The organism is Blautia sp. MSJ-36 (assembly GCF_018917985.1).
Taxonomy (GTDB): domain Bacteria; phylum Bacillota; class Clostridia; order Lachnospirales; family Lachnospiraceae; genus Blautia_A.
On the sequence record NZ_JAHLPQ010000020.1, the window covers coordinates 1 to 55721 of the forward strand.

Sequence of the window (55721 nt, forward strand, 5' to 3'; positions counted from 1 at the left end):
CGGGACGTTACCCCCTCATTTCACCCATCGGAATATCAGTTCTCCAAAGTTTCGGGCTACAATTGCCCTTCGACTTTGTGCGCAAGCTTTTCACTTACGAACGTGTCGCACGATTGTCATTGCCATAACCTTCGAGCAGGTTGATTGCGCCCCAGATACCGAGACCGGCGCCGAGTGCGATAACGAGAGTCTGTAATACGGTTACTGCAGAGTTGAAAAATGCCATAATAATTAGTCCTCCTTTTGACTATGTGCCCTGTATGCGGGCTGATTGATATTCGTTTTCTGAAACTACTCATTCATGTGCACCTGTCTGATTTGTTCCAGAAGTGAAAAATAGCTGGAAATACTGTTGATCAGACAGTTCTCCAGCTATGTAACAGGCAGCTTCCGCCGCCCGGCCGCATCTGCGACTATTTCTTAATAAGAAGGATGATTAGAAGAATTCAGGTTATAAAAGGCTGCCAACTCTTTGTCCAGCGAAGGCATCGTCGCTTCCCAAGGAATCGGTTCATAGTATTTCGGAAGGAATTCATGCTCAGTTAACGCTTCAAGCACAATTTCTTCTGCCTTTTTACCGAAATTTCGAATACTATGAGTCCAGTCTTTCCACTGAACAAAAAGGATCAAATCTCGTACTGTTCTGATACCGCTCTTCCGCAGGCAGTTATATACACGGCAAGGAAAAATCAACTCGCTGATATTCTGATAAAACAGATGCTCATCACCCGTAATCCCATATCTGCTACAGTATTTATCCTCTTCTCTGCGACACATTCTTTCGAGAGACTCATGTCTTTCCTGATACCCAAGAACAATAAACCAGAGATAAGAGACATTACCGATTTTCTTCAAAGCATCTCTTTTAATGCCCTTTACACGGCTTTCAGTAAGATAATGCATATTTGCGATTGCCTTTACGGACATCTTTTCTTTGTAATTTTCTGTAAGCACGATCATTTCTCTTTCAGTAAGTGCAGACAACGCGTAGGTCAGTCCCTGCATCTGATCTTCTGACAGATTTTCATAATCGAGGTCGCTGCCCATAATTTCATTTACCTTCATAGCTGCTAACAGGTTTGCTGGATATTCGTTATATCTCTTTTTCATTTCATTCATCCTCATGCATTTTCAGTTACACATTAACGAAAGGGAAGATCATCGTGCGTCTTACCTGCACGTCCTCCGGGAGCGCGACTACCAGATTCAGCTCTTTTCTCTGCAAGATCTGTCATCACAGAGCCTCTGTCTCTGGTCTTGTAAGTCTCAACCAATGCCTTCAGTTCCTTGTTGGTAATCTCTCTGGTTTCTTTCCCCCAGATATTCTTACCACTGGCATCCTGTCCCTCCAGCACATTTCTGGAAAGCTTTGTCGTCCCATCCTCAGGCAGCTTCATCCACATGCCCTTGCCATACTGATTTTCATGCACAAAATTAGCAGGAACAACAAATGACTCCCACGGTCTGCTGTCAGAATGATCTGCATTGGGAATTTTGATTTCCACCAGTTCCTTACCGTTTTTCGAAGTGAACGGTTCACCCATCAGACCTTTTCCAAATTTAATCGTAACTTCTGCTCTTCCCTGAGCCTGTTCCTGTCTGTTTTCATATCCAGCCATAATGCCTGCCTCCTTACTCGTCTTTACTGATATCGGATTTCATCCCGATCACTCTGGAGAAATATTTCCCCTCTGCTTCGATTGTCTGGCCGCTGTCCAGTTCAATCCAGATGCGGTCATTGGCATCCGGTGCAGTCACTGTCAGCACATGTTCCAGATTGATAAAATACTTCCCGATAGAAACAAACTTTGTCATAATTTCCTCCCTTATCCACGGATCGCATTACAACCCACGGTATCATAATCAGACCACTTACCTGCATTACCATCAGCATCGATAGCGCGAACTCTGATTTTGCGACCTCTGCAGCATCCGGTAACGTTCTTATCATCACAGCCTGCAGGAACAGAGAATCTGCTGTTTTCCATAGTATAAGTTTGTATCACTTCACAGTCAGAGTAACACATCTCCATCTCATAGCTGACAGCACCTTCAACATCGGACCAGTCTACCACGAGACAATCAGGAGCATTGAGGGACTGGTGGATGAATCTGCATTCACCAATTTCAGGTGCAGGAAGGGAAGTATCTTCTTCTACAACTTCATCGTCTCCGGAACCAGGATTATTACTGCCACCCCAAGTCCAGCCAAAGCCATTGCCCCAAGTCCAACCGGAGCCGGATCCGTTACCCCATCCTGAGCTTCCACCCCAGTTCCAACCAGAGGTATTGCCAGAGCCTGAAGAACCGGTGTTACCAGACCAGTTGCTTACATACTTGTTGTAATCATAATTCTTCCAGGAGGTAGACTCGGCTGCAAATGCAGTAGTACTCATCGCAAGCATCATGCAGGCCGCGAAAACTGTTACAAACATTCTCTTCATCTTCATGTTGATCCTCACTTTCTATGGGCTTATCCCATTTCAATCACTTCGTACTCATCCTTGGCTTTCAATTTCAGCCTATGATTCAGGAATTTCTCGATATCAAAGGCGTTCTTCTTATCAAAATCGGCAGTCAGCTTATAATTCGGATGCTGTGTCAGATCGTATTTATCCGACATAAAAGGTCTCACACCTCTTAACTGCAGGATGCATTTGCCGCCATCCAGCACTGCCAGTTCATCCACTGTAGCCAGATCTTTGCCCAGCTTCTGATAGTTTGTACCGTAAGACGGACTGTTACCTCTTGTATCTGAAGTGTTATAGGTGTCGATGGTTTCTTTACCCAGGGCTGCATTCAGTTCTTTCAGTGTTGTTGGTTCCGCACCGCCCAGGAAAATGCGGGAATCCATGTTACCGATAATTGTATCGGCGTTGTCTTTATAAATTGCTTTCAGCTGCGACTGTGCCTGCAACACCAGACAGGCTGAAATCTCACGGCTTCGGATTGTCGCAACCAGTTTCTCCAGATTCGGAATCTGTCCGATATTGGCGCACTCATCGATAAGACAGCGCACATGCACCGGAAGTCTGCCGCCGTAAACATCATCCGCTTTCTCACAAAGCAGATTGAACAGCTGCGTGTAAATCATCGAAATCAGGAAATTAAAGGTCGGATCCGTATCACTCATGATCAAAAACAGTGCTGTTTTCTTATCTCCCAGAGTATCCAGTTCCAATTCGTCGTACATAGTAATGTCACAAACCTCCTGAATATCAAACGGAGCAAGACGGGCACCACAGCTCACAAGTATGCTTTTTAAAGTCTTGCCAGCAGCCAATTTGAACTTTGCATATTGGCGTACTGCGAAGTGATTTGGTTTCTTTTTCTTGAGTGCCTCAAACATCAGATCCACCGGATTCTGGAAGGTTTCATCATCCTCTCTAACCTCCATTGCATTCAGGAACTCAATCAGTGTTGCAAAATTCTGCTCTTCAATCGGCGCTTCATAGTGGATATATCCAATCAGCGCACAGTACAGCAGCGTTTCCGCTTTCGTCCAGAATTCGTCACCGGATTTGCCATCACCTTTCGTGTTAGCGATCAGTGTTGTAGTGAGCTTCAGGATATCCTTCTCACCATGAATATAAGAGAAGGGATTATAGTGCATACTCTTTCGAAAGTTGATCGTATTGAAGATTTTGATACGGTACCCGTTCTTGGTTAGGGCCTTTCCGCAGTCAATTACAATATCTCCTTTCGGGTCGTTCCTGTCAAGATAGAAAACAGAAGTGTTGCATACAATTTTCGCCTTAGAAATTATCTGCTTTCACATCATCACGCATCAGCCGCTTCATCTTGTCCTCCAAGGTGTCCTTGCTCTCTGAGCTGAAATGAACGCCGATGATATAGGTGGTGCTGCCCATTCTCATGCTGAACGAGCCTGCCGGATTTGCTTTGGGTGTTTGGGTTGCTTTGTTGTTCTGTGCCATGCGATACCTCCTTGAAACGGAAAAAGCCAGACAGGGTGTGTGTCGGCAACGAAGTCCGGCAACGGGCTTCAAAAAACCTCGAACATTGTCCTATCTGGCTCTTATACTGTTTTTGCTTTTTTCTTTGATTTCTCCGTTGCTTTCGTTGTTAGAACTCTTAAAACCCTTGTAAATAAAAAAGATTTAAGGGATTAGCCCGGCAACGGGGTCGGCAACGGGATAGCAACCAGCCCGGCAACAGGGTCGATTTTTTAGAATGGAATCTCTATCTGTTGGGCTTCTTCCTCGGTCAGCTCACGAAAACCGTCCGGCAAATCAGAGCCGGTTGCTGATAGCTCGTTGCCGGAATCGGCTCGTTCCCAACCTCGCTGTCTGCCGTACTTGGCAAAGATTCGGGGATTGGGAAATGCTGTCCAGCCCTCGATACTGTTGTTCATGATTTCATTGATTTCCCGGATTTCCCACTGCTTCGGCTCGTCAAAGGAATGGTTCAGAGCTTCTGCATAGATCAGCTTGGAGCAGACCTGTGTGCCGTTGAAATTATCAAGGAAAGACTGAATCAGCCCTGCCTTGGTGTCCTCCGGCATGAACTGCTTTTGCAGCTCCCGCAGCTCCTTGTTCATCTGCTTTGAGAGGGTAAGGCGAAAAGAACCACTCCGATAGATGGTCATTGCTTCTGCCCACATCAGGTCGATATACGCCCTCGATGCGGCTTCATCTTCCAGAATATGAACCTCGGCTCGTTCCGGGTGTACCATGATGGGCAAAAACCTTCGGTTGCCGCTTCGGTCAAGGGGCAGAAAGTCCATCGTATTGGAGCTGCCGCCGAACACGCATTGCCTCAATCGGTCTGCCGGATGGGTTTCATACGGCACTTTATAGGTTTCCTTGGCTCTGCTTATAAAGGACTTAATATCCTCAATACTTTTGGCATTGGCGGTGGCAATCATCTCGGACATTTCGATAATCCAATGTCCCTGCATCTTGCGGTAAACATTGTCATCGTCAATCCGTTTCAGGTCATCGGAAAACCACTCGTCTTTGATTGCCAGCAGCCGGAAGAAGGTGGACTTTCCTGCGCCTTGTCCTCCGACCAGACAGAGCATGGTTTCAAACTTGCTTCCCGGCTTGAACACCCGGCTGATTGCGCCCAACATGAACAGCCGCAGACATTCATAGGTGAACTCACTTCCCTCAGCTCCGAGAAAATGGGGCAGGGCGCAACGGATGCGCTCGGTGCCGTCCCATTCCAGACCGTTCAGATAGTCACGGACGGGGTGGTACTTGTTGCAGTCAGCGACAATGGAGATTGCTTTCTGGATTTTCTTTTCGCTGGTCAGCGTGTACTGATCTTCCAGATAGAGCATCAGGTAATTCAAATCCGTATCGTTCAAGGTCGTTGTCGGCTTGCTCCACCAGAGCGGCTTCACAATATCAATGCGCTCCGTCAGGATGTTGTAGCGGATCGCTCCTTCCAGCTTCGGGTCATTCTGAAATACAGTCAGACAGTTTCGGATGCTGTTTTTGACAGCTCCGTTATCGGTCGAGTCCAGACTTCCTCTGACTTCCTCCACGGTCATGCTCGTCTGGGTGTTCTGCAAATCGTTGTTCAAGATTCATCACCTCTTTTCTTTGCTCGGCAACCAGAGCCTTCTTTTCCTCGGCTGTGCCGTACAGAAGAACATCCAGCAGATATTCGATATGGCTTTCTCGTTGCAGGGCTTCCACGAACAGAGGATGCCATTCGTCCTCCGGCTGCTTTGGTGCGTATTGTTGCTTCCATGTCCTGAGATGATGGAAGTAATCGGACAGCACCTTGTAGCATCTGCTTTCTTCCTGGCGGTATCTCTGTTCCGGGGTAGGCTCTCGGATATGGGGCTTGATTCTGTGCTTCTGCCTGTTGTCGTAGCTGATACCGAAATCATCAGCCAGCTTCATAGCGGCGGCTTTGCTGGGCAGTCCGAACAGACGGGAAACAAAATCAACTGCATCTCCGTCCGCTTGGCAAGCGAAACAATGGAAACGCTTGTCCACCTTCATGCTGGGATTCTTGTCATTGTGAAACGGGCAGACTGCCATGCCATGACGGTTGACCTGAATGCCGTACATCTCTGCCGCCTGTCGGGTGGTCAAGTTCTGTTTGACCGCTTCAAATACATTCATTGCATCTTCCTTTCGGGGAACAAAAAAAGACACCTGACATTTTCACAATGAAAACGGCAAGTGCCTTACAGTTCTATATTCTGTTTTTTCTGTTGCGGGGTTTTCTGCTCCTGCTGATTGCTGCTCTGCTCTTGCAGAAACTTTATCTTCTCCGTGACGGAGTGCTTCGGTTCGGGCTTCTTCTCGACCTCGGACTGCTCCGGCATGAGGACTTTGCTGACCCAATAGCGAATATCTTTCATCGGCTGCAATTCCTCCTTGGCGGTGGCAAGCTGTCCAGCAAGCTCGGTGTGTGTCGCTTTCAACTTGTCATATTCCGCTTGCAGGGAATCCAGATTGACATTCAAATCCACGCCCTGCTTTTTGAGATAGCGGAACGCTTTGTTGAAGCTGTCCAGCTCGTCCTTGTGGCTTTCTGCAAACGCTGCCTGTCGTGCTTTCCAGCCGATTTTCAGATACTTGTCATGAACCGCTTTGTGGGTCTGGCAGTCTGCCACGGCGTTCTGAATGCCGGTAATGACCTTCATGCGGGCAGATGCTTTCTTCATAGCGGCGTTGATGCCCTTGGACTTCTCGCTCATTCCTTGCAGGGCTACATCCAAATCTTCCAGCGTGAAAAGCCCATGCTCTTTCAGATAGATCATTGCTTTGGAGACCGCCTTCAAGTCATCGGTCGTGCCTTTCTGCTGACCGTATCTTGACCAGTCGCTGCGTTCTGCCTTGCGTAAGTTCAGATAATCACGCAGCAGAATGACCAGATCGGGGGAAGTGTTCTTTGCTTGTGCTTCCGTTTCTGCAAAGGCTTCCTTGGTTGCTTCCACAATGTCTGCAATCCAGTTCCGCAGATTTTGGATGGTGCTGCGGATGGCATTCATCATGCGGTTAGCCGCCTTAATATCCCGGTTGAGATTGCCGATGTTGGTTTCAATGCCCTTGCGTTCCAGAGCGCAAACGGCGGCTCCCATGTGGACGGTCGGAATCTTATCCAGTCCCTGCCGTTCATAAGAGCGCATATTCACTCGCTCAGGACTTCCGGCAAGTTCCAGATACTTGTTCTGAACAAGCTCCCAGCCGTGTCTCCATTCCTCGGCATGGTACTGCTCGTTCCAATCAACGGTATCCTCCTTGTGGCTTTTCCAGTTGCCGGAGGGAAGTCTGATACGCTCTCCGTTCTCGTCAAGGTCATAAACCTTGCGGCTCTTGGACAGCCACTTTCCGTTTTCATCAATGGCTCTCATGGTCAGCATGATATGGCAATGGGGATTGTGTCCGGGAGGATCTGGGTCATGGATTGCAAAATCACAGCACATTCCCTTGGACACAAAATGCTCTCGGCAGTATTCTTGCATCATCTGCGGATACATTTCGGGCGGCGCTTCTCTTGGTAAGGCAACCACAAATCGCCTTGCAAGCTGGGAATTCCATTGCTTCTCTACTTCCTCAGCTGCGTTCCAAAGTGTTGCTCGGTCAGCATATCCGGGTGGGGCATTGTTGGGCAACATGACCTCTGTGTAAACCACCTCTTTCTTGTAAAGGTAGTTTTTCATCTTCTGGTCATACTCGGAAAACAGCTTCTCTCCGGCTTGGTAGGCAGCTCCGGCAACAGCGGAGCTGCCCTTGCTTCGCTGGACGATGCGGATTTCCAAATGAGGTACTGGCATTTTGGTTTGAACCTCCTTTCGATGGTACAAAAAAAGACCGATACTTTTCAGTACGGTCGAGGGGGGATATTCACTTGTTGTCGGGGAATGATTGCTTGCAATCGTTCCTCGGCGGCAAGTCCACAAAGGGGTAGCTGGCAAAGCCAGCGCAGGGGAAGTGTAGCTTCCTCTGGATGAATGGAGCAAGGGACTTTTGCGGAAATCATCAGGCTCCATGCAATGGGCTTTCGGCAGAACGCAATCACCATCTTTAGGTGGTGTATAATTGCGCCCTTGTCTCCGTCAAGGGTTTTCGCCCTCGTCCACTTCCTGCGTTTCTCTCCGGCTCTCAATCAGCAGGTTCAGCTTCTTTTGAACCGCTTCGCTCTGGAAGATGAAGGTCAGCAGCTCCATCACATCCTCATCGGTCAGAACGGTCGGCTCTTTCAAAAAGGTCTCCAACATTCCGGCACGAGTGCAAAGCCGATGGGTTCTCTCGCTTCTGGTCAGCCGTTTCAGCTCGCTCTGCAATCGCTTCTCCTTGTGCTTGGCTGCGGTCAGCTTGCGTTCCGCAACATACTGTTTGTGTCTCAGCTTTTCCAATTCTTCGCTCATGGGCAACTTCTCCTTTCTGATAATGGGCAAAACAAAAGCGACCAACTTTTTACGGTTGATCGCCTTTGCCTTGGTCATTATAGAATTGTTTAATTTGTGAACTCGTCTGCCAAGTGCTTACTTAGCTCAGATAAAGATTTAATTAACCCCAAATTGCTATATTCAAAACTTTGCGTTAAACTATCCCATTGCATAAATCCAAGGCAATGCTCATGATGTTCGCCTTCAACGATAGTCTGAATGTCAGAAATATGGGCTTCCGTTGAGAGAATATGAGCTAAACGAGGGCTTGCTCCATTATCAATATTGACAAGTAAACCATACTTTGCTCCCGAGACCAGACAGTATCCAACCAGCTGCGACCATTCTTTAAGTCCAGCGCTATTCATTAGCTTAACCTCAAGAATTAGAATTTCAAATTGTGTCCCATCAGTAACTAAAGCAAAAATATCAAGATTAAGCGGTGGGACTCGATTTGCAAAGTTTTTGACACAGGTGCATTTATCAGGATGCTCAGCAATAATTCTTTGCAGATTGGTTTTTAGTTCACCAATGCCCCAAAAAACGCTAAGTTCTTTATGACGCTTTGCTTTGAAATTGCTTTTAAGTTGAGCTTCTATGAAGGTCTGTATTTCTGGATAATACGAAACTTCATTCCGACTATGCTTACCGGGCATTTGACAAATCCTCCTCGGTAATTCTACGAACAAGCAATTTGTATTCGTTATCTGGCGAGACTGTCACTAATCTTTTATAGACCTCAGGATTTCTTGCGCCGATTAAAGCTCCACGACCATTTCCTACAATGACTAACGGTGTAAGCAAGTCCGGCTTTCTTATTTCTACTGTTAAACCTGCATCATTGTTTGAATGCCGTTCAACGATTTGAAAATACCCTTTTGGGCGCTTGCCGGAAAGTTCATCATCATTTGCAATAACGTAGGCAACAGCTTGGAGTATTTCAGCTATCGGGTAGCCGGTATTAGCAGTGGTTCCATATAGCAAAGCTGTTTTATCTTCGTTATATTGTTCTATTAAATTTCGGACGTTGATGTTGAGCGTAGTGTAATCACGACTAAACAGCAACGGGTCTTCCTGAATGATATTCTCTATCTGTGTATAGCTGTCCTTATGCAAAATCGGAAATGGATTTATCAGTTCTCCAATGTGTTCGAACTGCTCCCTGATTTTACAGTACGGGGCGTGTTCACATCCCATAACAGTGCAGAAGTGCCTGAAATGAATGAAGTGCCCACCCCTAATAACTTCCGGCAAGCGAGCATCATTTTCAGCTGGATGTACGGTAGATGGAGTGAAATGCATATCTCTGGTCTCACATCTTTCCGCAGCGTGAATTTCTCTTTGTAATCTACGATTTTCGTTTGACGTTTCCGCCTTGGTTCTGAATGCGAATGCTCCGAACTGAGCATATTGATCCAACAGAATTCTCAGCTTAAATCCTTTATTCCATTGGGCATAGTACGAATCGCTTGTACAATGGATGTTGGGGTGATTCCAGTTAACCTGATCAGGGATACAATTTATGCTATATAGTAGCCGACACAATTCACAAACAAACTTAAAGTTGTAACCTTTTATTTCAAAAGAAATAATCTGATGCTCATCCGTAAAGCGGCGCTGCGATTTTGCCATACTACCAATAGTATCTGCTAATCCTGCAATGAAGCGGCGCTTAAGATTGTCATCAACTAATTCTAATACCACCTGACTGATATCAGCAGTTCCTCGAAGTTCGCCCTCACAAGCAATACCATAATGCATGAGGTCATTTTTTACTGCTGTTGTATCACCTTCACAGAGAATTGTCCATGTGCCTCCGGGTGTTGTTTCGTATTGAACAGAAAGGTCGTAGACAGCCCGAAACATTTGTCCTACTTTACGCAAAATATCCCCTGCAATTTCACCCGCACGCTGTGGGTTTTCAAGGTATGAACCCCATTTTTTGTATGGTAAGCGAATACTAAATACATCTTCTGCATTTCCGAATACGCCACCACCTATAATTAACCCCAATAAGTATGCTTTATCTGTATCCATTATTCTATCCCCTTACTTTTCGCTTCCATTTTTCTTGAACACTTGCTCCATTATTGCAGAAGCAATATTATATGCTAATGTAACCGGAACAGCATTTCCTATGACTTTATACATTGCGGTTATATTTCGTGCTGTATCCGTTAAGAAGTTAAAATCATCGGGGAAGGTTTGAATACGTGCAACTTCTCGAACAGTAAATCTTCTGTCCTCATAGGGATGTATAATACCGCAATTCTCCGGCTGAGCAGATGCTGTCATAGTTCCGCAAATTTCATCTCTCGAAAAACGCCGATAGAAGTTAGGCGAATGATACTTCTTCATATTATCTCTGATTCTTTGGAAACGAGGGGCTAAATGCTCATACGGAACATCTTTCCACGAGCCGCCCTCAGGAATATATTTAATCATATCCAAAGCCTGCGGAGAAAGGGACCAGTCTACATTGTTAGCTACTTCAGACGGTACGTTTAGAATATGCCGTAATGTCAAATTATCTTTACATTGCTTTTTAGGAAACTCAAATGTGATTCCTAAATCCTTGCGTACACCAACAAACAAAACTCTCTGACGATTCTGAGGAACGCCATAGTCTGATGCGTTTACAAGTTGATGCACAACATTGTATCCAATGCCATTCATGCTGGACAGATCTTCTACTATGACTTCTGCTAAGTTGCGTCCATCAATATATTTCGTTGAAAGCAATCCCTTAACATTCTCAAAAACAATTACCTTCGGCATCTTCTTTCGAATAATACGTAAACATTCTTTATATAGCATGCCACGAGAATCGTGGACACCTTTACGATTTCCGGCATTAGAGAACGGCTGGCACGGGAATCCCGCAGTAAGAATATCTCCATCTGGAATTTCATCTTCGCCAACTGACAATATGTCACGCCGATCTATATTGCCCAAATTGAGCGAGTATATCGCTTGAGCATCTGAATCAAAATCGTTCGCAAAAACAATATCAAATCCCGCCTTCTTGAAACCTAAATCCATTCCACCACATCCGGAAAACAAGGAAATGAGACGAGGGCGTTCTGGCATTTCAAGATCTAAGACATAAGAGCCTGCATTGTTACACATTGGCTTGTTTTGGTGAGAATTAGATACATATTCATCAACATCACAAGCTCGAATTCGCCACGTATGATTGCCAAGTTTTGAAGCGGGTAAGCTACCATTGCCAATCATTCGCCGTATAGTTTTTTCGGATAGCTGTAGATATTGAGCTGTTTGAGAAACAGTTAACAGTTCCGTATCCATAGGTAAATTCCTCCACTCTGTTTTTTACATTCTTTATTCTAATATACGAACCCCCGAATGTCAACAGAAGAGAGGAAAATGTAGGACATGAATGGACATCAGAGGACACAATTTCAATATACGCACATCGAACAGATGTTTTAAGATGAGCATTTGAATTATGCAATAGTATATTTCTTCGTTGGCGAGCAGTCAAAACATCGGATGTAAGCTCGACATTTTGACCGCATATCGCCCCTAACTGTTACATTATTCCGTCCGGCTCTTGAACCCGGTTTGCTTTGCGCTCTCGCTTGCTTTCCGTCTGCGTTCTTCGCTGTACGGTGCTTGCAGTCGGATAGACAGTCTGGACTTGTCCAGCACATAGATCACGCCGCCCTGGGCGAAGGATTTTTCCAAGCAGCAAAGGTCGGGGTGTTTCTTGCTGAACGCTGCCAGCCGCTTTCGCAGTCCGGCATTGTAGGTCTGGATGTGGGCGGTGTCCTCGCCCTCGTTGAACAGGATAATGGTCTCTTTCTCATACTTTGTCAGGGTCATATTCGTCATCCTCCCATTCCTCATTGTATTCCATGCCGTCCTCGCAATCCTCTGCCGGACAGCCTCTCACGATGCGCTCAAAAGCCTTTTCGTAGCGCAGATATGCTTCCATCTCTAAGCGGAGATTGAAGAACATACAGCGATACCAACGGTCGGCGGTCGGGGTGTTCATTTCTCTTGCGATTGCAAGGAAGAATCGCTTTACGGCAGGATCGGGGGCAAGCGCTGCCAGCGTACAGAAACGGTTGACCGTTGCTTCACGGTCAGGGCTGCCAAAGGCGTACAGTGCTTTCTTCTGGTTCATTGTCATAGTTTTGTTCTCCTTTGATTTGATAAAATAAAAGCGGCAGGGACTTCACAAGGAAATACCTGTCGCTTTGCTGACGATATAAAATTGTTGGGTCAGGACTTGATAAAATCACGCAGTCCGTAGTTAATAACGGCGATTCTAATAATCAGCCATTCCGCAATGTGAGGGATGATAAAGACCACAAAGGCAACTGCCAGCAGTTGGAGCGTTTCTGCTCCTGCGCTGATGCCGAACATCCATCCGGCAATCGTTATCAGGAACATCAGCCCGGCAAGCAAATTGAAGATAACGGTCGAAAACTGCGTGAAGAAGATACCGACCCATTGTATCAAGGTGACTGCCACAATCAGCGGCAGCACCAGCAACTTAATGATTAGCTTTATCAGTCCCATGGTTTCCTCCTTGCTTAGCTGTAAATTAGCTCGTCCTTAATGACTTCCTCTGCCTGTGCCACACAAGCGTTCATCTGGCGAACCCATTCAAGCTGATTTGTGGCTTTGAGCCGTTCGGTCACACCGTAGTGTTTCATCAGCTGGGGAAGGATGATGTTCATACGGCTCTTGGCGGCGGCTTCAATTTCCGCACAATGGGGATATAGCGTTTCGCTCAGTACCATCTCCGAAAAGAGAAACGGCTGTGCTATCCGCAGATACGACTTTCGCATCAGCCCCCACTTTCCAAGACGGATATTCGGGTTTTGCAGTTGAATGTCGGGGATGTAGTAATCTCCGCTCTTGATGAATTTCAGTTCCATAGTGTCCTCCTTAATGTTTGTCACTGACGATTTCAATGCGCTCATACAGCCCGGAATCATCGTCCAGAAACAGGTTCTTGTGATGCTCTGCTTCGGCAAGAGAACGATAGTAATATTCCTCGTCCGGCTTGCCGTCCTTGCGGACAAATCTGACTATCCATAACTCGTTCATGCTGGAATATCCTCCTTTTCTGCTTTCTTTTTGTGGTAGTCCTCTCTGCGCTTGGCAAGGTGGGCTTCGTATCGTTTGATGGCTTCGGGGTCTCCGGCTTCCGCATCGGCTTTCAATTTCTGATAGCACTTAACGGTGGCTTCGCTCTGATATTTCCGCTTCTCAGCCAGCTTCCTTGCGGCTTCTTCATCGGTCTTGGCAAGCTCCACAAGGGCTTTGTGTTCAGCTTTGCGCTTGGCAGTCCTTGTGCGGATATACTCCTTTTTTCGGGCTTCCATCATGGCGGCGTACTCTGGATCAGCTGCCATCCTCGCTTCCTCACGCTCCTTTTTGCGCTGTCTGGCTTCGGCTTCCTTGGCTCTCATTGCTTCCAGCTGCTTGGCTGCTTCGGGGTCTGTCTTTGCCTTTTCTTTCAGCTCAGCCCGTGTCAGTTTGTTTTTCTTTTTGGCTCGCTCCACTCGCTTACGCTCAGTTTCGAGTATCTTTTCACGCTTGATGCGCTCTTTTTCCTCTAACTGACTGATATATTCCGGGCTGGCTTCTCTGGCTTCCTTTAGCTTCTGGCGGTGCTTCTGATTCCGCTCACGCTGATATGCCAGATGTTCTTCATACTGTGCGATAGCAACCGGGTCTCCGGCTTGTGCAGCTTCTCGCATAGCATACAGCTTTTGCTTTCTGCGTTTTTCCGAGCGTTTGCCCTTTTCCTGCTTCTTTCGCAGCTGCTCGGCTTCGATGGCGGCAATGCGTTCTTCCTCGGAAACAGTTTCAACAGGCGGGTAGTAGTTACCGATGAAATTGAAATGAATATCAATGTTCTGCTGTCGGTAAATGGTTCGACCGCCTGTGGCTTCGTGAACATCAATCCTGTCAATGAATGCATAGAGCATAGTGTCGGTCAGCTCCTCGCAGTCCCGGTATTTCTTGACCAGAGCGATAAAACGGGATGCGTCCACCTGCTTGATTTCATCGTGCTGAACCAGATTTTCCAGCTCTGCAACACGCTTTTCCAGCAAAATCTGTTCTTCATCGTATTGCTGAATCATGCGCTGTGCCTGTCGCTCCGGCAGCAAGCCGCTCAAGGTACTCTCATAGAGCTTGTTGATTTTCTCGTCCAGCTCAGCCATTCGTTTCTTTGCTTCGGCAAGTTCCTGATAGCCATTGTTTGCCGTTCTGGTCTGCTGCTCATTCCAAACGGCTTTGAGCTGCTGAATAAACTCGTCCTCGTTTTCAAGGACATATTTGCTTACCGCCTGAATTGCCTGTAAAATTGCCGCTTCCAGAACCGATGTTTTTACATAGTGGGAAACACATTCTCCGCTCTTGCTCCGATAATTGCCGCATTGAAAAGCGGAATCTGAATCATAGTGCTTTTCGCTATGATTTGCTTCGGGACTGATAAATCCCATTCTTGCGCCACAGTCAGCACAGTACACCAAGCCGGACAGGCGGTGGGAGTAGGTGCCATTCGCCACTCTCGGCTTTTTCTTCGAGCGAATCTTTCTGGCAATATCCCATGTGTCTTGGTCGATGATGGCTTCATGCGTATCGGGGAAAATCATCAGCTCGTCCGGCGTTGCGGCTCTGCGCTGCTTGGTCTTGAAGTTCTCGCAGATGGACTTGCCCAACACAGTATGACCGAGATATTCCTGCCGATCAAGGATGTAGCCAACGGTGGTTGCACTCCATCGGCAGGGGTCTGTCACATTCTTGTGTCTGCAATTCTTCGGCTGATTTAAGGCTGCATAAGCGGAGGGAATCAGCACCTTCTCTGCTGTCAGCATTTCCGCAATGGCGGTGGTGCTGTTGCCCTGACAAACCAGACGGAAGATTTTTCTGACAACCTCTGCGGCTGGCTCGTCCACGATGAGAGTCTGCTTATCGTCCGGCTTTCTCTTGTAACCATACGGGATAGAGCCGCTGCATCGCATTCCGTCTTTCATTCTGGACTTGAAGATTGCCTTAATTTTGTTGCTGGTGTCCTTGGCGTACCATTCGTTCATGATGTTCAAGAACGGCGTGAAGTCATTGTCCTGCGGGGTAGCACTGTCCACATTGTTGTTGATGGCTATGAACCGAACGCCCTTTTTCGGGAAAAGGATTTCTGTGTAGTAGCCAACTTGCAGGTAGTTTCTACCAAAACGACTGAGATCCTTTACCACAAGGGTCTCCACTCGTCCGGCTTCGACTTCTTCCAGCAGGGCGGCAAAACCGGGACGATTAAAGTTCGTACCGGAATAGCCGTCATCATAGAAGTGCCGGATATTTCTCAGCCCATGCTGACGGGCATATTCTTCAAGATATTTCTTTTGGTTCTGGATGGAGTTCGATTCTCCAGCCTGTTCATCATCTCTTGATAAACGCTCATACAGAGCTGTAATTTTGATTTCTTCTTTCTTTGCCACGGTTTTACCTCCCTTCTTTATGTAATTAAGCAGGTAAACATCGGTCGTGCTTGTGAAACACACCCTTTGTCTATCTGCTTATAGTATAACCGTTGGGATCAGTGACCACATATGAGGAATGGCACTGAAGGAGATTCGGTTTCAGCCAAAACCTCGTTTTACCACTACCAGAACCGCCGACGATCAGCACATTTTTGTTTCTTGCATTGGCCGGATTCTTTGGGCGGTTTCCCATCATCAGTCTTTCTGTTCTTGTCAGGATGACATTGTTCTGGAATTCCGGATCTATAAAGGAGGCGATATACCTTTGCGTCCCCTAACGGGCTGTCCCGTATTCCATTCCATGTCGATACTTTTTTGCATTTCTTCCTTTCATCCATACGGCAAACCTAAGTGCAGCACCACAAATGATGCCAAACAGCAAATCTGCGGAATGAAAACTTGGAAGGGGATTGGAGAATGCCACTCCCATTGCAGCAAAAAAGCTGAAGAGTTTTGCGGAAGTATCCGCCCCTTCAGCCAATCGCCATGCTTCCCAGATGTTTGTTGCCAGCATACCTGCAATCACATATGGCATATTCAAAATCAGAAGCTTCTTTGTTTTCGTACTCATAGATCACGCTCCTGACTCTTATTTCTAACTTTAGAAGGAATCGATGCCACCAGTTCCTTCAGCTTGCCAAGCTGCTTCAGAACACTCGGTTTGTCCTTTGCCTTCAACCTCTGGTTACTATACTCCGCAAATGCAGCCGTCAATGCATCAGCATCTCTCGCCTTGAAGAACACCATATACTTTGGAGGTGTCACAGTCTTATCTCTGGTAATTGCATAATCAACACCATACTTATTTGCGATCTTTTCAAAATCCCGGATGTTGGTATTCTGAATATCGATGCTGCTGACACCCTGATTCTGTCCGATCAGCTCCTGAATGGACTGTTTTCCATGAGGAGTTGTATCTTCATTTGCCTGTTCGGCTGCCTTTTTTGCTTTCACGTTATTATGATGACTTTTCCAGAGACGGAAAGCACTAATGATTGTCCTTCCACTCAGCCTCGTAGTCGATATCGCCAAATTGACGGTTCTGTTTTCCACTTCTTCCTGCATGGGCTACGCCTCCTTTCCACAGGATTTCTTAATGTTTACACCAGACGAAATGCCGGAATTGCCATGCCATCCACGGCGATCGTGGTAAGGTTAGCCTCCACATAGTCAAATGCACTCTCAATGGTTTCATGGGTGACAGAGCATTCATTACCGTTTTCATCCATCTCCACAATGACTGCAGTTCCAAGAAGATAACGAATGCCTCCCAGCTCAACTACATCATCTGCGTTGCAGTGGATCAGAAGCTGCTCATCAAATACAATATCCTGCTCACAGAAAGCATCATCCTCCTCGGTCATCTGACGGAATTCCTGCGCAGTAAATACATCAATGTATCCACTGGGATTGATCGCCATAACGATAGCGGGAAGATCACCGTCTGCTTTCTCACTGGCCATACGCTGTGCCTCTTCTACATGCTGATCCAGAATTCCTACCATCACGCAGCGAACACTGTCCACCGCACTCTGCAGGAACTCCAGCGTCTTAAGCGCATCTTCCGGAGAATAGCGCTTTTCCATAAAATTCTTTGCCATTTTTGATTTCCTCCATTTCTTAGCGGTTTACATCCCGCTGTTTTTTTCTCTGCCACTGCTCCAGAAGACGAATAATCGTATCTTCCATCTGCTTCGGCGTATAAGATTTCGGGAAATACTTTCTCAGCACATCATTTCGAATCGTGACATGATCCAGTTCTCCCTTTTTGACTTCATTCATGATTTCGCACATCGCAACAAGAGTACAGGACCCTTCCTGACTCAGTTTTTTCATTCGCTGAGCCTGCGAAAGGGAAGGAGAAGCCTGGGTAGCATCCATTGCTTCCAGGAACTCCTTCTGTTCACCAGGCTTCAGATAAGATAATTCCACCGCCGGATTAAAGGCGATCTGTTTGGAATCCACCATATCCATAACCTCCGGAATGAGATTTGTAAGACGGATATACCTTTTCACAGTATCCTTACTCATCCCAGCTGCTTCACCAATAATCTCTGTAGATAACTTCGGTGCAACTTGCTCCGAAGTTAAATCTGTTCTTTTACCCTGGTGTTTAATAGCATCCTGCTTCATCTTGAAAGCCCAGGCTCGTTCACTCGGCAGGATATTTTCTCTCTGCAGATTACTGTCACACATGAGAATAATCGCTGCATCATCATCCAGGTCACGAATAATCGCAGGCACTGTTTCTTTTTCAGCCAACTCACTGGCTCTGTGCCTGCGATGCCCAGAGAGGATTTCATACCCTCCATAAGGATCCGGTCTGACGATCAGCGGCACCAATACACCGAATTCAGAAAGACTTTCAACCATCTGCTGCATTTCTTCATCGTCGCGCACCTGAAAGGGATGTCCTTCAAAAGGATGCAGCTCAGATAGCTTCAGCTGTACGACCTGCTCAACCTCCGCGCCTTGCGAAACCTCTTCTCCTGCTAATCCTGCAGTCATAATTTCTGTTTTTGCCACGAATATTTACCTCCCTTGGAGGGCGGCGCTTTACATTGTTATCTTTCTTCCAAAAGGGATAGAAGCTTTTCTTCATAGATCCAGTACCTCCTTCACAGTCCTCTGTTTATCCATACCGATAGATTTACGTCTGTCACTTCCGGACACATGGACCGGTGTGCACATCTCAAGTACTCTGCTGTAAATACGTGCATGAGCAACATCTGAAGGATTTCTGATCTCATTGATGGTCAGATTTGTAGTGATAATCACCGGAAGACCAGATTTATATCTTTCATCAATCACTGCATACACCTGTTCCAGCGCATATTCGGTATTTCGCTCAATACCCAGGTCATCAATAATCAGCAAGGGGAAATTAGAGAAAGAAGCGATGTACTGATATCTTTCATCGCTGTACATCGCTCCCATCTGATTCAGGATTTTAGAAAAATTGGTCATGAGGACTGCCGTACCATTTTCCAGTAAGGCATTCGCAATGCAGGCAGCCGTGAAAGATTTCCCTGTTCCTACATCTCCCCATAATAAAAGGCCAAGGTTTTTCGCCCTGACCTCACTCCAATTATCCACATAACGTCTTGCCATCTGGATGTCTCTATTATCCTCAGCCACTTCAAATCGCCAGTCCAGAAGATGCTTCTCCTGAATTCCATTTGCTTTCAGCTGACTGATCCTGCGCTGATGCTCTAATTCTCTTTCCTGTGCTTTGCGTTTTTCTTCTTCCTCTCTGCGGCATTTGCACACACAACCGACAATCTTCGGTGTTCCAAACATGTTCACCCTGCACTGTACAGGTGTATGACATTTGCTGCAGTAGAGCAAACCGTTTTCGCCCAGGTACTCATTCTCTGCAGGAGCCCTCTTTTCAGAAAAACGTTCCAGAATAGCACTGGCTATACCGCCTGCCGTATCTGTCATAAGCTTTCGCCCTCCTCATATCTGTAGATGTCATGACTGTATCCACTCTTCACTGCCGGTTTCTCTTTTCTGGCCCAGCTTCGAATCGTCGCAAGATGATTTTTATAAGACTTACCAGAGGAAGCCATATATTCAGACAGCCGTTCAATACGCTGTAAATAATCAGCCGGAAATTCAGCCATGAGTTTTCCATAATCATCATCAGACAGAAGAACATTTCCATAAGCACCATATTTATGGCGGGCTTCTTTCTTCTCTCTGTCTTTGATTTCTTTCGTCTTTGTTTTATTAGTATTTAATTGTGGCGGGGTTTCCGCATACGGTTCAGCCGCATTCGGTCTATCCGTATCCGGTTTTACCGTATCCGGCTTTTCCGTACACGGTGAACCCGTACACGGCTCAGGTGGTGTCTCATAGATGATATACTCAATTCCACCGAGTCTGCCATTTGCATCACGAAGCTGCTTTCTGACAAGATAGCCCTTGATTTCCAGTTCTTTCAGGGTTGCCACAATACAATCCTTGCCCTCCAGACAAATAGAAGCCAGACCACGAACACTGTAATCCCATTCATCCGGAAGGCTAAGAATCTGTGAAAGCAGACCTTTTGCTTTCAGACTCAATTCCTTGTCCCGCAGATGATAATTGCTCATCGTTGTAAAGTTCCGGTTTTTCTCAACTCTGATAACTGCCACGGCGGACACCGCCCTTCACGACCTGCTTACTGTTGTTCTTGCTCTGATTGCGGTTAACGTTCTGGTTTTTAGTACCATGATCACGACTGCGACTCATATAAGTCTGGCGCATCATACGCTCATATGCCTGCAGACGACCTTCTGTAAACATTGTCATTCTTATTCACCTCGCTTTCTTTTCTCCAACAAACGCTGGAAATGTGCTTTTCCCTTTGCGGTAAACAGCGTGTACTGATACACTTTGCCGCTGCCGCGATAATAGTCTTTCATGATAAAGTAGCCTCTCTTGGTGTACTCCGCATACGGCATCAGCTTTCTGTCCTGGTCACGATACATATACTTCTTTTCCAAAAGAAACTGGACCAGATCCCGTTCATGGATTCCAATTTCCTTTGCTGTGTTGCGAAGATTTGTGCTGTCATACGCGTTGATAAACTGATCAAAATAATCCACCTTTGGTTTCGCCGTCTGAAGTTCTTCCTGCTGCATTTTCTTCTGTTCCTGTTCTTCAATAATCTGTCTTGCCAAAGCAGTGATCAGTTCCGGATTCTTCGATACCTGTTCCAATGTGGAATTGGTCATATACAGCCCATGTTTTCGGATAGAAGGAATAACCTCATGGGTGATCCATCGCTTAAACTGCTTCGCTTCTTCCTTTCTTGAAGTAAGGATCAGTGCATACAGGCCTGACTCATTAATAATGGTTTTCATCGGATTACCGGAGGTTCCGTCATTAATAATGACGGTATTCTTCTCATCCTCATCCAGGCGAGTGACTGCCTGTCTGCTGTTCCCAATATCAAGAGCATCACAGACATCGACAGCCACAAACCACGGAATATCATCAATCACGAATGTTCTCACTTCACCAAAAAGGGGATTGCTGAATACTTTCATCTCGTGTTTCGTTTCATCATTCATTGCATTGAATCCCTTTCTGATTAGCCGATAGCCGGTTCGTCTTTTGTCTTCGGACGTCCAGGTGCCTTAGGCTTCAGATCCATGTCCTGTTTCTTGTCCTTCAGATCCTTCAGAACAGAAGAACGTTCCTCTTTGGCACTTTCCTTCTGAGTCTGTCTCTCCTCGAACTTTTCACCAAGTTCAAAGACTCTGGCTGCCGCATCATAGTGATATACACTATCTGCCAGACGATCCTGCGCCGATACTTCAGTAGCATTGATAGTAGTTACCATGTCCCTAAGCTCATCCACGCTCATGTTGCCATCATCCGGCAAAATCAGCACCTCATGCACAGAGCTGGGGAGAACAAACACATCTCCGCCAAGTTCTTTTGCTGCCTGATCCATGAAATCGGGATAGAACATAACGGCCGCACCCTGTACCTTATCTTCGTTGGTTGCTACATACATAGGCGGTGCCATATCCTGCGGCATCATCTCGACAGGCATTCCCATCATTTCAGCCATAACCTCTGCCATGGTCTTGAAGCTCGCCGGTCTGATCTCAGGAGCATTCTCCATTGCATCCGCATGAAGCTGTTCCTTCGTTACTCCGTACTGCTCCATCATGGCATTGGTAATCAGGACTGTAGACGCGCCATGCTCATTGCTGTCCAGCTGCAGACGATAAACCATCGACATGTTCTCCACATCTGTGTGTGGAATGTTTGCCAGCATGTCAGCATTCTGTTCTGTACCTACCACCTCAAAACAGAGAAGATTCTTCGCTGTCTCATAGTTGGTGATTGACTGTACATCAACAGACGGCATGTCATGCAATCCTCGCTCTGCCTGCGATACTGCAGCCGCAAGAACCCCTTCATATGATCTGCCCTCCTGCATCTGTGCAAAGAGCTGATCAGCGTTGAGATTCATTCCAATATTCGTATCTGCGGGTGTGATGCTGATTCCTGTGTAGGAACTTGCCTGCAGCTTTTCCACCGGTGTCTGTCTCACCTGAGCACCCGGGGAAATGTCCGAAAGAGCTTCTTTCAGATCCTGTTCCAGTTTGTTTACGAATTCTTTGAAATCCATAAAGCCTGACCTCCTTTTGTGAAATAAAAAAAGAGCGCCAACCCATTCTTCATAATCAAAGAATGAGCTGACGCTCTATGTAAGATTTCAATATAAACTGCTATACGAATTGTCTTGTTTGGTCAAACTAAGACAAACTGTGTCATATCCAATTATGAATCCGAAAGTGCATTCCGCGGTGCTCACTATCCGCTATTTTTGTTCTATAAGTACACTTCTTTCGTCCCTATATTTGCCCCATAAATTAACCCATTTGGCTCTCATTTTCGACGTTTGCCCCAAAATTAACCCAGATAAACAAGTATAAAACACATCAAATTAGGACAGGTTCTGACAAACCAAACAGAACTTCCGGGCATAGTAAAAGCCCGAAAAACCTTGATTTTTCGGGCTTTTTTCGCATTCTGTAAGCTGTAAATCGATTTGATTAACGCTTGCTGAACTGCGGAGCTCTACGAGCAGCTTTGAGACCGTATTTCTTACGCTCTTTCATACGTGGATCACGTGTAAGGAATCCAGCAGCTTTAAGAGCTGGTCTGTAGTCGTTGTCTGCCTCGAGAAGGGCTCTGGAAAGACCGTGACGGATTGCTCCAGCCTGTCCTGTGTATCCACCGCCGCGAACATTAACGATCACGTCGAATTTACCCTCTGTCTCTGTTAAAGCCAGTGGCTGACGAACGATAACTTTCAGAGTCTCAAGTCCGAAGTACTCATCGATGTCTCTTTTATTGATAGTGATTTTACCTGTTCCAGGTACCAGGTAAACTCTTGCGATTGATTTCTTTCTTCTTCCTGTTCCGTAGAATTTTGCGCTAGCCAATGTTTTCTACCTCCTATTAAAATGTTAAAACTTCAGGCTTCTGAGCCTCATGTTTGTGCTCTGGTCCTGCGTATACGAAAAGTTTCTTGTTCATAGCTCTTCCAAGAGGTCCTTTCGGAAGCATTCCCTTAACTGCGAGCTCGATAACCTTCTCAGGTTTCTTTGCTAACATTTCTTTTAATGTGGTTTCTTTCATTCCACCAACATAGTCGGAGTGGTTATAATAAATCTTCTGCTCAAGCTTCTTGCCTGTAACTTTGATCTTATCAGCGTTTACAACGATTACATAATCTCCTGTGTCAACGTGCGGTGTAAACTGAGGTTTGTTCTTTCCTCTTAAAACACTTGCAACACCGGATGCCAGACGTCCCAGAGTGCAACCCTCTGCGTCAACTACATACCATTTTCTTTCGATTTTATCCGGATTAGCCATATAAGTCTGCATGGTCCTACCTCCTGTTATTTATCAACGATAATGTTTCTCAAACCGCGGTACTTCCGCGAAAAAAAGTAAATGGAAACGCGGGTGCAAAATAAATCGCGGAAATGTCCGAAACCGCTGATAAAATGCCATCGCCGGGGCTATTGGCTCAAGCATCTTCGCACTACGTCACATTGAGTTATTATATTATAAGGGATTCTGCATGTCAACTGTTTTTTCGTGTAATTTTCAACAAAATTTTCAATGTTATTACGGTTTGCTTTTCTGATTTTTATGCCTTCTTCCCACTGATCGGAATCAGTATCTTCAGTTCAAACCAGTTATCTCTCTGACAGGCTACTGTAGATCCACCATATTTTTCCACAGTCGCGCAGATACTCTTCATTCCATAACCGTGAAGCCTCTTATCCTTCTTGGTAGTCACCGGCATTCCATTACGAAACCGGATCTTTTCATCGCAGTAATTTTCTGTCCGGATTCGCACGAACTGTTTTTCCCTGGAAACATAAAGCCAGATAAGACGTTTCTCCTTCTCTTTCTGCCTGCTGACACTCTCAATGGCATTGTCCAGCATATTTCCAAACAACGCACTGATATCCATGTCATCCATGAACGAAAGACTCTGACCTTCTATAATCACCTTCAGTTCGATCTCCCGTTTCTGACATACCATGGATTTATTGGTAAGTACCGCATCCAGAATCCGGTTTCCTGTCTTGTTCTGCGTCTCATAGACCTTGATCTCATGCTCCATTTTGTCCAGATAATCTCTGGATTTCCCTGCATCTGCCTGACTTCTCAGAAGATTGATCTGATGCTTCAGGTCATGATATTTCTGATTGACCACATCTATGCTCTCCCTGGAAAGCTGATAATTCTTATACTGCATCTCCATGATATTACGAAGAGCATCTTTTTCCAGACGGAGCTGCATCTCTTTTACCTGGATGTGATAAGCATACAGCACGGCCATTCCACTTAAGTCCACCAATGTACGAATAATAAAAATATCCATGGCAAAGCGTCCGCTGAATAGTCCGTTCTGATCCAGATAACTTAAATTGCTCATGCCGAAAACAGCAGCCGCAACGATCACGACAACCAGCAGCTCCCGCCTGGTCACATTCAGCTCTTCGATATCTTTTTTGAGATAACACTCAATAAGAAAAAGCAACCCGAATAATCCCAGATAAACCACTGCCATGATCACCCACTGCCACCCAAAGCTGCATCCTGTCAACTCATGGATATAATAAAAGACCTGCCAGCACAGAGAAGCTCCAAATTCTCCGTTTATAAATGCTTTCACACAGAAAAATCCGGCCTCCTTCACTGTGAAACAGTTGCACAGATAAATATACCCGTACATCAATCCGATAATCACCACCATAGCCGGAAGAAACAATGCCTTACCAACTCCGTGGGTCCATGTCATAAATAACAAAAGGAGGGCAAACTGAATGCAACTTACCACTCCCAGCTTCCATCCTTTTCGTTTCTTCTCATTGGAGCCTGCGATCACAAGCCCGGACATGGCATAAGCTATGGCATAGTAATAACCAGGTGTATTCAACACCTCTCCTGCATTCATTTGCCCACCTCATTCAGATATTCATTTAATGCGTCAAGAAATGGTTTCCGTCTGCTGCGGCTGACCTGGATCACATCGCCGTTTACGCACACATCACTTCCCACATAATTCTCCACGTATTCCAGATTCACAAGATAACACCGGTTGCACCGGAAAAACTTTACAGGATCAAACTGGCTGTCTGCGTCCTTCATAGTTCCCTTGGTGCTGTATTCCCCCTCTGTTGTGTGGTAGATCAGAAGATGATCCTGTACCTCCACATAGCAGATCTTCGACACATCCAGCTTCTGTTTTCCGCCTTTCAGGGAAATGGTGATATATTCCCTGGCAGATGTTTTTACACGGGAAAGTGCTCTTCCCATACTCTCCGAGAAAGAGAACCAGGAAATCGGCTTCAACATATAATCCAACGCATTTACCTTATATCCCTGTATGGCATACTGAGGTGCATTGGTGATAAAAATGATCTCCACATCCTTATCCAGCTCCCGGATTTTCTCTGCTGCCTTCATTCCGTTCATAAAAGTCATCTCGATATCCATCAGAAGCAAATCATAGTCTGCAGAATATCCTGTGACAATATCCTCGCCATCCTGGAATTCCTCTATGGAAAATTTCAGTTTCTGTTCTTTTTCGTATCTGTGGAGACAGTCCAGAAGTGCTCTTCTGTCCTGCTCACTGTCTTCCACTACCGCAATGCGGACCATCGCTGCCTTCACCCCCATGAAAACTACTTTTCACATGAGTTCAGTATACCAAGAAAGCCTCTTTGAAACAACAGAAAAATCCGTCATATCCGACGCAAACTTTATTCTTCCCAGGTTCCGCCAGCTGCAAGTACTGCAGCTTTCTGATTCTCTTTGATGATCCTGTGATCTTCCTCGATATGCTTCTCCACATCCAGTCTGCTCATCATAAATACGATGATGGCAAAAGTGATCACTTCCATTCCAAGAAACGCAAAAGCAAGTACATTCTCTACTCCGCCCATCTGACGGTATACCACCTGTCCCGTATAATCTGCCACATTATTGATAATGGTAAGTGTGGACGAATCACAGGCAACACCGGTATTGGTATATCCTGCAAATGTAAGAAGTCCGTTGATAATTCCCGTACAGATTCCAGTAAGACCTACCATGATTGATCCATAAACAGACATGGTAAAACCATCACTTCGGAAACCGTTTTTTGCTTCCAGGTGATCCAGCACATCGGAAAGAAGTGCCATGGTCACATACATGGCCGGGATACTTCCAATGCCCTTCAGGACCATGCCTACACACACCAGAATAAAGCTGTGCACATCAATAAAACATACCAGGCCTCCAACAACAGAAAAACAAAGTCCCAGCACAACTGCACGTTTTTTTCCAAGCTTATTGGCAATAGGCCATGCCACAAACATTCCAATGGCAGTAGGGATTCCTCCGATCAGTCCAAGGGTTGACATCAGAGTTCCTGACGTCTGTTCCGGATTGGCAGAATTAATCACGCTGTCAAACATCCATCTGGCATAAAAACTCATGGAGCTGTTTTTTACCAGCTGTCCCATCTGGAAAAGCAGGAAATAGAGAATGATGATCCACCAGTATTTGTTACGGATGCATCCCTGCACCTGTTTCTTTAACGGAATTTTTTCTTCCTTTATATTCAGGTTGATATTTTCTTCTGTGATACGCTCTCTTGTAAAATAATATTCCAGGAGAATGCCAACGAAGCAGAACAGACACAGTACAATGGAAATGATCCTCCAGTGTGCATAGCTTGCCTCAACATTAATCTCGCCATTCTCTGCAACAAAAAGATAACTCTGCAGAAGAACCGGTACCACAATACTTGCTCCGATCCCTGCGGAAGCTACCATAGCTGCATTGGAAAAAGTTGCAAGCATGCCTCTCTGTGAAGAATCCCTGGTAGACAGCGCGACCATGGAACTGTGTGCTGTGTAAAAACATGGATAGGCAAGCGCATAGTACAGGTTATAGGACACTGCGATCCAGATCATCTGAATACCCCCGCTCTGTCCGGTCGGAGTCATAAACAGAAGGATCACAGCAACTACTACCATCGGCGCAGACAACAGCATGTATGGCCTTGCCTTTCCCTGGGAAGTTCTTGTATTATCAATCCATCTTCCAATCAGAAGATTTCCAAGTACAACGAAGATCACGGATATCACCGGCAGCATAGTCGCAAACACACCAAATCTTGTCCAGCCAAGAACATCCACATAATAACGGTTCAGATAAGCACCGAAAATGGAATTCGCAAGCATGGCACAAAATGGTGCCAGGAAATATCCGATGATCATCTCAGGTATCTTTACATTATCTGATTTTATTTTTGTACGAAAAATCGGGTTTTCCACAATTTTTGTGATTTTCATAAGATATTTCCTCCTACTTCAGATCAAATGAGTGGAAATCAAAAGAACCTTTTCCTTCATAGCAGAAAAACAATGCTTCTTTTTTTCCAAGTCCGGTAAGTTTCGCAGAAAATTCTTTCCGCTCTCTGGATGCCTTTATCTGGATCTCTGCTGCCGGCTTCTCATTTTCCCTGGTTCTTATATAAACCGTTCCACTGGCATTTCCACAGATATTGATACGAATTTCCTTTGTTTCAGATAAATCAAAATATTTATATCCCGCTACTGATCCATCACACATATGTGCCACATACTGATCCTCACCGGATTCTCTGTCTCTGCCCTTCTGGGTAAGATAAGGATGACCAGCCTTCGGATGCTTCAGCATGCTTAAAAAGCGGGTGCCTTTTCTTCCATATACATTGCAGGCAATATAGGAGGGATAATGTCCAGTCCCATTTAACGGACTTCCATTTAATCCGCAGGAAGTCATCTCAGCCTGACAGAATTTTCCATCTTTAAACTGGATTTCCTCTGCACATGCCTGTCTGGAAGACTGCTTACGGTTGCTGTGTCTGTGATAAAAAACGTAATATTTTCCATTGATCTCAATCAGGCTTCCATGCGTATTGCCTGTGGAGTTTTTCGCATGGTTTACATCATTTACCCCCGGAAGTCCGATATCACCGTTGCTGACCAGAATTCCTCCGTACTGAAAACCGCCGGTCGGGTGGTCGCTGACTGCATAGCAGAGCTCATGACTGTTCAGGGAACTGTAAATAAAATAGTAGGTTCCGTTAAATTTCCGCATGGAGCTTGCCTCAAGAAATGCATGTCCTTCATATGAAGTTCCTTGGGATTCCTTCTCTCCTGCCACGCCAATGTAACCAGGATCTTTTTTTACGGTGAGCATATCTGACGGATCCAGCTCAAAGCACATCGGTCCATGCTCTGTAGGTTTGGATCCATCCAGAAGAATCGGATTTCCCTGCAGCGCAAAACCGGTATAAAGATAAAGCTTTCCGTCATCATCCATAAAAATCGCCGGATCAAACTGGAATGGCTCCCCTTTTTTTCCAATTGGAGTATTGTCTTTATAGTGTACGTAGCCGTAGAACTCATAATGACCTGCCGGTTTGTCACAGACCGCAACCGAGATCATCTTGGTTCCACCCATAAAATAATAAAGGTAAAAACGACCATCAGGCCCCTGCACCATATCCGGTGCAGCGAGGCCATTGGTCAGACGGATTCGCGGTGCCGCGGGATCCTGCTCTCTCTTATAGATACATCCTTCATATTTCCAGTTGCCCAGGTCATCCACCGGCGCTGACCAGCAGACGTAATCACCCAGACAGAAATTCAGTCCGTTAAACAGGTCATGGGAACCGTAAATATAAATTCTTCCGTCTACGATATGCGGTTCCGCATCCGGTACATATTCGTAGCTTGGCAGATACGGGTTGAATGCCTGTTTTGTTTTCATCAAAATTCCTCCATATAATATACAATTCTGTTTCTTTACGCTTCCATTTTTCTTCTGTTCAGGAAGCCGGAGATAATGGCAACTACAAGGGCCAATACATAAGCTACCACAGCCACCTCAAAAGAAATTGTCAGTTTTGCAAGGCCAACGCTGACGCTCTGGATATAAGATGCTGCGTTTTTTGCAAAAACAGCAGTCGCAACAGCTTCCAGAACCGCATAAACAATTGTCATGTTATCCCACATGGGGCGGTATCCTTTTGCCAGTGTCAGGATCATCTCCATAAGTCCTGCCACAACAGCGATCACGGTAAATACAACGATTACAGCTTCCAGATTATTTTTTTCAGTACCATACATAATGTATCCGATCAGTGCAACCACAAGGGCGATCACAGAAAGTCCTGATACATAAATGCCGGCTGCTGCTTTTCCAAAAAATTCTTTGATACTCATCAGTTCTTCCTCCTACTGCTCTTTTCTGATCTTACGTACCTTACGGATGTAAAGTGCCAGGCACAGAACTGTCAGTACACCGAAGAGTACATCCACACCGATCAGGCCTTTCTGCCATACAGTAAGTACATAATCTACGCTTGTGCTGTCTGTTACACCATTCATAAGGTTGCTGTTTACATAGGCATAAAGTGTATAATGAAGAGATTCTTTGATCCGATTCTGGATGGCAAGGTCATTCTTCACAGTCTTGGCATTCAGATCACTGTAGGAATCCAGGCTTGTATTAAGAAGAAGATCTGTTCCTGCCAGGAGTCCCTCTTCCCATCTCTGATAATCCTCAGAGGAAAGCATATCTGTGTTCTCCCAACCTTTGAATCCCCACTCATTTCTTACAACTTCTGTACTCAGGCCTTCGCTCATTCCAACCCATGTACAGCCGATACGGTTGTATGCGTTCATAAGACCCTGAGCCTGTCCTTTTACAAAGCTAATCTGGAAGCCACGGAGCTCGTTTTCACGAAGTGCCTGCTCATTTCCGAATGTAGCAACACCGCTTCTGTTTACTTCCTGGTTGTTAAATGCAAAGTGCTTCGGTGCAAGGATGCATCCTTTCTCCTGCGCTTTCAGGATCTCGGAAGCTCCCAGCTCTCCTGTCAGAACACTGTCCTCGGAAAAATACTCCTGATTTCTTCCGCAGTACGGTGTGCGGTGCAGGTTCAGTCCCGGTGAATAAATGGTTGTGATATTGCTCCACAGGGAATCCTCTGCAAAAATATCTCCCTGCTCTGCTGCAAGATCTTTGTTGAAAGTTGCTGCAAGTGTAGGCTCTGTCGGGAATGTTCCACACTCATAGGATGCGTTCTCATCCTTGAATGAAACATAACACGGATCCTCAGACTCGCTTGATTTCCAGTATGTAGAAAGTGTTTTTCCGCCAAATGCGTCCAGGATTCCGTTCGGTCCATCTGCATCGCATCCGCCAACCAGGTCAATGGAAGCGATCGGCTCAATACCGGAGCCTCCAAGCTGGATAAAGTTGCATGCCTCGTCCAGGCTGATCTGGCTGAGCAGCTGATCCCATTTCTCATCGTCATAATCAAGGCCTTTCAGATCGATAATATGAAGATCTCCGTCCTGTCCCCATTTCACCTCAGATGTGTCATCATCCTTGGAAACAGTATAGGTATCTCCTTTGATCAGCTTCTGCATATCTTCAGTAGCCTCAACACTGTCATAAGTTTTCGGCCAGGTTGCCTCCCAGTCATTTCTGGAAAGATAGGTAACTGTTCCCTCCTGGAAATTATTAAGATCTGCCTCATCAAACTGGTTGGTGATCTCATTTCCTGTTGCAGAAGACATTGCATAAGTAGTTGTATCAATACTATCCTCTTTATAGGACACTGCCAGTTCTTTATTTCCATTTGCATCCATGCCGTCTTCTGTTGTATAGCCTTTTGCAGCAAGGATATTGTTCAGTGCATCATGTGCACCGTTTCCAACTGCAAAATAATAATCACCGGCGTCCATGATATAGGTCTTTGCTGTTGTGTAATCATAGCTTGCAAAGTATTCTTTCGGAGCTGTAACTTCCACAGTCTCAGACTCACCCGGCTTCAGCTCTTTTGTTTTTTCAAAACCTACCAGCTGAACGGAAGCTTTCTCCACATTGTTTTCTTTGTCATAATCTGTGTAAGGAGTCTGTGCATAAAGCTGTACAACATCTTTGCCTGCCACATCTCCTGTATTTTTTACCTCAACGGAAACTGTTACGGAATCGCCCTCGTAGTCGAAATTTTTGATATTCTGTTCAAATGTTGTGTAGGAAAGTCCGTAGCCGAATCCATAGGAAACCTCATCGTCATAGTTCCAGGTACCATTGTCATTAGACGCCCCTGCTGAACTGTCTGCATTTGCCTGCTTCAGGACAGTATCCTCGTATCTTGTCTCATAGTATTTATATCCTGTGTAAATACCTTCGCTCGCTACCAGATAATTGGAACCACTGTAATTAGATGCTCCGAAATTATCATCTGTAGCGTTTGCGAAAGTATAGTTTCCGAAGTTCGCCATAGCCGGAGAAGAAACAGAGCTTACTGCATAAGTATCCGGCAGATGTCCGGATGGACTTACCTCTCCTGTAAGAACCGATGCAACCCCCTGAAGTCCTACAGTTCCCGGCTCACCGATCCAGAGGATACTGTCGATATCTTTGTCTTCTTTCAGTTCCTCGATCTCCATCGGGTTATTGGAATTGACAAGAACGATAACCTTGTCAAAATTCTTCTTTGCTTCATTGATCATGTCACGTTCTACATCCTGAAGTCCTAGTGCCAGATGTGTTCCGTCACCATCCTGTACATTGTCTGTGCTGGTTCCGAAATCATCTGCCTCACTGCCCTGGCGTCCGATCACAACAACTGCCGCATCATTATAATCACTGTAGCTCCCACGCTCGGTATCTGTGTATTTCTCAACAGGAACTTCACCTGTACGGATCGTCTGAGCTTCCATCTCGGCACCTGTAAAACCAAACCATGTTGGTGCAAGTGCCATACGCTTGTAATCTTTACTCATCTTCTCATAGAAGCTCCACATAGTAGGATTTACCTGAATTCCCGCATTTTCAAAGCAGTCCTTGAAACTTAAATCCTGTTTTGCAGGGGAACTGCTTCCTACTGTTCCGCCATATACAGGCGCATAACTTGTCATTCCAAAAAGAGTTACCTTTGGAGAATTTTTAAGAGGAAGTGCCTGGTTATCATTTTTCAGAAGCACCGTTCCTTCTTCCTGGATCTTTGTCATAACATCATTTCTGGCATTGATAAGATCTGTTGTGTTGTCATAATCCGACTTGTAATAATAGGCATCATCGCTGTCGCTGGTCTCACCGGAAACGGAAATATTCGTTGTTCCCAGATATTCATTGATCTTTGATGCCCATGCATTGGCAATGGTCGTTGTTCCAAGTGCCACTACCAGCAGCGAGGATGTGAGGCCTGTAAGACCACGCAGAGCCCTTGTGGATCGTTTGTTCTTCATCTTCTCTTTCCTCCCGAAGTTCTGTTTATCAGTTGTATGGAGTATAGCATTGAATTTTCACTCTTTTGCATTTTTACCGCCAACGGTAATTTTTTGAACGTAATCGGAACCAGATTTTTGTATAGTTTTACCATGTATTATTAATATTGCACATATTTTTTGTATAGTTTTTATGCAATTTTCACAAGTATAAAGTAGGCACGTTCCGTAGTCTGCCTGTGGATCTTTATCTTTGCATCGGGACGATACAGCTGTATGTATTCTTCTCATCCTCAACACGTACCACTGCATTGCCGCTTTCTCTCATACGTATCACAGCCATAGCTTCTCCGTAATACGTCTTTGTGGTATCCTGTACATAATTTCCTTCCACATACGCGCAGGCGCTGCCAAGGCCTTCCAGAGTTCCGTTCTCTACAGAAACCTTTAGCTCATGTTTTTCCATGGGTTTCCAGTTTCCCTGACTGTCCGTATACTGCAGCGGAATAAAAACAAGTTCTCCCGGTTTTGCTGTTTTCGTTTCCGGATGAATCGACAGCATCGTATCTTTTTCTGCTGTTTTCAATGTCTGTCGTCCCAGCTCACATCCGTTTTCACTGTAAGAGATTGCTGTGATCTCACCGTCATGATAGGTTACATTAAATTTTGTCCTGCATTTTTTTACTTTTTTCCGGCCTGCAGTTTTTCCGTTGATTTTAAGTTCCACCTCTGCTGCCCGGGCAAAAACTTCCACTTCTGCACTCTCACCATCACAGCCACGCCAGGACCAGCTCTCCACAGCTTTCGTAAGTGCCCATCCTGTAAGCTGAAGTTTTTCTTTCTGATATACAGGCTTCACCGCAATAAAAGGCCCCTTTGCCTGTTCAAACGCGACTCTTGTGTAAGCAGCCTCGGCTCTTGGTTTTCCAAGAAGATCAATACGTCCGTTATTTCCTGTCATTCTGGTATGCGGCTCCAAACCTTTATAATCACTGTACTCTGCCGCACCATCACCGGTTTCGCCGATATAATCCCATCCGGCCCATACAAAATCTCCGATAATCCGGTTATTCTTTTTTGCAATCTCCCAGAAATCATAGGCATCCTTACAGAAGGTCTCACTTCCCAGAATCAGACGTTTCGGATATTTTCTTAAATCATGTTTATAACGGAAGATCCCGTAATTATATCCTGCAACATCCATGGCTGCATAGGCATCTTTTGTCTTCCAGTCACATGGAGGAAGGGTAGCTCCCATTTTCATGAAATAATCTCCTGCAAGGCATGCCAGTGTATTATAGAATTCACTTCCTACCGGCTTTTTCTTTTTTGAAGCATCTTTTGCCGCATTTTCTGCTGTTTTTTCCGCCTTATCATCACTGTATACACCAAGACCGATGGAACTTAAGAAATTAAAGAAAATGTTAATTCCACAGGTAACCGGTCTTGTGCCATCCAGGCTGTGAAGATATTCAGTCATACATCTGGTAAAAGCAATTCCCTTTTTCTGTGCTGTCTCGGCAACTTCATTTCCTGTAGAATACATAATCACAGACGGATGGTTGAAATCCTTTTCCACCATATCTTTAAGATCCTGTTTCCACCAGTCCTTCAGTTCTGTGGCATAATCATATTTTGTCTTGTGAATATACCAGACATCCACATACTCATCCATCATCAGCATTCCCTGACGGTCACAGGCATCCAGAAATGCTCTGGAGCACGGATAATGAGAAGAACGGATGGCATTGTATCCGTTCTCCTTCAGAATACGTACCTTTCTCTCTTCTGCTTCCGGAAATGTACATGCTCCAAGAAGTCCGTTGTCGTGATGAACACAGGCTCCCCGGAGAATCACCCGCTTTCCGTTTATGGTCATTCCCTCCCGTTCATTCCAGTGAAGGGTGCGCACTCCAAAATGCTCTGTCACCTGGTCGTTTCCAAATGCTGCATTTAAGGTATACAGATGTGGAGAATCCGGACTCCAGCGCTTCACATCCGGGATTTCCAGAAGGAATACTGCTTTCTGCTCCTGGCCATTACTTTTGGAAACTATTCTCTTTTCCGATATTTTTTCCCCAGAAACCATAATCTGTTCCCCATCCAGGATCTGAACTTTCACAATTCCTGGAATTGATGTTTTCACCTCCACCCGGATCTGTGCCGGCGCCAGGCTGACAGTCTGAATACGGATTCCATTTACCGGAATATGTTCTTTTTCTCCCAGATAAAGATTTACCGGACGGTAAATTCCTGTTCCGGAATACCACCGGCTGTTGGGCTGATCTGCATTTCTGGCAATCACGCGGATCGTATTCTCTGCTCCGTACTGTAGAAATTCATTCAGCTCCACATAAAAGTTTGTGTATCCATAGGGGCGAAATGCCGCTTTTTTTTCATTAATATAAATTTCCGCATCATGATATACACCTTCAAACTCCAGAACTGCTTCTTTATCCACATCTTCTGCCGGGACAAAAAATCTCTTTGTGTATTCATAATCGCCACCAATATACCAGCCGATATTTCCTTCTCCCTGACTTTCTTCGCTGCGCTGCTCACTGCGCATGGCATCATGAGGCAGCGTTACTTTTTTCTCCGGTTCTTCTCTTGTCAGACATCTGCAGATCCAGTTTTTGTTAAAATCTCTTTTTTCCATCTTTTATCCCTTTTCTCTCATACAATAAAAAACCGGGCAGCACATTCTTCTGTGTTGTCCGGCTGCGTTCTCTCTGTAATAAACTATAACTGCTGCATTCCGAAAATGCAAACACAGTTGACGGTCAAAACCTGACCGTTCACGGAGAGACGATTTTAGTTATTAATTATATAAATCCTTTTTTTTCGTACCTTCCGGTAAACCAGGATCTGATACAGCACAACGCTGATCCATCCGATTCCCGTAGCAAAGGCAACCGCCTCAAGTCCCATCCTGCCAATAAGCAGATACGACAGAACCACGCGAATGGAAATATGCAGCGTGCTTCCAATCACCGGAACGGAAATCTTTCCGATTCCACGGAAGAATCCCACCCCTGCGTTTCCGATGAAATTCAGGATATAAAAGACAGATACCACATTCATATACAATACGGCATTTTTCATTACGGTTTCTGACGGATTCCCCATGAGAAGCTGTACCGCGCCTCTTGTCAGGGTTGCCTGCAGGACAGACAGAATGATGACAAATACGATCATCAGCCCAAGCCCCTGATGAAATCCTTTTAGCGCTCTCTTTTTATCTCCTGCGCCACGGTTCTGGGCCACGAATACAGAGATTGCTGTGGAACCGCTGTCTCCGAAGGAATTGGAAAATCCTTCAATTCTGGTGGTCGCCGTATATGCGGAAATGATCTCTGTTCCACCGGAGTTTACCGCTCCCTGGACCAGCATCTTTCCAATGTAGATACTGGACTGATGAAGGGCAGACACCGCCCCGAAATTGGCTGTCCGCTTCAGAAGCGGCAGATCCATTCCCATATCCTTCCGGCTGAAGAAAAAAATTGGATGTTTTTTCCTCATGATCCACAGACACACTCCTGCAGAAAAAAGCTGGGCGATCACAGTAGCCAGTGCAGTTCCGGCAGTTCCCATATGTAATCCCAGCACAAAGGCAACATCCAGTGCCAGATTCATGCACATGGCAATAAAAAGGGTCCATAACGGTGTTTCCGTATCCCCGGCAGCTCGGAGCACCGCAGAGCACCAGTTATAGAGAAAGGTAGCAGGAAGTCCGATAAAAATGATCCGAAGATATGCCACAACATAAGGCTCTACCTCCAGCGGTGTCTGGATCAGGCCCAGCACCGGATACAGAACCAGAAGGCTTACAATACTCAAAACAATGGTAAAGCCCCCTCCCGCACTCAGCGAAAGGAAGCTTTCTTTTCGAAGTTTTTCATAATTTTTCTGCCCGTAGAGTTCTGCAAAAATAATGGACATTCCATTACATCCACCATTGAGAATAAAGATAAACAGATTCATGATGCTGCCCGCAACACCAATGCCCGCAAAGGCCTCCGTTCCCACATATCTTCCCACGATAAAAGAATCTATGGTGTTGTAAAACTGCTGCAGGATATTTCCAAGTACCAGAGGAATGGTCAGCGCGATCAGTTCCCTCCGGATATTCCCATGCAGCAGATCCTGTGTATTTTTCATTTCAGTGCCTCTTTTTCATACCTTTTTCAGAAAAACTCAATTCCCATCAGTGTCAACCCCTGTGCCGGAGCTGTGGGGCCTGCTGCAGCCCGGTCACAGGCTTTGAGGATTTTGTCCATCCGTTCCGGAGGATACTGCCCGTTTCCGATCTCAATCAGGGTACCGGAAATAATACGCACCATATTGTAAAGGAATCCGGTTCCGGAAACACGGATGGTCACCATATCCCCGTCTCTCCACACATCCATGGAAGTGATGGTACGGATGGTTGTCTTCACCTGAGCGCCGGAGCCGCAGAAACTGGCAAAATCATGGCGCCCGATCAGATATGAGGTTGCCTCCTTCATCTTATCCACATCCAGCTTGTAATGATAGAAATACGAATACAGTCTTTCTGTGGGAACCGGGAATTTCCGGTTCAGGATACGGTACTCATATGTTTTTTCACTGTCACAGTAGCGGGGATGGAAATCCGGCTCCACCTCCTCAGAAAGCTGGATACGGATATCTTCCGGAAGTCTCTGGTTCAGTGCATAGGAAAACTTTTCTCCGGGGATCCTGGACTCGGTATCAAAAACCGCCACATTTCCAAGGGCATGTACCCCTGCATCTGTACGGCTGGCACCGATAGTCTCTATCTTTTCTCCAAGCAGTTCACTTAAGGTATCGTTTAATACACCCTGGATGGTCGTTCCGTTTGGCTGTGTCTGCCAGCCGGAATAATGCGTTCCATCGTAAGCCACTACAAGTCCTACTCGTTTCATAAAATACTATACCTCCTGTGGTTACAGTCCCACTACACGGAACACCACTCCAACTGCAAGATATGCCACAAGGATTACAAATGCAATGTAATCTCTCTTCTCATAATGCAGCGGTTTCATCTGAGTTCTGTGATCGCCGCCGTGGTAACATCTGGCTTCCATAGCCATGGCAAGGTCATTGGCACGGCGGAACGCAGAAATAAACAGCGGAACAAGAAGGGGTACCATGTTTTTTGCCTTCTGGATCAGGTTTCCGTTTTCGAAATCCGCGCCTCTGGCGATCTGTGCCTTCATGATCTTATCGGTCTCCTCAAGAAGGATCGGGATAAAACGAAGGGCAATGGACATCATCATGGCGATCTCATGAACCGGTACACGGATCTTGTTCAGTGGGCGGAGAAGTCTCTCCAGACCGTCGGTAAGGTGATTCGGTGTGGTGGTCAGTGTCATGATAGATGATCCGATCACAAGATAAACAAGACGGATTGCCATTCTTCCTGCAAGAACAAGGCCTTCCTTTGTAACCTTGATGATTCCGAAACGCCACAGCACTTCACCAGGCGTCAGGATAATGTTGAACACAACGGTGATCAGAAGGATCATCACGATGGCCTTCAGACCTTTGAACATGAATTTCACAGGAACTTTGGAGATTGCGATCATGGCTACCAGAAATACGGTTGCCACCGCATATCCAAGAAATGTATGGAACAGGAACACGGAAATCAGAAATCCCAGAGTTCCCAGAAATTTGGTCCGTGGATCCAGTCTGTGAAGAACGGATTTGGCCGGATAATACTGGCCGATAGTAATATCTCTGATCATTTTTCCGCTCCTCCTTTTTTCAGTAATGGAGAATCTGCTGCTTTCAGCGCGACAAGAATGCTGTTTCTGGCTTCCTCCACTGTCGTGGCATCTGCATCCACCTTCATTCCGTGTTCCTTCAGAGCATGCATGATATAAGTGATCTGCGGTGCTGCAAGTCCCATGGTTTCCAGTTCTTTATAATGGGAAAAAACCTTCTTGGGCTCATCATCGAATACCGCTTCTCCATGGTTCATAACAATGAGACGCTCCACATATTTTGCAATGTCTTCCATGCTGTGGGACACCAGAACAATGGTGATTCCTCTCACTTTATGAAGTTCCGCGATCTGGTCCAGGATATCGTCCCTGCCTTTCGGGTCAAGGCCTGCTGTTGGCTCGTCCAGGATCAGGATCTTCGGGTTCATGGCAAGTACACCTGCGATAGCTACTCGTTTTTTCTGACCGCCGGAAAGCTCGAATGGAGATTTTTTGAAATTGGACTCTTTTACTCCAACCTGTGTCAGTGCCTGTTTTGCCTCTTTCTCTGCTTCCTCCCTGGAAAGTCCCTGGTTCATAGGACCAAAGCATACATCGGAAAGCACATCGTTTTCAAAGAGCTGATGCTCCGGATACTGGAACACCAGGCCGACTTCGCTTCGGAGCTGCTTCCGGTCGTATTTTTCTGCCCACACATCTTCTCCGTTATACAGAATCTGGCCGGATGTGGGCTGTACCAAAGCGTTCAGATGCTGGATCAACGTGGATTTTCCGCTTCCTGTGTGTCCGATGATTCCGATAAACTGGCCATCCGGGATCACAAGGCTGACATCTTTCAGCGCATGGCTCTCATAGGCTGTCCCGGGGCTGTAGGTATAGGTTACATTTTTTAATTCGATTGACATAATGCGCTCACCAGCTCCTCTGTAGTCAGTATTCCATCCGGAACATCCACGCCGGATTTCTTCAGTTCATATGCAAGAAGTGTCACCTGCGGTACATCCAGACCATATTTCTTCAGGGTATCCACCTGGGAAAAAATCTCCTTCGGATTTCCCTGCATTACAACATTTCCGCTGTCCATGACATAGACACGGTCTGCATGGATCACTTCCTCCATATAATGAGTGATCAGGATAACGGTTACTTTTTCCTTACGGTTCAGTTCCCGCACGGCCTCCAGAACTTCTTTTCGTCCGTTGGGGTCCAGCATGGCGGTTGGCTCATCCAGAATGATACACCGCGGACGCATGGCCATCACACCTGCAATGGCTACACGCTGTTTCTGACCGCCGGAAAGTTTGTTTGGTGACTGATAACGATAAGCTGTCATGCCGACTTTTTCCAGACTGTCATCCACACGTTTCCAGATATCGTCTGTAGGAATTCCCATGTTTTCCGGGCCAAATCCCACATCTTCTTCTACCACTGTTCCTATGATCTGGTTGTCCGGATTCTGAAATACCATTCCCGCCTTCTGGCGTACTTTCCAGAGTTTGGTCTCTCTGGCAGTATCGATCCCGTCCACCAGCATGGTTCCCTCTGTTGGGATCAGAAGCGCATTCATATGCTTCGCCAGTGTGGATTTTCCGGAGCCGTTATGTCCCAGAACTGCCACAAATTCTCCTGCTTCAATGTCCAGGTTTACATCATTGACTGCACGCTGCATGTCTACCACATTGCCATCGTCATCATATCTCTGATAGTCAAATCCCAGCTTGAGCGCCTTGATAATTCCCATCTTTTTGTTCTCCTTAATCCTCTGTAGCTGCCGGTTCAGCAAGTCCGGTCAACTCGTCGATCAGTGCCCATATCTCGTCTCTTCCCTGCTTGGTCTCCGCAGAAAACGGAAGGATCTTTCCTTCTTTCGGAAGGCCCAGTCCGGTACGGATCTCCTTGAGGCTTTTTGCCACCTGGCTGCGTTTCAGCTTGTCAAGTTTGGTTGCGATGATCACCGGTTCATATCCGTTGTGGCAGATCCAGTCATACATCTGCTTGTCATTGGCAGAAGGTTTGTGGCGGATATCCACCAGAAGAAAAACTGCCCGGAGCTCTTTGGAATTATGAAGATAGCCCTCGATCATTTTTCCCCATTTTTCCTTCTCTGCCGCGGAGACTTTGGCGTAGCCGTAGCCTGGCAGGTCTACGAGATACATTGCTTCATTGATATTGTAAAAATTGATGGTCTGTGTTTTTCCAGGCTGTGCGCTGGTTCTTGCCAGAGCCTTGCGGTTCATCAGACCATTGATCAGGGAGGATTTCCCTACATTTGATTTTCCCGCAAAAGCTACCTCCGGCCTTCCTGTGTCCGGGATCTTGCTTGTGATTCCGCAGACAATATCCAGTGATACGTTTTTGATTACCATTCGTTGTTCCTCCCTTTTCTCGGAAAAGCCCTGTCCTGAAAAACAGGGCAGGGTTTTTTCTGTTTTTGTTTATGCAAAAGCTTCACCAAGAACTTCTTTCATGTTGTCCACAAACTGGATATTCAGCCCCTGGATAATCTCTTTATCCATCTCCTCAATATCCGGACGGTTTTTTTCCGGAACAAGGACTTCTTTTATCTTTGCGTATTTGGCTGCAAGCAGCTTCTCTTTCAGTCCGCCAATTGGAAGCACGCGGCCTCTTAAGGTAATTTCACCGGTCATGGCAAGATCTGCACGCACCGGTTTTTCGATAATTGCGGACATCATGGCAGTTGCCATGGTTATACCTGCAGACGGGCCGTCTTTTGGAACGGCACCTTCCGGGATATGTACATGCATATCATGTTTCTGGAAAAATTCCGGATCGATCTTATACTGATCTGCTACGGAACGGATATAACTGATACCGGCCTGAGCAGATTCTTTCATTACATCGCCCAGCTGTCCGGTGAGAAGCAGTTCTCCTTTTCCAGGCATGATGTTGACCTCAATCTGAAGGGTATCACCGCCTACCTGTGTCCAGGCAAGACCACGTGCGATTCCGATCTCATCTTTCTCATTGGCCATCAGATAGTTGTAGCGTTCTTTTCCAAGGAATTTGGAAATATTTCTGGATGTGACCACAACTTTATCCTTGCCCTCTTCCATAAGGGCACGTGCTGTCTTCCGGCAGATACGTCCGATATTCCGCTCCAGGGAACGGACTCCCGCTTCCTTGGTATAGTTGTTGATCAGCTTGCCGAGAGCTGCCGGCTGGATCACCAGTTTTCCTTCCGGAATCCCATTGATCTCCATCTGTTTCGGAATGAGATGTTCCCTTGCGATATGTTCCTTCTCATTCTCCGTATATCCTGGAATTTCCATCAGTTCCATACGGTCAAGAAGAGGCCTTGGAATCCCCTGTACATCATTGGCTGTTGCGATAAACAGTACCTCGGAAAGATCCTGAGGAATCTCTACATAATGATCGTTAAACTTACTGTTCTGCTCCGGATCAAGGACTTCCAGAAGTGCTGCGGAGGTATCTCCCTTATAGTCACTGCTGGTTTTGTCGATCTCGTCAAGAAGCATCAGCGGATTGCTGACTCCGACTTCTTTCAGTGCTACCGTGATCCTTCCAGGCATGGCGCCCACGTAAGTTTTTCTGTGTCCACGGATTTCCGCCTCATCACGAACACCACCAAGACAGATACGGACGTATTTCTTGTTCATGGCTTCCGCCACAGAACGTGCGATAGAAGTTTTTCCGGTTCCGGGAGGCCCCACCAGACAGAGGATCGGGCTCTTTCCCTTATGGGTCAGTTTCCGAACCGCAAGAAATTCCATGATGCGCTCTTTGACCTCTTTCAGTCCGTAGTGGCCTTCTTCCAGCACCTTCCATGCATTCTCAAGATCCTCGGAATCCTCGGATTTTTTGTTCCACGGAAGTGCGAGAACGGTTTCCAGATAGCCACGCTGCACGGTTGCTTCTGCGGCACTGGCTGCCATTCCTTTAAAACGGCTGATCTCTTTGGATATCTTCTCTTTTACCTCATCGGATGCATCCAGTTCTTTCAGCTGTTTCTTAAACTCCTCGATATCATCTGCGGTATTGTCCTCACCCAGCTCTTCACGGATGGTTTTGAGCTGTTCACGGAGGATATACTCTCTCTGGTTCTTATCAATATGAGATTTCACTTTGCGCTGGAGATCTTTGGTGATATGGATCACTTCGATCTCTCTGCCAAGAAGTGCACCCAGGATTTCATAACGGTCATTCAGCGACACTGCTTCCAGAAGTTTCTGCTTGTTCTGATAGGACATCGGAAGATTCACCGCGATCTGATCGATAGTCTCCTTAACATCCTCGATCATCATAATCTGTGTTACCAAATCCTTGCTTACTTTTCCGCTTTCTCTGCAATATCTCTGGAAAAGTTCCCGGATGCTGCGAAGCATGGCGTCCTTGACCGGCTCCGGATAATCCTCTTCCTGTGCGGTAACGATCTCACATTCCGCTTTCAGGTAGGGTTCTTCCTGCTCAAGACTCAGGACTTCCGCCCGGTCCAGTCCCTCTACCAGAACCCGGTAAAGATCCTGCGGAAGTTTCACTACCTGCTTAATATAGGCAACGGTACCTACCTGATACAGATCGGTAAGTCCCGGTGTTTCCACCTCAGGATCTTTCTGTGTCAGCAGAAAAACCTTCTGGTCATGAAGCATGGCTGCTTCCACGGCACGGATGGATTTCTCTCTGCTCACATCAAAATGTACGATCATCTCCGGAAGGACCGTAGTCCCCCTGAGAGCGATCATTGGCAATATATTGACCTGATTTGTCATGAATGTCATTCCCTTCATCAAGCTGTTTCCGGCTTGCCTTTCTTTCTCGAACGGGATGTTTTGTGTCCTGCTTTCTTGGCAGGAGTTTTGGCCTCCCCGTGGATGATCTCCGGCTCTCCGGTTCCCTCCACTGCCTCTTTTGTGACGATACATTTGCGGATGGTATCGTCAGAAGGTGTCTTGTACATCAGATCCATCAGGGTATGCTCCATGATGGCACGAAGTCCTCTGGCACCTGTTTTTCTCTCAAGAGATTTCCGGGCAACTGTCTCAAGTGCCTCATCCTGGAACTCAAGCTCCACACCGTCCAGCTCAAAAAGCTTATCATACTGCTTGGTAAGGGAATTCTTAGGCTCTTTTAAGATGCGGATCAGTGCCTCTTCATCCAGAGAATCCAGTGTCACAACAACCGGAACTCGTCCGATAAACTCCGGAATCAGACCAAATTTGATAAAGTCTTCCGGCATAACTTCCTTCAGAACTTCTCCTACATTGCGGTCTTCCTTCTCGGAAACCTCTGCTCCGAAGCCGATGGATTTGGTATCCTGTCTGGCCTCAATGATCTTCTCCAATCCGTCAAAAGCACCGCCGCAGATGAACAGAATATTGGTAGTATCAATCTGGAGAAACTCCTGGTGTGGATGTTTTCTTCCGCCCTGTGGAGGCACACTTGCAACAGTTCCTTCCAGAATTTTCAGAAGTGCCTGCTGTACGCCCTCACCGGACACATCTCTGGTAATGGATGTATTCTCGGATTTTCTTGTGATCTTGTCGATCTCATCAATATAAATGATTCCGTACTGTGCACGTTCAATATCATAATCTGCCGCCTGAATAATCTTCAGAAGAATATTCTCAACATCCTCGCCAACATAGCCTGCCTCTGTGAGAGTAGTGGCATCTGCGATGGCAAAAGGAACATTCAGAAGTCTTGCCAGTGTCTGTGCAAGAAGCGTCTTACCGGAACCTGTCGGACCAAGCATCAGAATATTACTCTTCTGCAGCTCCACATCCAGATTTTTGGAAGCAAGAATTCTCTTGTAATGATTGTAAACAGCTACAGAAAGTGCCTTCTTGGCATCATCCTGGCCGATGACATATTCGTCCAGAATGCTGTGAATCTCTTCCGGTTTCAGAAGGTTGATCCCTGTTTCGTAATCTGCTTCATGGTCATACATATTAAATTCTTCTTCCATGATCTCGGAACAGATACCGATACATTCATCACAAATATATGCCCCATCCGGACCTGCGATCAGTTTTCGTACCTGATCCTGGGTCTTATGGCAAAAGGAGCATCTTACCTTTCCTTCTCTTACTTTATCTGCCATATCTTTTTGTTTCCTTTCTAAACGTAAATGTCCGTCTCTCGCAGACATTTAAAATTCCTTTTTAAAGCAAGATAAGACTCCTGTGTCTTTACAGGAGTCTTTTCTTACGCATTATTTGTGGATGACAACACCATCGATCAGGCCATATGCCTTCGCTTCTTCCGCGGTCATATAATTATCACGGTCAGTATCCTTCTCCACAATCTCAAGAGGCTGTCCGGTATTCGCAGAAAGAATCTCGTTCAGCTTCTTTTTGGTTTTTGCGATCTGGTCAGCTACGATCTGGATCTCTGTAGCCTGCCCCTGTGCACCGCCTGACGGCTGGTGAATCATGATCGTTGAATTCGGCAGTGCGTATCTCTTGCCTTTGGCACCGGAGGACAGGAGAAAAGCTCCCATGCTGGCTGCCATTCCAAGGCAGATAGTAGATACATCGCACTTGATATACTGCATTGTATCGTAGATTGCCATTCCGGCAGTTACAGAACCGCCCGGGCTGTTAATATAAAGCTGAATATCCTTGGAAGGATCTTCCGCTTCCAGGAAGAGAAGCTGTGCAACGATCAGGTTCGCGCTGACATCGTTTACCTCTTCTCCAAGGAAAATGATTCGGTCCTTAAGAAGTCTTGAATAGATATCGTAACTTCTTTCTCCTCTGCTGGTCTGCTCAATGACGTAAGGTACTAAACTCATTTTGCCCTCCATTTCCGAGGTTTATTACGCCTCTACAGCTGCATCGGCAACTAATGTAACAGCTTTCTGAACAGCCATATCTTTCTTCATCTGCTCCATCTCGTTCTCACCGATGAGTTCTTTTAATTTGTCTGCTTCCATCTTGTACATCTCTGCCATCTTGGAGATCTCTTCGTTAACCTCTTCCTCTGTTGGCTGGATGTTCTCTACCTCAGCGATCTTCTCAAGAACAAGTCTTGTCTGGATTCTCTTAAGAGCCTGCGGCTTCATGTCTTCCATCATCTTGTCAACGCTCTGGCCTGTGAACTGGAAGTACTGCTCCATGGAAAGACCCTGGGACTGCATTCTTCTTGCGAAGTCGTCAAGCATCTGACGTGTCTGTGTCTCGATCATTGCCTCCGGAATATCCATCTGGGCATTCTCGATTACTTTATCTACTGCTGCGTCCTCTTTAGCACGGCGAGCATCTTCTGCTTTCTTCTCTGTCAGGTTCTTCTTAACGTCTTCTTTGTACTCAGCAAGTGTATCAAACTCAGATACATCTTTAGCGAAATCATCGTCAAGCTCCGGAAGCTCTTTTGCTTCGATCTTCTTAACGTCGCACTGGAATACAGCTTCTTTACCAGCGAGCTCTTTTGCCTGATACTCTTCTGGGAATGTTACTTTAACTTCTACGTGATCACCTGTGTTGGCACCAACAAGCTGCTCCTCGAATCCCGGGATGAATGTGTTGGAACCAAGTGTCAGCGGATAGTCTGTTCCTTTACCGCCCTCAAATGCCTCTCCGTCTACGAAGCCCTCGAAATCGATAGTTGCTGTGTCGCCGTTCTCAGCTGCACGATCCTCAACTGTGATTGTTCTGGAGTTCTTCTCCTGCTCTTTCTTAAGCTCTGCCTCAACTTCCTCGTCTGTTACTTCTGTCTCAGACTTCGGAACCTCAAGTCCTTTATAGTCGCCAAGAGTTACCTCTGGTTTGGTAGCTACTTCTGCTGTAAAGATAAATGGTTTGCCAGGCTCAACCTGTGTTACATCGATCTTAGGCTGGGAAACGATCTCAAGATCACACTCAGCAAGTGCTTTGCTGTAATGCTCAGGAATCAGAGCGTTAGCAGCATCCTCAAGGAATACTCCCTTGCCGTACATCTGCTCGATCATTTTTCTAGGAGCTTTTCCTTTACGGAATCCCGGAATGGAAATTCTGCCTTTCGCTTTCTGATATGCATTCTGCATTGCTTTGTCAAGATCCTCGGCGGAAACCTCGATTGTAAGTTTCGCCATGTTTTTCTCCATTTTTTCCACCTGTAAACTCATGTTTCTTGTTCCTCCTTAATTATATCGAGTAAATACCTTATATAAATAGTTAACACTCGCATTTTATATATTTACAGTCATTTCTGTAGTATAGCATAATCCCTGTAAAAACGCCAGTATTTTTTTCATCATACATCGCTCTTATCAGGCTGTAAATTCCCTGTTTTTAATAAAAAATCTCCGTTGAATATACCACAGACTCTGCGATTTCCTCTGCTTTCGCTCTTCCTTCCAGCTGGCGGATCAGAGAAAGGCTGAAATCAATAGCAGTTCCAAGGCCTCTGCTGGTGGTTACATTTCCATCTACCACAACCGGTTCCAGGGATGTTTTTGCGCTTGTAAGCTGCTCCATCACAGATGGATAGGAAGTAGCATTTCTGCCCTTCAGGAAGCCAAGTCTCTCGAATACTCCCGGTGCGGCACAGATAGCAGCCACTTTTCCGCCTTTCTGATAAAAACCGGTGAGAAGATCTGTCAGCGGTTTGTATTCCTCGAGATATTTTGTTCCAGGCATTCCTCCCGGGATTACCAGCATGTCCGCATCAGAGAAATCACATTCTTCGAATGTACAGTCTGTAAGGAGGTGGATTCCATGGGAAGTTTTAATCTCTTTTGTCTCTTTAATAGACACTGTCTGAATATCAATTCCGGCTCTCCGCATCAGATCTACCACTGTCAGTCCTTCGATATCTTCAAAACCATCTGCGAAAAAAATATATACTTTGCTCATAATGTTTTCCGTCCTTTCTTTTTATATTATTCCGGTACTGTCCGGAGGTTTTTTCACTCCCTTTCATAATGCTTTTTTCTATAAAAAATGTCAAGAAAATTTGCAGAGTAAGTCCGTTGCAAATTATATTTTTTTCATGTAAACTGAGGGCAGTATATTTGCAGGAGGAATCGGTTATGGAAATTGAACGTAAATTTCTTATTGAAAAAGAAAATCTGCCGGAAAACCTGGCTTCTTATCCCTGTCATCGAATCGAGCAGGGTTATCTCTGTACCTCGCCGGTAGTCCGCATCCGCAGACAGGACGATGACTATTTTCTCACTTATAAATCCAAAGGACTGATGGCACGCGAGGAGTACAATCTTCCACTCACAGCAGAGGCCTATGAACACCTGAAGCCCAAGGCAGACGGAATCCTCATCACAAAAGACCGTTATGTAATCCCGGAAAAAGACGGGCTTTTTATTGAACTGGATGTGTTCCACGGAAAATATGAGGGCGTTCTTCTGGCTGAAGTAGAATTTCCCACAGAGGACGCAGCCAACGCCTACACTGCACCGGACTGGTTCGGAGAAGATGTAACCTATTCTACAAAATATCATAACAGCACCATGAGCCAGGGCTGGTAAATCACACTTGTATTTCTTATTTCCAGTGCTATAATTAGTGATGCAGGCAGATATAGTTCATTGGTAGAACATCAGCTTCCCAAGCTGAGGAGGCGGGTTCGATTCCCGTTATCTGCTTTCATTGCCAAAGAGGGCACGCGAGTCAGGCGTGTCTTTTTTTATAAATGATTTTAAGGAGGATTTTATTATGAAGATTGGATTTATCGGATGCGGAAATATGGGTTCTGCCATGATCGGCGGCATTCTCCGCCAGGGAATTTTTTCCAAAGAGGAGATCATCGTTTCCAACCTTACCCCAGAGGGAAAAGCCCGCAGTGAAAAAAATCTCGGCGTTGTGACCACTCTGGATAACAACGAAGTAGTCAGATCCGCAAAAACTGTCGTTCTTGCCGTAAAGCCTCAGTTTTATGAGGAAGTTCTGAGTGAAGTCCACGACAGCCTCACCAAAGATCACACCATCATCGGCATCGCCCCTGGCAAGACCCTTGCATGGCTGGAAGAAAAAGCTGGTCTGCCTCTGAAAGTTGTCCGTTTTATGCCTAACACTCCTGCACAGGTTGGCGAAGGCATGACTGCCGTATGTGCCAACGAAAGAGTTTCTCAGGACGAACTGGCTGAAATCCTTAAGATCACAGACAGCTTCGGCTGTACCGAAGTAATCCCGGAACGTCTGATGGATGCCGCAGGCGCTGTAGGCGGCTGTGCACCGGCTTATGTGTTTATGTTTATCGAAGCTATGGCAGATGCCGCTGTAAGCCAGGGAATGCCCCGTAAACAGGCTTACAAATTCGCTTCCCAGACCGTACTTGGCAGTGCGAAGATGGTTCTGGAAACCGGCAGACATCCGGGAGACCTGAAAGACATGGTCTGCTCCCCTGCCGGAACTACCATTGAGGGTGTACGTACCCTGGAAAAAAACGGTTTCCGCAGCGCTGTATTCGAAGCGCTTACTGCTGCCGCTGAAAAAGGCAAGAAATTATAAAGAATTTTTTCAACAAAAAAACTCCCCTGGTGAACCTGTAAAAAACAGGGTCCCAGGGGAGTTTCCATATAGTTTTTTTATTTACAGCAGCTCAATCAATGCGTCAATGTCTTCCATCTTCGTTCCCCAGCTTGTGGCAAAACGGATTACGGTATGATCTTCATCATATTTCTCCCAGAAATCAAACTGAACTTCTTTACCCAGTTCTTCTTTCTTCTTATTTTCCAGAACTACAAACTGCTGGTTTGTAGGAGAATCCAGATATAACTGATAGCCTTTTTCCTGAAGGGCTTTTTTCAGTTTCATAGCCGTTTCAATGGCATTTTTGCTGATCTTTGTATACAGATCATCGGTAAACAGCGTATCAAACTGAATTCCCAGAAGACGACCTTTTGCCAGAAGGGCTCCCTGCTGTTTCACCATGGTCATAAAATGTTTCGGAGCTTTTTTTGTAAAGACAACTGCCTCACCACAGAGTGCTCCTACCTTGGTTCCGCCGATATAAAATACATCGGTGTATCCGGCGATATCTTCCAGTGTCACATCGGTTTCCGGGCTTGCCAGACCATAGCCAAGTCTTGCTCCGTCCAGAAACAGCGGAAGATTGTATTTATGGCATACTTCTGAAATTTCTTCCAGTTCTTTCTTCGTATAAAGAGTTCCGTACTCTGTGGGATGGGAAATATAAACCATTCCCGGAAATACCATATGATCGTGGCTTTCATCCCCGTAAAAGGTTTCCACATAGTCTGTGATGCTTTCTGCTTTGATCTTCCCGTTTTCTGCCGGAAGTGTCAGTACCTTATGTCCTGTATATTCAATAGCTCCTGCCTCATGACAGCTTACATGTCCTGTCTGTGCAGCAAGAACTCCCTCATATCGGTTCAGTACAGAACCGATAATCGTCGCATTGGTCTGCGTTCCTCCCACCAGGAAAAACACTTCCGCATCCGGGCAGCCACAGGCTTTACGGATTTTCTCTTTTGCAGAGTCGCAGTACTTATCTGTACCGTATCCGGAAAGTTTCTCCATGTTTGTCTCCACAAGTTTCTGAAGTACTGCCGGATGTGCTCCTTCGCAGTAATCGTTTACGAAAAATAACATTTTATTTTCTCCTCATCTGTATTTCCATTTTATTTGACCGTCTGTCCCGGAATGATCTTACAGGTAGAAAACGATTTGAATTTACAGGAAATCGCTCCCTTCATCTCCTGTTCCAGGAAAAGCATGGCCACATGCGCACGTTCCAGATGCTCCATCCGAAGTGTGGTAAGAAGGATATCTCCGGTAAGATAATCCGGGATCTCATCCACACCCAGAAGAGAAATGTCTTCCGGAACCGAAATCTTCTTCTGCCGTAACGCACGCATCACTCCAATGGAAATTTGATAATTTTCCATGATAAAAGCATCCGGCAGTTCATGAGTATCCAGATATTTCAGTGTTGCCTCACATACCTCACTGGTAGTTTCTCCCAACTGGTAAATAGATTCTTTCTCCAGCGGCAGGCCATTCTTCCGAAGTCCTGCACGGAATCCTGCACGCCTCTGCTGGAAATTAAAGATATTCTGGGTATTGGCCATATATTTGATATTCCGGCATCCTCTGGAAACCAGATAATCTACACAATCCCGGATTCCCTCCACACCACCGAAGGTAACGCAATGATATTCATTTCCAAGATCATTATCATAGATCACCATTGGCTTTTGGATTGCCCGAAATGGTGGAAACTGATCCGGCTGCATCTCCGTTGCATACAAGATCACACCTGCCACATTTTCCTCATTGGCCTCACGCACTACGCGCTCCACGTCTTCTTTTTTTGTGGAAGAAGCATAAGTCACACTGATGATACAGCCCATTCTTCTGGCTTCCTGTTCGAATATCGTCAGACTGTCCGGGCATACATCCAATTCAAAATCCTTGAGGAATCTGAGAGCATTATCAATAAACAATACCTTGATGATATTTTTATTTTCTAATTCCTGCTTGTTTTTTTCTTCTTTTTGTCGTTCTGCTTCTCCTGTAACTTCTTCTATATAATCAAAAACCTTCCGCCGGGTTTTTTCACTGACTCCCGGTTTATTATTTAAAACCAGGGATACGGTTGCCTTGGAAAGATTAAGATTTCTTGCTATATCTGCTGCTTTGATTTTCATTCCGTTCCCTCTTAAATTTAACATCTTCTCCTTGATTTTAAACACTTTTCATCACCCTGTCAACACAAAGCAGGGAGCCGCCTCTCCGGCAGCTCCCCTTAAATCACTTAACCTCGCGCACGCGCACAGCCATATATTCTCTTCCTGGCAGGTCGATCCGGAACTTGCCTTTAAAGGTTCCTTTTTTCTCAATCGTCATGTTCCAGGTATCAATTACTTCTACTTCAAATTCTGTCTCATCATCAATGTGATACTCACGGAATGACGGACGCATGAAGCTGTAATAGAAAATATAATATTTGATATTCTGAAGACTGTTATCTACAGTTGCGCCAACCTCATCCCACTGATTTTCCAAAGGACGAAGGCCAGGTGCCGGAGTTTCTTCCATAATCTTCTGGAGGAATTTAAATCTCTCAGGGCTTTCTCCATGAAGTTTGCCACCATGAGACCACCAGAGAACTCCCTCATCGTTCATATAAGTCTCGCCGTGTCCCGGGTATGCTCCTCGGCAGAATGCTTCCCAGAAACGTCTGGTCATTTCTTTTCCGCTGATGTTTCCCCAGCCATGCTGGATATTTCCCTCATATGCAATTTCATCCAGAACTACCGGTTTTTTGTAACGGATACGCCACTCATTTACCATTTCGGCGGATTTGTAAAGATCCTGTCTCTGAATGCTGCAGTGTGTAATCCATGGTCTTGTATAATCATAGAAGCTCTTGCAGTTATGAATAGAACGAAGATGGTTGTATACATCCTTCTCCTGGATGATGGATGCGTAACGCTCCCAGTCCTCTGTTGTCTTTTTCGGGAAAAGATCGTACTCATTGGCAAGTGACCACCATACGTTTCTGTATGCACTGACTCTGGCAATGAGATATTTCCAGTAAAGATCATCACACTCTGCACTCATCTCGCTGAATCCCCAGCGGTCATATGGATGCATTACAATAATATCTGCCTGGATTCCAAGATCCATCAGTTTTTTTACACAGTCATCAATGTGCTGGAAATGTTTTACATTGAATCTCTTGTAATCGAAGTTATTGCCTTCTGCACAGCCAACATATTCCTGGAAATTCTCAGATGTCAGTACAGAACTGTCCATCGGAGTTCCTTCATATGGATAGCTGATCGGCTCGTTTAGGTTATAGTCATAGTGTTTCGGGAATACGCAGAAACGGATCTTATTGAATGCACTGTCTGCCAGTGTCTCCAGTGTCTGTTTCTGAAGTTCCTCGCTCTGAAGCTCCCATACATAGCAGGTTGTTCCGATAGAATAATATGGTTTTCCATCTTCATATGCCATGTGATAAGTGTAGGATACACGAACCGGACCGTGGTTACCCTCTGTTGCCGGTGTTACATGGAATGCACCTGTATACACCTCATCTGAAAAGCTTCCCTTGATCTCAAATGTATAATCACCTTCAAAAGATGGCATGAAACGTACGCGATAGATTCCGTCTCCATCATAGAAACCATCTACTGTTTTTGTCTCTTCTTTGCCTTTAAAAGTTCCCTGGATGGCATAATCGGTAAACGGATTGCCCTCATGTTTACCTGGCATCTCTGCTTCAAAAGTTCCCCACTTTTCCACAGATTCTGTATATTTACATGTGCTCATAATTCGTCCTCTTTCTTTCTGTAATCAAGCCGTCTGCCCGTATCAGGATTTAACTGCTCCGGCCATACCTTCTACAAAGTATCTCTGGAAGATCAGGTATACAATCATAACCGGGATAACGGAAACAAGTACACCTGCACACAGATAACCATAATCAGTTCCGTGCTCACCAACGAATGTCATGATACCAACCGGTACTGTCTTCATTGTGTTATCATTGATAATAACGCTGGCCAGAAGGTACTCATTCCATGTGGAAAGGAAGTCTGTGATAAACAGTGTTGCAATCGCCGGTTTTGCGATTGGAAGGATAATCTTGTAAAAGAGCTGCCATTTGTTACATCCGTCAATACATGCAGCTTCATCGATATCTTTCGGAATTCCTAGCATGAAACCTCGCATGATCAGGATACAGTAGGAAATACCAAATCCGATATAAACATAGAATAATCCGAAATATGTATTCAGAAGATTCAGTTTGCTGTAGATAATGTTGATTGGTACCAGTGCTGTCTGCATTGGAAGCATCATACCAATAAGGAAGAATACGAAAATTCCTACACGATGTTTGATGTTCAGTCGTGTCAGTGCGAAAGAAGCCATCGCTCCTACGAAGATACCAAGCGGTACTTTCAGGCAGGAGATGATCAGGTCATTTTTCATATAGTTAAAAAGATTTCCTTTTGTGATAGCATTTGTAAAGTTGTCCCACGCAATTTCTGCCGGAAGCTGGAACAGACTTAAGCCGCTCATGAAATCTTTTTTATGTTTCAGTGCTGTTGCAACAAGTGTAAAGATCGGTACAATCCAGATCAGCGCCAGAATGATCAGAAGCACATACAGCAGTACTTTTTTTGTAATTTTTTTACTTTTTCCGTCCATTGTCTGCACCTCCTACTTTTCTTTTGCTGTAAAGGAAATATATGGAATGATTACCACAAGCATCATAACTACCATGACACATGCAACTGCGGTTCCCATACCTACATTATTATACTGGAATGTCTGAGAATACATATAAGTTGCCAGAACCTGTGTGGAGTTGTTCGGACCACCGCCGGTAAGACCCTGTACAATATCGTAAACTTTCATAGCTGCTACGATCAGAGTTGCAAGAACCATAACGAATGTTTCTTTCATAAGCGGTACAGTAACGCTGAAGAATTTACGGATCGGGCCTGCGCCATCAATGGTAGCTGCCTCGAGAACGTCCGGAGATACTGCCTGAAGACCTGCCAGGAAAAGAATCATCGGCTGGCCGATTCCCTGCCACAGTGCTGCCGCAAAAATTGCATACAGACTGACCTTCGGATCAGAAATCCATGTCTGTTTGAAATTGATTCCAAGTACTTTGAAAAACTGATTGATAAATCCAATATTCGGATTGTAGATCCATCTCCAGATGATCGCTACTGCGATAGGTGCGATGACACACGGGAAATAAAAGAATGCGCGGAATACGGTACGTCCGCGGAACTGTTTATTAAGAATTACCGCAAAACCAAGGGAAACTGTCATCAGAAGTACAATTGTAAGTACGATCCAGATCAGGTTATTCTTTAACGCAATCATGAATGTTGCATCGTTTGTAAACAGATTAATATAGTTTGCCAGACCTACAAATTCCTTTTCCGCAACACCGTTCCATTTAAACAGACTGATAAACAGTGAGTAAAATACCGGTATTACAATAACGGAAAGGTAGATCACTGCTGCCGGTATCAGAAACGCATATGCGCCGAAATCAACTTTGCTTTTTTTCTTCATTCCGGATTACCTCCACTTTTACTGAAAAAGCGGCCAAAGCCTGCGCTCTAGCCGCTCCGTTATGCTTTTATACTTAATTATTTAGCCTGATATTCCTCAATTGCTTTCTGGATATTAGATGCTGCTTCCTCTGGTGTCATCTCATCGTTAGCAACTGCATCCTGTGCATTGAAGAGAACGTCTGCAACCTCTGTCGGGAATGCCTGGTCAGTGATTGTAAATGTTCCGTTTGTATTGGATGTCTCAAGCATACCGTCTACGTTAACCTGATCTGCAGGAGCTTTTTTGCCCTGTTTTGGAAGTGGTAAGTTGTAATACTCGCCGTACTGGTCAACGCTGTCATCACTGTAGTAGTAATCCATGAACTTCACGCATGCATCCAGTTCCTCATCGGAAAGGTTCTTGTTGAACTGTGTCATCTCTGCGAAAGCAGACATACGGTTGCTGTCACCGGACGGGAATGCAAATACGCCATAGTCGTTCGGATCAAGGTCATTCTGGATCATAGTTCCGTCATACCACTGTCCCTGAAGATCCATTGCACATTCTCCTGTGCCCATTGCCATGATGGTATCGTTCGGGTCAAGTGTAAGGAAACCATCTGGGAAGTATCCTGCGTCAACCCACTCTTTATATTTTGTGAATGCCTGTACAACTGCTTCACAATCCCAGCTCTCTTCGAATGTGTTCAGCTTGTCATGAAGCTCAGAACCTGCATAGTGCTCAACAAGAAGCTCAAGCCATCTCATTACATGCCATCCATTAAGACCTGCTGTATCCATTGGTGTGTATCCGTTGTCTTTCAGAGTCTTAAGAGCTGCCTCGAATTCATCGAATGTAGTCGGAACTTCGATTCCGCAATCATCAAAGATCTGTTTGCTGTAGTAAACACCAAGTGCATTGTAGCTTGTCGGATATCCGGAAAGCTTGTTATCGAATGTACAGAGGTTTAAAGCAGCTTCTGTAAACTCATCGCTCCATCCGTTATCTTTTGCATACTGTGTAAGATCATATGTTTTGTCATTATCTACATAGAAGCTTCCAAGGCTGCCGCCCCAGTTAAACCACATACTTGGAAGTGTATCGGAAGAAGCTGCAACTTTGCAGGCATCCTTGATTCCGTCTGTGTCATAGAAAGATGCTGTTACTTTAATATCCGGGTTTGCCTCGTTGAATGCCTCTACGATCGGCTCAACTGCGTTCTGTCTTGTGTTCAGTGTCCAGAAAGAAACTTCTGTTGCTGCGCTTACGGAAGAAGCCATTCCGAATACCATTGTTCCTGCAAGTACTGCTGCCATTACTTTTTTAAAATTCATATCATGTCCTCCTTTAAACTTTTCATGAATTTGTTTAGTAGTTTGTTTGGTACGTCTCGTTTTTCGTTAAATCAAAGATAGCACATTGTTTAGTTGTTTTCAACTGCTTTTTACTATTTCTACATTTATCATAATTTTATATAGCGTTTTTTGTTTATTTTTCACCATAAACTTGTTGTGATATATTTAGTTTCATATAAACTTTTTGAATTTTTTTGCAAAAATTACGCATCTACAGTGTTTAGTAAATGTTTTTATCCATCCATGAAGTGCTCTTTTTTGCTCTTTTTCCCTAACATTTTTAGACATTTTATAACATTCTTTGACATGGATTTTTTCTCACGCTCTATTTTATGTACTATAAATGAGCAAATTTAAAAAATTGCACAAAACTACACTGCGAATTTCATAAATGAATCAAAATCATTGCTTTCCTTTGCGCATTGAAAAAGATAACGATACTTTTCCAGCTGAATG

Annotated in this window: 54 protein-coding genes, 1 tRNA gene and 3 pseudogenes; 3 read left to right on the forward strand and 55 right to left on the reverse strand. The window is 45.4% G+C overall.

Annotated elements, in window-relative coordinates; translation table 11 throughout:
• Positions 1–97 precede the first annotated feature (97 nt).
• From KQI39_RS12550 to KQI39_RS12790, 49 genes and pseudogenes are all read right to left on the reverse strand, one after another.
• A pseudogene (locus tag KQI39_RS12550) lies at positions 98–226 on the reverse strand (Maff2 family mobile element protein); the annotation flags it as partial.
• Between the two features lie 194 nt (positions 227–420).
• Positions 421–1110 (reverse strand): DNA-directed RNA polymerase subunit alpha C-terminal domain-containing protein, encoded by a 690-nt coding sequence (locus KQI39_RS12555; protein ID WP_216418774.1) that lies wholly within the window; start codon positions 1108–1110, stop codon positions 421–423.
• A gap of 32 nt (positions 1111–1142) precedes the next feature.
• The gene (locus KQI39_RS12560; RefSeq protein WP_216418776.1) at positions 1143–1619 is read right to left on the reverse strand and encodes a hypothetical protein; all 477 of its coding nucleotides are present in this window, start codon (positions 1617–1619) and stop codon (positions 1143–1145) included.
• Between the two features lie 13 nt (positions 1620–1632).
• On the reverse strand, positions 1633–1815 hold the full coding sequence (locus KQI39_RS12565) for a hypothetical protein (RefSeq protein WP_216418778.1): 183 nt from the start codon (positions 1813–1815) through the stop codon (positions 1633–1635).
• 11 nt (positions 1816–1826) lie between these two features.
• Positions 1827–2396, reverse strand: coding sequence for a hypothetical protein (locus tag KQI39_RS12570; protein ID WP_216418780.1), 570 nt, complete (start codon positions 2394–2396; stop codon positions 1827–1829).
• A gap of 77 nt (positions 2397–2473) precedes the next feature.
• Positions 2474–3709 (reverse strand): annotated as a pseudogene (locus KQI39_RS12575) (VirD4-like conjugal transfer protein, CD1115 family); the annotation flags it as partial.
• 46 nt (positions 3710–3755) lie between these two features.
• Positions 3756–3935, reverse strand: coding sequence for a transposon-encoded TnpW family protein (locus tag KQI39_RS12580; protein ID WP_216418782.1), 180 nt, complete (start codon positions 3933–3935; stop codon positions 3756–3758).
• Between the two features lie 251 nt (positions 3936–4186).
• Positions 4187–5515, reverse strand: coding sequence for a virulence-associated E family protein (locus KQI39_RS12585; protein ID WP_216418846.1), 1329 nt, complete (start codon positions 5513–5515; stop codon positions 4187–4189).
• On the reverse strand, positions 5472–6098 hold the full coding sequence (locus KQI39_RS12590) for a CHC2 zinc finger domain-containing protein (RefSeq protein ID WP_216418784.1): 627 nt from the start codon (positions 6096–6098) through the stop codon (positions 5472–5474). Before KQI39_RS12590 ends, KQI39_RS12585 begins: the two co-directional genes overlap by 44 nt.
• 65 nt (positions 6099–6163) lie before the next feature.
• On the reverse strand, positions 6164–7759 hold the full coding sequence (gene mobQ, locus KQI39_RS12595) for a MobQ family relaxase (protein WP_216418786.1): 1596 nt from the start codon (positions 7757–7759) through the stop codon (positions 6164–6166).
• A gap of 282 nt (positions 7760–8041) precedes the next feature.
• A complete protein-coding gene (locus KQI39_RS12600) occupies positions 8042–8353 on the reverse strand; it encodes a DUF3847 domain-containing protein (protein WP_330654049.1) in 312 nt (103 codons plus the stop codon).
• An 89-nt stretch (positions 8354–8442) separates the two neighbouring features.
• On the reverse strand, positions 8443–9030 hold the full coding sequence (locus KQI39_RS12605) for a hypothetical protein (protein ID WP_216418788.1): 588 nt from the start codon (positions 9028–9030) through the stop codon (positions 8443–8445).
• Positions 9020–10411 carry a hypothetical protein gene (locus KQI39_RS12610; RefSeq protein ID WP_216418790.1) on the reverse strand — a complete coding sequence of 464 codons (1392 nt, stop codon included), beginning with the start codon at positions 10409–10411 and terminating at the stop codon, positions 9020–9022. The genes KQI39_RS12605 and KQI39_RS12610 overlap by 11 nt, the downstream gene beginning before the upstream one ends.
• Positions 10412–10423: 12 nt before the next feature.
• Positions 10424–11683 (reverse strand): DNA cytosine methyltransferase, encoded by a 1260-nt coding sequence (locus tag KQI39_RS12615; RefSeq protein WP_216418792.1) that lies wholly within the window; start codon positions 11681–11683, stop codon positions 10424–10426.
• A gap of 249 nt (positions 11684–11932) precedes the next feature.
• The gene (locus KQI39_RS12620; RefSeq protein WP_216418794.1) at positions 11933–12220 is read right to left on the reverse strand and encodes a molecular chaperone; all 288 of its coding nucleotides are present in this window, start codon (positions 12218–12220) and stop codon (positions 11933–11935) included.
• The gene (locus KQI39_RS12625) at positions 12201–12530 is read right to left on the reverse strand and encodes a hypothetical protein (protein WP_216418797.1); all 330 of its coding nucleotides are present in this window, start codon (positions 12528–12530) and stop codon (positions 12201–12203) included. The genes KQI39_RS12620 and KQI39_RS12625 overlap by 20 nt, the downstream gene beginning before the upstream one ends.
• Before the next feature lie 92 nt (positions 12531–12622).
• Complete coding sequence (locus tag KQI39_RS12630; protein WP_099322268.1) at positions 12623–12922, reverse strand: hypothetical protein; 300 nt, start codon at positions 12920–12922, stop codon at positions 12623–12625.
• Between the two features lie 14 nt (positions 12923–12936).
• Positions 12937–13284 carry a TnpV protein gene (locus tag KQI39_RS12635; RefSeq protein ID WP_216418799.1) on the reverse strand — a complete coding sequence of 116 codons (348 nt, stop codon included), beginning with the start codon at positions 13282–13284 and terminating at the stop codon, positions 12937–12939.
• Between the two features lie 10 nt (positions 13285–13294).
• Positions 13295–13456: a hypothetical protein gene (locus KQI39_RS12640; protein WP_216418801.1), complete on the reverse strand. Its 162-nt coding sequence runs from the start codon at positions 13454–13456 to the stop codon at positions 13295–13297.
• Positions 13453–15858, reverse strand: a complete 2406-nt coding sequence (locus KQI39_RS12645; RefSeq protein WP_216418803.1) for a recombinase family protein — start codon at positions 15856–15858, stop codon at positions 13453–13455. The genes KQI39_RS12640 and KQI39_RS12645 overlap by 4 nt, the downstream gene beginning before the upstream one ends.
• A gap of 88 nt (positions 15859–15946) precedes the next feature.
• Positions 15947–16471, reverse strand: a pseudogene (locus KQI39_RS17930) (type IV secretory system conjugative DNA transfer family protein); the annotation flags it as partial.
• Positions 16468–16965 (reverse strand): PcfB family protein, encoded by a 498-nt coding sequence (locus KQI39_RS12655; protein ID WP_216418805.1) that lies wholly within the window; start codon positions 16963–16965, stop codon positions 16468–16470. The pseudogene KQI39_RS17930 and the gene KQI39_RS12655, both read right to left, overlap by 4 nt.
• A 35-nt stretch (positions 16966–17000) precedes the next feature.
• Entirely contained in the window at positions 17001–17501 is a 501-nt protein-coding gene (locus tag KQI39_RS12660; protein WP_216418807.1) for a hypothetical protein, read from the reverse strand.
• Positions 17502–17520: 19 nt separating this feature from the next.
• Complete coding sequence (locus KQI39_RS12665) at positions 17521–18408, reverse strand: ParB/RepB/Spo0J family partition protein (protein WP_216418850.1); 888 nt, start codon at positions 18406–18408, stop codon at positions 17521–17523.
• Between the two features lie 90 nt (positions 18409–18498).
• The gene (locus tag KQI39_RS12670) at positions 18499–19344 is read right to left on the reverse strand and encodes an ATP-binding protein (protein WP_216418809.1); all 846 of its coding nucleotides are present in this window, start codon (positions 19342–19344) and stop codon (positions 18499–18501) included.
• Complete coding sequence (locus tag KQI39_RS12675; RefSeq protein ID WP_216418811.1) at positions 19341–20039, reverse strand: helix-turn-helix domain-containing protein; 699 nt, start codon at positions 20037–20039, stop codon at positions 19341–19343. The genes KQI39_RS12670 and KQI39_RS12675 overlap by 4 nt, the downstream gene beginning before the upstream one ends.
• Positions 20020–20196, reverse strand: coding sequence for a hypothetical protein (locus KQI39_RS12680; protein WP_216418814.1), 177 nt, complete (start codon positions 20194–20196; stop codon positions 20020–20022). The genes KQI39_RS12675 and KQI39_RS12680 overlap by 20 nt, the downstream gene beginning before the upstream one ends.
• Positions 20197–20198: 2 nt before the next feature.
• Positions 20199–20960, reverse strand: a complete 762-nt coding sequence (locus KQI39_RS12685; RefSeq protein WP_216418817.1) for a BRO family protein — start codon at positions 20958–20960, stop codon at positions 20199–20201.
• Between the two features lie 20 nt (positions 20961–20980).
• A complete protein-coding gene (locus tag KQI39_RS12690; protein ID WP_216418820.1) occupies positions 20981–22033 on the reverse strand; it encodes a DUF5688 family protein in 1053 nt (350 codons plus the stop codon).
• Positions 22034–22460: 427 nt separating this feature from the next.
• Positions 22461–22853, reverse strand: a complete 393-nt coding sequence (gene rpsI / locus KQI39_RS12695) for a 30S ribosomal protein S9 (RefSeq protein WP_021977820.1) — start codon at positions 22851–22853, stop codon at positions 22461–22463.
• Between the two features lie 16 nt (positions 22854–22869).
• Entirely contained in the window at positions 22870–23298 is a 429-nt protein-coding gene (rplM, locus tag KQI39_RS12700; RefSeq protein ID WP_021650595.1) for a 50S ribosomal protein L13, read from the reverse strand.
• 268 nt (positions 23299–23566) lie between these two features.
• Positions 23567–24886, reverse strand: a complete 1320-nt coding sequence (locus tag KQI39_RS12705; protein ID WP_216418822.1) for an ATP-binding protein — start codon at positions 24884–24886, stop codon at positions 23567–23569.
• Positions 24883–25611: a LytR/AlgR family response regulator transcription factor gene (locus KQI39_RS12710; protein WP_330384873.1), complete on the reverse strand. Its 729-nt coding sequence runs from the start codon at positions 25609–25611 to the stop codon at positions 24883–24885. Before KQI39_RS12710 ends, KQI39_RS12705 begins: the two co-directional genes overlap by 4 nt.
• Before the next feature lie 83 nt (positions 25612–25694).
• Positions 25695–27275, reverse strand: coding sequence for an MFS transporter (locus KQI39_RS12715; RefSeq protein WP_148444963.1), 1581 nt, complete (start codon positions 27273–27275; stop codon positions 25695–25697).
• 13 nt (positions 27276–27288) lie between these two features.
• Positions 27289–28740, reverse strand: a complete 1452-nt coding sequence (locus KQI39_RS12720; protein WP_216418824.1) for a family 43 glycosylhydrolase — start codon at positions 28738–28740, stop codon at positions 27289–27291.
• 35 nt (positions 28741–28775) lie between these two features.
• Positions 28776–29195, reverse strand: a complete 420-nt coding sequence (locus KQI39_RS12725; RefSeq protein ID WP_216418825.1) for a hypothetical protein — start codon at positions 29193–29195, stop codon at positions 28776–28778.
• A gap of 12 nt (positions 29196–29207) precedes the next feature.
• On the reverse strand, positions 29208–32237 hold the full coding sequence (locus tag KQI39_RS12730) for a glycoside hydrolase family 3 protein (RefSeq protein ID WP_216418827.1): 3030 nt from the start codon (positions 32235–32237) through the stop codon (positions 29208–29210).
• Positions 32238–32463: 226 nt separating this feature from the next.
• On the reverse strand, positions 32464–34875 hold the full coding sequence (locus KQI39_RS12735; RefSeq protein ID WP_216418829.1) for a glycoside hydrolase family 2 TIM barrel-domain containing protein: 2412 nt from the start codon (positions 34873–34875) through the stop codon (positions 32464–32466).
• A 155-nt stretch (positions 34876–35030) separates the two neighbouring features.
• Positions 35031–36377, reverse strand: coding sequence for an MATE family efflux transporter (locus tag KQI39_RS12740; protein WP_216418832.1), 1347 nt, complete (start codon positions 36375–36377; stop codon positions 35031–35033).
• Positions 36378–36403: 26 nt separating this feature from the next.
• Positions 36404–37141: a tRNA pseudouridine(38-40) synthase TruA gene (gene truA / locus KQI39_RS12745; protein ID WP_118061981.1), complete on the reverse strand. Its 738-nt coding sequence runs from the start codon at positions 37139–37141 to the stop codon at positions 36404–36406.
• A 21-nt stretch (positions 37142–37162) separates the two neighbouring features.
• Positions 37163–37966 (reverse strand): energy-coupling factor transporter transmembrane component T family protein, encoded by an 804-nt coding sequence (locus KQI39_RS12750; protein ID WP_148444970.1) that lies wholly within the window; start codon positions 37964–37966, stop codon positions 37163–37165.
• Positions 37963–38850 (reverse strand): energy-coupling factor transporter ATPase, encoded by an 888-nt coding sequence (locus KQI39_RS12755; RefSeq protein ID WP_148444971.1) that lies wholly within the window; start codon positions 38848–38850, stop codon positions 37963–37965. The genes KQI39_RS12750 and KQI39_RS12755 overlap by 4 nt, the downstream gene beginning before the upstream one ends.
• Positions 38835–39686 carry an energy-coupling factor transporter ATPase gene (locus KQI39_RS12760; RefSeq protein ID WP_148444972.1) on the reverse strand — a complete coding sequence of 284 codons (852 nt, stop codon included), beginning with the start codon at positions 39684–39686 and terminating at the stop codon, positions 38835–38837. The genes KQI39_RS12755 and KQI39_RS12760 overlap by 16 nt, the downstream gene beginning before the upstream one ends.
• Before the next feature lie 13 nt (positions 39687–39699).
• A complete protein-coding gene (gene yihA, locus KQI39_RS12765; protein ID WP_148444973.1) occupies positions 39700–40311 on the reverse strand; it encodes a ribosome biogenesis GTP-binding protein YihA/YsxC in 612 nt (203 codons plus the stop codon).
• 69 nt (positions 40312–40380) lie between these two features.
• A complete protein-coding gene (gene lon, locus KQI39_RS12770) occupies positions 40381–42693 on the reverse strand; it encodes an endopeptidase La (protein WP_216418834.1) in 2313 nt (770 codons plus the stop codon).
• A 17-nt stretch (positions 42694–42710) separates the two neighbouring features.
• A complete protein-coding gene (clpX, locus tag KQI39_RS12775; RefSeq protein ID WP_148444974.1) occupies positions 42711–44024 on the reverse strand; it encodes an ATP-dependent Clp protease ATP-binding subunit ClpX in 1314 nt (437 codons plus the stop codon).
• A gap of 111 nt (positions 44025–44135) precedes the next feature.
• A complete protein-coding gene (gene clpP / locus KQI39_RS12780) occupies positions 44136–44717 on the reverse strand; it encodes an ATP-dependent Clp endopeptidase proteolytic subunit ClpP (RefSeq protein WP_015527365.1) in 582 nt (193 codons plus the stop codon).
• Between the two features lie 24 nt (positions 44718–44741).
• The gene (gene tig, locus KQI39_RS12785; protein WP_173761813.1) at positions 44742–46028 is read right to left on the reverse strand and encodes a trigger factor; all 1287 of its coding nucleotides are present in this window, start codon (positions 46026–46028) and stop codon (positions 44742–44744) included.
• 166 nt (positions 46029–46194) lie between these two features.
• A complete protein-coding gene (locus KQI39_RS12790) occupies positions 46195–46761 on the reverse strand; it encodes a DJ-1 family glyoxalase III (RefSeq protein ID WP_216418852.1) in 567 nt (188 codons plus the stop codon).
• A gap of 173 nt (positions 46762–46934) precedes the next feature.
• Here KQI39_RS12790 and KQI39_RS12795 point away from each other — a divergent pair, with 173 nt between their 5' ends.
• From KQI39_RS12795 to proC, 3 genes are all read left to right on the forward strand, one after another.
• Entirely contained in the window at positions 46935–47387 is a 453-nt protein-coding gene (locus KQI39_RS12795; protein ID WP_148444977.1) for a CYTH domain-containing protein, read from the forward strand.
• A gap of 46 nt (positions 47388–47433) precedes the next feature.
• Positions 47434–47504 (forward strand) — tRNA-Gly (locus KQI39_RS12800).
• A 70-nt stretch (positions 47505–47574) separates the two neighbouring features.
• Positions 47575–48369 (forward strand): pyrroline-5-carboxylate reductase, encoded by a 795-nt coding sequence (gene proC / locus KQI39_RS12805; protein WP_148444978.1) that lies wholly within the window; start codon positions 47575–47577, stop codon positions 48367–48369.
• Between the two features lie 81 nt (positions 48370–48450).
• Here the strand turns inward: proC and KQI39_RS12810 are convergent, their stop codons facing one another.
• From KQI39_RS12810 to KQI39_RS12835, 6 genes are all read right to left on the reverse strand, one after another.
• Positions 48451–49473, reverse strand: coding sequence for a threonine aldolase family protein (locus KQI39_RS12810; RefSeq protein WP_216418836.1), 1023 nt, complete (start codon positions 49471–49473; stop codon positions 48451–48453).
• Between the two features lie 29 nt (positions 49474–49502).
• Positions 49503–50531 carry a LacI family DNA-binding transcriptional regulator gene (locus KQI39_RS12815; protein WP_216418839.1) on the reverse strand — a complete coding sequence of 343 codons (1029 nt, stop codon included), beginning with the start codon at positions 50529–50531 and terminating at the stop codon, positions 49503–49505.
• A 103-nt stretch (positions 50532–50634) separates the two neighbouring features.
• The gene (locus KQI39_RS12820; RefSeq protein ID WP_216418842.1) at positions 50635–52161 is read right to left on the reverse strand and encodes a DUF5605 domain-containing protein; all 1527 of its coding nucleotides are present in this window, start codon (positions 52159–52161) and stop codon (positions 50635–50637) included.
• A 42-nt stretch (positions 52162–52203) separates the two neighbouring features.
• The gene (locus KQI39_RS12825) at positions 52204–53043 is read right to left on the reverse strand and encodes a carbohydrate ABC transporter permease (protein ID WP_148444982.1); all 840 of its coding nucleotides are present in this window, start codon (positions 53041–53043) and stop codon (positions 52204–52206) included.
• A gap of 12 nt (positions 53044–53055) precedes the next feature.
• The gene (locus tag KQI39_RS12830) at positions 53056–53928 is read right to left on the reverse strand and encodes a carbohydrate ABC transporter permease (protein WP_216418844.1); all 873 of its coding nucleotides are present in this window, start codon (positions 53926–53928) and stop codon (positions 53056–53058) included.
• 77 nt (positions 53929–54005) lie between these two features.
• On the reverse strand, positions 54006–55244 hold the full coding sequence (locus KQI39_RS12835; RefSeq protein WP_148444984.1) for an ABC transporter substrate-binding protein: 1239 nt from the start codon (positions 55242–55244) through the stop codon (positions 54006–54008).
• Positions 55245–55721: the final 477 nt, after the last annotated feature.

What these genes read in the sequence shown, in the direction of transcription:
- KQI39_RS12620 (WP_216418794.1), bottom strand. Translation starts at nt 12,220, where the DNA reads ATGACCCTGACAAAGTATGAGAAAGAGACCATTATCCTGTTCAACGAG.
- KQI39_RS12580 (WP_216418782.1), bottom strand. Translation starts at nt 3,935, where the DNA reads ATGGCACAGAACAACAAAGCAACCCAAACACCCAAAGCAAATCCGGCA.
- KQI39_RS12625 (WP_216418797.1), bottom strand. Translation starts at nt 12,530, where the DNA reads ATGACAATGAACCAGAAGAAAGCACTGTACGCCTTTGGCAGCCCTGAC.
- lon (WP_216418834.1), bottom strand. Translation starts at nt 42,693, where the DNA reads ATGACAAATCAGGTCAATATATTGCCAATGATCGCTCTCAGGGGGACT.
- KQI39_RS12555 (WP_216418774.1), bottom strand. Translation starts at nt 1,110, where the DNA reads ATGAAAAAGAGATATAACGAATATCCAGCAAACCTGTTAGCAGCTATG.
- KQI39_RS12680 (WP_216418814.1), bottom strand. Translation starts at nt 20,196, where the DNA reads ATGACAATGTTTACAGAAGGTCGTCTGCAGGCATATGAGCGTATGATG.
- clpX (WP_148444974.1), bottom strand. Translation starts at nt 44,024, where the DNA reads ATGGCAGATAAAGTAAGAGAAGGAAAGGTAAGATGCTCCTTTTGCCAT.
- KQI39_RS12635 (WP_216418799.1), bottom strand. Translation starts at nt 13,284, where the DNA reads ATGGAACTGAAATTCATCAAGAGCGGAGATTACTACATCCCCGACATT.
- KQI39_RS12755 (WP_148444971.1), bottom strand. Translation starts at nt 38,850, where the DNA reads ATGTCAATCGAATTAAAAAATGTAACCTATACCTACAGCCCCGGGACA.
- KQI39_RS12685 (WP_216418817.1), bottom strand. Translation starts at nt 20,960, where the DNA reads ATGAATGATGAAACGAAACACGAGATGAAAGTATTCAGCAATCCCCTT.
- KQI39_RS12825 (WP_148444982.1), bottom strand. Translation starts at nt 53,043, where the DNA reads ATGGACGGAAAAAGTAAAAAAATTACAAAAAAAGTACTGCTGTATGTG.
- KQI39_RS12610 (WP_216418790.1), bottom strand. Translation starts at nt 10,411, where the DNA reads ATGGATACAGATAAAGCATACTTATTGGGGTTAATTATAGGTGGTGGC.
- KQI39_RS12715 (WP_148444963.1), bottom strand. Translation starts at nt 27,275, where the DNA reads ATGAAAATCACAAAAATTGTGGAAAACCCGATTTTTCGTACAAAAATA.
- KQI39_RS12590 (WP_216418784.1), bottom strand. Translation starts at nt 6,098, where the DNA reads ATGAATGTATTTGAAGCGGTCAAACAGAACTTGACCACCCGACAGGCG.
- KQI39_RS12795 (WP_148444977.1), top strand. Translation starts at nt 46,935, where the DNA reads ATGGAAATTGAACGTAAATTTCTTATTGAAAAAGAAAATCTGCCGGAA.
- mobQ (WP_216418786.1), bottom strand. Translation starts at nt 7,759, where the DNA reads ATGCCAGTACCTCATTTGGAAATCCGCATCGTCCAGCGAAGCAAGGGC.
- proC (WP_148444978.1), top strand. Translation starts at nt 47,575, where the DNA reads ATGAAGATTGGATTTATCGGATGCGGAAATATGGGTTCTGCCATGATC.
- KQI39_RS12720 (WP_216418824.1), bottom strand. Translation starts at nt 28,740, where the DNA reads ATGAAAACAAAACAGGCATTCAACCCGTATCTGCCAAGCTACGAATAT.
- yihA (WP_148444973.1), bottom strand. Translation starts at nt 40,311, where the DNA reads ATGGTAATCAAAAACGTATCACTGGATATTGTCTGCGGAATCACAAGC.
- KQI39_RS12740 (WP_216418832.1), bottom strand. Translation starts at nt 36,377, where the DNA reads ATGAAAAATACACAGGATCTGCTGCATGGGAATATCCGGAGGGAACTG.
- KQI39_RS12820 (WP_216418842.1), bottom strand. Translation starts at nt 52,161, where the DNA reads ATGAGCACATGTAAATATACAGAATCTGTGGAAAAGTGGGGAACTTTT.
- KQI39_RS12710 (WP_330384873.1), bottom strand. Translation starts at nt 25,611, where the DNA reads ATGGGGGTGAAGGCAGCGATGGTCCGCATTGCGGTAGTGGAAGACAGT.
- KQI39_RS12570 (WP_216418780.1), bottom strand. Translation starts at nt 2,396, where the DNA reads ATGAGTACTACTGCATTTGCAGCCGAGTCTACCTCCTGGAAGAATTAT.
- KQI39_RS12630 (WP_099322268.1), bottom strand. Translation starts at nt 12,922, where the DNA reads ATGGGACTGATAAAGCTAATCATTAAGTTGCTGGTGCTGCCGCTGATT.
- truA (WP_118061981.1), bottom strand. Translation starts at nt 37,141, where the DNA reads ATGAAACGAGTAGGACTTGTAGTGGCTTACGATGGAACGCATTATTCC.
- KQI39_RS12660 (WP_216418807.1), bottom strand. Translation starts at nt 17,501, where the DNA reads ATGGCAAAGAATTTTATGGAAAAGCGCTATTCTCCGGAAGATGCGCTT.
- KQI39_RS12730 (WP_216418827.1), bottom strand. Translation starts at nt 32,237, where the DNA reads ATGAAGAACAAACGATCCACAAGGGCTCTGCGTGGTCTTACAGGCCTC.
- KQI39_RS12705 (WP_216418822.1), bottom strand. Translation starts at nt 24,886, where the DNA reads ATGAATGCAGGAGAGGTGTTGAATACACCTGGTTATTACTATGCCATA.
- KQI39_RS12605 (WP_216418788.1), bottom strand. Translation starts at nt 9,030, where the DNA reads ATGCCCGGTAAGCATAGTCGGAATGAAGTTTCGTATTATCCAGAAATA.
- rplM (WP_021650595.1), bottom strand. Translation starts at nt 23,298, where the DNA reads ATGCAGACTTATATGGCTAATCCGGATAAAATCGAAAGAAAATGGTAT.
- KQI39_RS12815 (WP_216418839.1), bottom strand. Translation starts at nt 50,531, where the DNA reads ATGAAAATCAAAGCAGCAGATATAGCAAGAAATCTTAATCTTTCCAAG.
- tig (WP_173761813.1), bottom strand. Translation starts at nt 46,028, where the DNA reads ATGAGTTTACAGGTGGAAAAAATGGAGAAAAACATGGCGAAACTTACA.
- KQI39_RS12640 (WP_216418801.1), bottom strand. Translation starts at nt 13,456, where the DNA reads ATGAACGAGTTATGGATAGTCAGATTTGTCCGCAAGGACGGCAAGCCG.
- KQI39_RS12565 (WP_216418778.1), bottom strand. Translation starts at nt 1,815, where the DNA reads ATGACAAAGTTTGTTTCTATCGGGAAGTATTTTATCAATCTGGAACAT.
- KQI39_RS12585 (WP_216418846.1), bottom strand. Translation starts at nt 5,515, where the DNA reads ATGACCGTGGAGGAAGTCAGAGGAAGTCTGGACTCGACCGATAACGGA.
- KQI39_RS12735 (WP_216418829.1), bottom strand. Translation starts at nt 34,875, where the DNA reads ATGGAAAAAAGAGATTTTAACAAAAACTGGATCTGCAGATGTCTGACA.
- KQI39_RS12665 (WP_216418850.1), bottom strand. Translation starts at nt 18,408, where the DNA reads ATGACTGCAGGATTAGCAGGAGAAGAGGTTTCGCAAGGCGCGGAGGTT.
- KQI39_RS12600 (WP_330654049.1), bottom strand. Translation starts at nt 8,353, where the DNA reads ATGAGCGAAGAATTGGAAAAGCTGAGACACAAACAGTATGTTGCGGAA.
- KQI39_RS12560 (WP_216418776.1), bottom strand. Translation starts at nt 1,619, where the DNA reads ATGGCTGGATATGAAAACAGACAGGAACAGGCTCAGGGAAGAGCAGAA.
- KQI39_RS12655 (WP_216418805.1), bottom strand. Translation starts at nt 16,965, where the DNA reads ATGCAGGAAGAAGTGGAAAACAGAACCGTCAATTTGGCGATATCGACT.
- KQI39_RS12810 (WP_216418836.1), bottom strand. Translation starts at nt 49,473, where the DNA reads ATGTTATTTTTCGTAAACGATTACTGCGAAGGAGCACATCCGGCAGTA.
- KQI39_RS12615 (WP_216418792.1), bottom strand. Translation starts at nt 11,683, where the DNA reads ATGGATACGGAACTGTTAACTGTTTCTCAAACAGCTCAATATCTACAG.
- clpP (WP_015527365.1), bottom strand. Translation starts at nt 44,717, where the DNA reads ATGAGTTTAGTACCTTACGTCATTGAGCAGACCAGCAGAGGAGAAAGA.
- KQI39_RS12750 (WP_148444970.1), bottom strand. Translation starts at nt 37,966, where the DNA reads ATGATCAGAGATATTACTATCGGCCAGTATTATCCGGCCAAATCCGTT.
- KQI39_RS12760 (WP_148444972.1), bottom strand. Translation starts at nt 39,686, where the DNA reads ATGGGAATTATCAAGGCGCTCAAGCTGGGATTTGACTATCAGAGATAT.
- KQI39_RS12670 (WP_216418809.1), bottom strand. Translation starts at nt 19,344, where the DNA reads ATGACAGATACGGCAGGCGGTATAGCCAGTGCTATTCTGGAACGTTTT.
- KQI39_RS12830 (WP_216418844.1), bottom strand. Translation starts at nt 53,928, where the DNA reads ATGAAGAAAAAAAGCAAAGTTGATTTCGGCGCATATGCGTTTCTGATA.
- KQI39_RS12690 (WP_216418820.1), bottom strand. Translation starts at nt 22,033, where the DNA reads ATGGATTTCAAAGAATTCGTAAACAAACTGGAACAGGATCTGAAAGAA.
- KQI39_RS12835 (WP_148444984.1), bottom strand. Translation starts at nt 55,244, where the DNA reads ATGAATTTTAAAAAAGTAATGGCAGCAGTACTTGCAGGAACAATGGTA.
- KQI39_RS12725 (WP_216418825.1), bottom strand. Translation starts at nt 29,195, where the DNA reads ATGAGTATCAAAGAATTTTTTGGAAAAGCAGCAGCCGGCATTTATGTA.